The organism is Halorhabdus tiamatea SARL4B (genome assembly GCF_000470655.1).
GTDB classification, from domain to species: domain Archaea; phylum Halobacteriota; class Halobacteria; order Halobacteriales; family Haloarculaceae; genus Halorhabdus; species Halorhabdus tiamatea.
The window spans coordinates 1064382-1119564 of sequence record NC_021921.1; the positions used below are offsets into that span (position 1 = coordinate 1064382).

The window sequence follows — 55183 nt, forward strand, 5'->3', positions numbered from 1 at the left end:
ATGGGCGAAGTCAGCAAGCGATGCAAGAACCAGTGGATGCGCTGGACAACGGAGGGATTAGAGGCGATACTCCAGCTTCGGCTGGTGAAGTACGCTGATCCAGAGCACTACCAGGCGTTCCTTGATGAACTGCTCCAGCGATCGACCAAAACAGCAATGAGCTGTGACCTCTCAATTGAGAGTACCAGAGGCAAACTCTAGACCGCTTTGCGACACGACCAAAAAGTGGCACAAGAAGCTTGGGAAACAGACGGAGGAGACAGATGACTAAATCAGTTGATATAGGAAACGATGAACGTTTTGATGGTGCAGACACGGGGAATTCCGGTGGTGGAGGGTTCCAATTAGGTAATGTCATGAAGAGTTTTGTCGATAGGAGAGACGAAGCCCAAGCGGCGTGTCAGGCCATGCTTGCAGGACTGCCAAATGGACTGACCGCATGGGCGGAAGCAGGACATGTGTTTACTGTGGAAGGAGATGGTTCGCAAGATGCAGACATTATTGTTGAGGGCGAGTACGATGGAAGCCAAATTGGAGCGGCAATGGGGTTTGCACAAAGTACTATCTCTGTTCACTTAGAAAATTTATCTGATGAATCTGGAGGTGGGTGGCTCCCTTGGGACTCTCCATCGCCAACTGAAGTAACTAACACTCAGGTATTTCATGCGAAATCCTATGCGGTTCACTGGAATTGGTTCAGCGATGAATTCGAAGCGAGAATGAGTGCAGACTTGGAGGCAGGAGATAAGTACTATGCGTATCTTAAAGTTCACACCCAGGCGGTTGGAGAAACAGCAGGATATGGGATAGCAAACATGCATAGAGCCGGTCACGATGGCGGCTATGGGAAAGTTGACAATATACGAATTGAGTGGGATTAGTTATATGAATTACAACTAAACAATGGAGAGGAGATACCCAGGGTGGATACCGATCGCATTGATCTCAGTGGTGAGCATTGTGTTTGGCTTCATCGGATCGGTTACCGTTCCAGATACGATCGTCTCGACAATAATTTTCTTCCCGTTTTTGTCTGTCCTGATCGTTCTCCTCTTGGCTTCACCGCGTTTTGTGGCTCAAGAGCGCGAACAGTTGAGCGAATCGGGACCCTGGTATCCGTCGCGGTGGTACTATCTCATTCCGGTCGTGCCACTGCTTACTTTCATCTACATCATACAACGATATCGATACATCGGGCTACGGTAGGACTCCCGAAGACTCACTCCACGCCAGTCACGTCCGTCACCGTCCCGACGCCCTTCGAACGACCCTCCCGAAAGACGAAGCGCTGGCCCTCCTCGACCAGGTACGGCCGGAACTTGAACCGAACTCGCGCGCGACCGCTGTCGCCGGGCAAGAGCTGACCACCCTCCGGATAGAAGGCAGCAGCCTCGCTGATCGTTTCCAGATGCACCACGGGCTCGTAGCCTTCGCCGATCCGCGTCGGGTGGTTGAGCACCATCACCTCGGCCTCGAACTCCCGGACTGGCTGTGGATCGGCCTCGCGTGGCAGGAGGACCATCCCGCGCTCGACGTCCTGTTCTTCGACGCCCTTCAGCGCGATGCCGACGATCCGGCCCGCCCGGCCTTCATCGACGCGGTGGTAGTGCATCTCGATGGAGCGGGCCTCGACCTCGCGAAAGCCCCCGTCGGCCATCGGCCCCAGGAGGAGGTCGTCGCCGGCCTCGACGCGCCCGGCGTTGATCGTCCCCGAGGCGACCGCGCCGACGCCGGTGACGTTGTAGCTCCGGTCGACGTACATCCGGAACTCGGCGGTCTCGTCGCCGCCGGTTTTGGGCAATCGCTCGAAGAGCTCGTCCAGGGTGTCGAGTCCCGCACCGGAGACGGCGCTGGTCGTCACGACCGGGACGACAGTCTCGGAGATCTCCTCGACCGCGGCGTCGATTCCATGGCGCTCGACCGGTAGCGGCGTCTTCTCGACATCCCGTAGCAGACGTTCGACCTCGCGCTCGACCGCGACGACCCGGTCGTCATCCACCAGATCGGCCTTCGTGATGGCGACGATCGTCGGCAGTTCGGTCGCCAGCAGGATGCCCAGGTGCTCGCGGGTCGTCTTGGTGGGGCCGTCGTCGGCCGCCACGGTCAGCAGGCCGTAGTCGAGTTTCTGGCCGACGAGCCCCCGGATCGTCGTTCGAAGCCAGGGCTCGTGGCCGACGGTATCGACGAAGGAAACGAGCCGATCGGCCTCCTCGACGATGCGGGCGCGATCGGTCTTCCGATCGGGGTTGTCCATCCGGACGGGACCGTCGTCGTCGAAGCCGTAGACGCCATAGGAGAGATCGGCCGAGAGGCCGCGCTTGACTTCGTGCGGGCGGACGTCCATGTACGAGCGCGTCCCGCCCTGGCCGTCGTCGGACTGACCGGTGACGAGCGACCCGACGAGCGTGCTCTTGCCGTGGTCGACGTGGCCGGCGGTCCCGACGACGATGTGCTCGTCGTCGTCCATGACCGCACCCTCCCGGATGGTCGCGACGCCGACGATCCCGCGCTCACCGGACTGGCCGCGGACGGCATTGCCCTCCCCGTCGACACCCCACGTCTCGACGTCCTCGATGTGCGCGTCCGCCTCGTCGGCGAGCAACGAGAGGACGTCCATCGACTCGGAGAAGGCCGGCGGCTCGATACCGGCGAGATGGCCGTCGTCGGTGATCCCCACGACGTAGGTCGCTTCGCCATCGCCGCTGAGGACGCGGTGGCGAAGCTGGGCAGCCAGACTTTCGAGGCGACCGTCGACGAGGTGCGTATCGCGAGTCAGGCGTTCCTTGAACTCGACGCTGCCGCCCTCGTGCTCGCCGCGCTCGATCGCGCGTTCGAGGACGGCCCGGTCGGGAGTCATGCCAACAGGTAACGGTGGTGTCCCCAAAAACCTTCCCCGGAGATCGCCACGTAGCGTTCCCGATGGTGGCGTTTGTGAATATATGACAATGAAGAACAAACGACTGGCGTCACCACTCGCCGGCGTCGACTCGATCCAGCGCCTCCAGAAAGCCATCGGCGAAGGTGTCGTCCGTGACGTGGTCGGCTGCCGCGAGTGCCGCGTCGTCGGCGTTCGCGACCGCGATGGCCGTCCCGGCGCGTTCGAAGGTCGAGACGTCGTTGGTCGAGTCGCCCACGGCGACGAATTCGGTTGGCTCGTACCCAAGCGCGTCGGCGACCGTTTCCAGACCCTTTCCCTTGGTCATCGTCGGGGACTTGACGTGGTAGGCGTACTGGGTGTCGACGACCTCCAGGCCGTGCTCGGCCGCAAGGTCCCGGAGCGGTTCGAGTGGCCGGTCGCGGGCGGCGATCACCTCGGTCTCACGCCACCGGTTCGGCAAGTCGGCCACACCCCACCCGAGGTCGTACCCGGCCTCGACGTAGGCGTCGGCGACCGCCTGAGCCGCCTCGCGATCACCGTGCACGCGGAGGTCGTCGGTCGCCTCGACGAACGTGACGCCACCGTTCTCGGCGATGACGGTTCGCTCGAGGCCGAGGTAGTTCGCGAGCGCGATCGGGAACGGGAGGACCTTGCCAGTCGCCAGAACGACCGGCCCGTCCCACGCCCGGAGCGCGGGCCCCATCCGGGGGTCGAGGCGCAACTCGTCGTCGGTCAGCGTCCCGTCGACGTCCGTCACCAGCGGCGGCGCAGTGCCGGCTCCAGCCATGTGCGGATCTCGCGTCCCCGGGGGCTTGCCGGTTGCGTTTCCACCGAGACAACGAGTCCGATCGCGGAGCGACCCAACCTTTCATTGCCCCCGACGACGAGCCTACGGGCGTGCGACTCGTCCAGGTCACGATCCCGGCGGGCAAACGCGAGGCGATCGAGGCGGCACTCGAGGACGTCGACGTCGAGTACGTCCTCACCGACGAGACCAGCGGTCGGAAGTACACTGCCATCGCGTACATCCCGTTACCGACCAACGCCGTCGAACCGGTCCTGGAGAAACTCCGGGAGGCCGGCATCGACGAGCAGGCCTACACCGTCGTCGTCGAGGCCAACACCGTCATCTCACGGCGCTTCGAGGAACTCCAGGATCGTTACGCCGAAGAGAAAAGCGAGGAACGCATCGCCCGCGAGGAACTCACCTCCAAGGCCGCAGACCTCGCCCCGGCGACCTGGAGTTACGCTATCCTGACGGTCGTCTCGGCCGTGATCGCGACCGCCGGCCTCCTGCTCGACTCCCCGGCCGTCATCGTCGGGTCGATGGTGATCGCGCCACTGATCGGGCCCGCGATGGCCGCGAGCGTCGGGACCGTCGTCGACGACCACGAGCTGTTCCGGCGGGGCGTCGGGCTCCAGATCGCCGGCCTGGGACTGGCCGTGATGAGCGCGGCCGCTTTCGCTTTCGTGGTCAAGAACCTGTTTCTTGTCCCGCCAGGACTCGACGTGACCGAGATTCCGGCCGTCCGCGAGCGACTGCTGCCGGACTTCCTCTCGCTTGTCGTCGCGCTGGGGGCCGGCGTGGCGGGCGTCGTCAGCCTCTCGACGGGCGTCTCGACGGCCCTGGTCGGCGTCATGATCGCCGTCGCGTTGATCCCGCCGGCGGCGACGGTGGGCATCGGCATCGCGTGGGGGCTGCCCGCCGTCAGCCTCGGGTCGGGCGTGCTGACGCTGGTGAACGTCCTCTCGATCAACCTCGCCGCGCTGGCGGTGCTGTGGTACATGGGCTATCGGCCGACCTACTGGTTTCGGGAGGACGAGGCGCGGGCGAGCACGCTCAAACGGTTCCTCGCGCTCGCGGCCGCCATCGCCGTCCTGTCGCTGTTTCTGGGCGGCGTGACCTACGACACCTATACTCGCGCCACCGTCGACGGCCAAATCGACGAGGCAGTCCGGGACGTGATCGAGGAGACGCCGACAGCGACGCTTCACTCGGTGTCGGCCGAGCGGACCGGCGGACTGTTCTTCCGACAGACCGACCGAGTCGTCGTCACGGTCGGCGTGCCGCCGGGGGAGTCGCCGCCGGACCTCCGGGACCGACTCGACGACCGACTCGACGGGAGCCTCGACCGGGACGTGACCACGGAACTGCGATACGTGACGACCGAGGTCGCCGGTAGTTGAGGTGACTGGCGGATCCCGGACCGCTCAAACGAACGTTTGACCGTTCGATTGGACTATATGTTCTCCGGGTGTCTCGACACCTGTAATGCAGATAAACAGATCGACCCTCCTGGTGTCCGCCGTGGCGGTACTGTTGCTCGCCGCGGTGGGCGCCGCGACGGCCGTCACGCCCACAGCACAGTCCGACCAGCCAGCCAAACAGATCGACGTCGCCGCGTCGGCGGAGGTCTCGGCCCAGCCCGATCAGGCCCTGGTCCGACTCGGCGTCGTCGCGACCGCCGAAGACGTCCAGACCGCCCGCGATCGGGTCGCCGAGAACGTCTCAGCGGTCCGTTCGGCACTGGATGAGCTGAACGTCTCAACCGAGCAGATCGAGACCGCGTACTACGACATCGGCGAAGTGCACGAGCGCCCCGAGACCGAAGGCGCGAGTGAATTCCGTGCCGTCCACACGCTGGAAGTCACGCTGAACGATACCGACCGCGTCGGCGAGATCATCGACGGAGCGGTCGACAGCGGTGCCAACCGCGTCGACGGCGTCTCCTTTACGCTCTCGGCGGAGAAGCGTCACGAACTTCGCCAGGATGCCCTGGAGAAAGCAATGGACCGCGCCCGGACCGATGGCGATACCCTCGCCAACAGTTCCGATCTCCGGGTCGTCAGTGCGTCCTCGATCAGCGCCAGCGACGCCAGCGTAACCCCGTACCGCGTCGAGCAAACGATGCTCGAGGCTGCCGGTGACGCTGCCGCCTCGACGACGGTCGAGAGCGGTCCCGTCGACGTGAGTGCGTCCGTCCAGGTCGTCTACAACGCGACCAGCGCCTGAGAACCCGGAATAGCACCCACTCAGTCTCGACCCGTCGACTGACCGAGCCCCGGAATCGAGACCGCGGTTTCGAGTTTTCCCATCGCCAGTGCCGTCGTCAACACCAGGGCGAGGTAGAAGACGGCGACGATCACGTAAATATCCGTAAACTGGAACGTATCGGAGCCGATGTCACTGGCGCGCGCGAAGAGGTCCGGGACGGTGATGAACGATGCCAGTGAGGAATACTTGATGAGGTAGACGAACTCGTTGGTCCAGCCCGGGATGGCAAGCCGGAGGCCCTGGGGGAGGACGACGTGACGAATGGCCTGGAGCTTCGAGAGGCCCACAGACCGCGCGGCGGTCACCTGGCCCGAGTCGACTGACTCGAGTGCCGACCGGATGTACTCAGCCTGGTAGGCCGAGGAGTTGATGGTGAACCCGACGATGGCGACTGCGGCCGCGGCCCGCGGGATCGGGGGCTGGCCGTCGATACCGAGCTGTCGAGCCACGTTCGCCAGCGGCAGGCCGTAGTAGACGAAAAACAGCTGGGCCAGCAACGGCGTCCCGCGGATGAGTTCGGTGTACCCCAGGGCGACGGCCCGGAGCAGACGCCCCCCGTAGGTCCGGGCCACCGCCACCGGAATCGCGATGATCAGCCCGAACAACAGCGACAGGATCGTGAGGTAGACCGTGATGAACGCACCCTCGGCGAGCGCAGGCGCGGTCGTCGTCGCGAACGCCGCCAGGTCGGCGAGCCAGACCAGCCACTCAAGCAGGGGGCTCGCCGGACCGAGCGCGTCGACTACGCCCGCGGCCGCATCGGCGATCGCCTCGAACGGGGCGGCGGGGATCCAGCCTGTACGCGCCGAGACGGGAACGCCCGAACGAACGAGATCGGGGAAACCCAGTGTCGTCGCCACCGCATCGAGGACCGAGTTGTGGGAGGCCCAGCGGGCGAGCAGCCAGCCCCAGAAGACGACGCCGACGGTCGCGATGACGACGCGACGGCGAGTCGGCAACTCCTCGACGAGCGAGGCGCGGTCCTCGGTCGGATCAGTCACCGTCCCGGCAGGCTCGTCGGTCATTGTTCGAGGTCGGTGAGTCGGCCGAGAAACGCCGCAGTGCGGTCGTGGTCGGGGTTCTCGAACAGTTGCTCCGGTGGCCCGCGTTCGACGATCTGTCCGTCGTCGAGGACGGTGAGCGTATCGGCCGCCGAGCGGGCAAAGCCCATCTCGTGGGTGACCGACAGCATCGTCATGCCTTCGGCGGCGAGGTCGGTCATCACCTCGAGGACCTCGCCGACGAGTTCCGGGTCGAGCGCGCTGGTCGGCTCGTCGAACAGCATGAGTTCGGGCTCCATCGCCAGCGCGCGGGCGATCCCGACGCGCTGTTTCTGCCCACCCGAGAGTTCAGCCGGGTAGGAGTCGGCCTGGTCGGCCAGGCCGACACGGTCGAGATAGGCGTCGGCGCGCTCGACGGCTGTAGCGTGATCCAACGCCAGGACCTCCTCGAGGCCGAGCGTGATATTGCCCCGTGCGGTCCGGTGGGCAAAGAGGTTGAAATCCTGAAACACCATGCCGACGCGTCGCCGGAGGTCGTTGACGTCGAGTGAGTGGATCGGATCACCGTCGAGAGTGATCGTGCCGCCGTCGATCTCGGTGAGGCGGTTGACACACCGCAACAGCGTCGACTTTCCGGCCCCGCTCGGGCCGACAATCACCTCGACGTCCCCGCGATCCATCGCGAAACTCACGTCCCGGAGGACGTCTTCGTCCCCGTAGGACTTCTCGACGTGCGTGACTTCGAGTAGACTCATCGGTTCGTTCCCTCCCGAATGGCGGTGTGCATGGCTTGAGCGGTTCGTGTCATGTCTCAGTTCCCTCCGGAATCGCGTACGCGTCGCCGAGGTACTCCAGCGTCCGGTTCGTGGTGAACGTCAGGACGAAGTAGATCACACTGATGACGATGATCGCTTCCATCATGGCGGTGTCACGGCCAGGTTGGAGATAGAGATCCTCCGCCCGGGTGAGCAGTTCAGCCAGTCCGATCGCGATGGCGACGCTGGTGTCTTTCAGGACGATCGTGAACTCGTTTTGAAACCCGGGGAGCGACCGGCGAATCGCCTGCGGAAGGATGACGTGTCTGATCGCCTGAAACCGGGTCAGTCCGACCGACCGGGCGGCTTCCATCTGACCGTCGTCGATCGACCCGATCGCGCCGCGAAACACCTGACTCTGGTAGGCCGCGCTGCGGAGGCCGAGCGCCAGCGTCGCCGCGAAGAAGGCACTCAATCGGACGTCAAGCACCGGGATCGACCCCAGCCGCGGGATCGGCAGTCCGTAGTAAAACAGGACCATCAACACCACGATAGGCGTCGCCCGCAGGAGCACCCCCGCAGTGCTGACGGCTCCCCGGAGTCGACCCGAGCCGTAGGCTTCGATAGCCCCTGCCGGAAACCCGGCGAGGAGGCCCACGGCGAGGCTACTCGCCGTCAGCAGGACGGTCACAGCCGTTCCGAGTGCCAGCCACTCCCAGTTGGCGAGGATGAACCCCCAGTCGCCCGTCTGCAGGACAGTCCCGAGCATCGACGACCCCGTTACTCGTGCCACTCGGCGACGAGATCGTCGTACGTGCCGTCCTCGCGGATCTCGGCGATCGCGTCGTTGATGTCCGCGATCCGGTCGTCGTCCTGGCGCATGCCCAGGCCGTACTGCTCGCCGGTGTCGATCTCGAAGGCCACGGCGACCGAACGCTCGGCAGTGAAGTTCTGGGCGACCGGGACGTCGATCACGACGGCGTCGACGTTGCCGTTCTCCAGGTCCTGGACGGCGAGCGTGTAGTTCTCGTACTGGCGGTAGTCGCTCTCGGTGATCGTCCCCGCCTCGATGAGATCCTCGATCTGGCCCTCGCCGGTCGTTCCCGCCTGGGCACCGACGCGCCGATCCGCGAGCTCGTCGACGCTGCCGGGCTGGAAGCCACCGTCCGCACGGACGAGGACTGCCTGGCTGGCCTCCCAGTAAGGGTCCGAGAAGTCGATCTGCTCCTTGCGACCGGGTTCGATCGTCATACCGGCCGCGATGAGGTCGATGTCGCCGTCGTTGAGTGAAGGGATAAGCGAGCCGAAGTCGATGTCGACCCACTCGCCGACCTCGTACCCGGCACGGTCGATCACTTCCTCGGCGAGGGCGACGTCGAAGCCGACGATCTCGCCGTCCTGCGTGTATTCGAACGGTGGAAACGTCGCGTTCGTTCCCGGAACGATCGTGTCGTCGCTGCCGCCCTGACAACCAGCGAGCGTTGCCGATACCCCAACTGCGCCGACCGTCTGCAGATATGCTCGACGGTCCATACTGAACTCGCGTGTCATACCCCTAGTGGGGGTAGAGACGCGTTTGAACGTTTCGAGACGGGCGCACGATCGGAGAGAACGGGTCGATTATTCCTCAAAGGGGAGTTCGGGTTCGTACCCGACGGCCTCGATGGCCGCATCGAGGACGCCCTCGACGTTGTCGCCCTCGGTGACGCTCATGTAGTGGTCGGCCTCGACGTCACGCGACCGGTCGGCCTTGTTGGCGACCGTCAGAACCGGTGCATCGCCGAATCGGGAGGCGATGTCGTCTCTGAGATCGAGCTGGACGTCGATCGGGAAGCCACACTCGCCGCTGGCGTCGACCATCACGAGGACCGCGTCGGCGAGGTGGGCAAGCGCGCTCACGGCCTGGGCTTCGATCGCGTTTCGCTCCTGGGGCGGTCGATCGAGCAGGCCCGGCGTGTCCACCAGCTGATACCGGATGTGGTCGCGCTCGACGTGGCCGACGTGGATCTGGGTCGTGGTGAAGGGGTAGGCGGCAATCTCGTTGTCGGCTCGGGTGACGCTGTTGACGAACGAGGACTTCCCGACGTTGGGGTAGCCCGCGACGACGATCACGGGCTCGTCCGGCTTGATGTCCGGCAGTTTCCGGAGCGCCTGGCGGGCGTCGGCCAGCGCCGCGAGGTTCTCGTCCACCTGACGGGTGACGTCGGCCAGGCGGGCGAACGCTTGCTTGCGGAGCTTGCGCGCGTCGTCGGCGTCGACGTTCCGCAGCCGGGACTGGTACTCGTCGCGGATGTCGCTGGTCTTGCGACTCGCCCAGGTCACTTCCGAGAGGTGCTGGCGCAGCTCGTCGACCCCGTGCTCGGCGTCGGCGAGTTCGCGGTAGAACGGGTCGAGGTCGTCGAAGTCGGGCCAGGCCTGGACGACGTTCTCTAAGTTGTCCGAGAGGATGTTCGCGGCGGTCTGGAGCATCGACTGCTGGGCGTCGTGGCCCTGTTTGGCCCGGCCGGCTCTGGCGGCCCGGGAGAAGGCCTTGTCGATGAGTTCCTCCGACGTGGGAGTCGTCGGGAGGGTCTCGAAAGGATGGCTCATTAGGGCGGGATAGACCGTCTGGGGGTAAAAGGGCGTTCTTCCGCGTATTTGGGTGGTCGGGAGAAGCGAAAACAGCCGTCAGCTTGCGTGTCATGAACCGTACTCACCCTGGTTCGGTTATTTGAGCAAGATATCATTGTTCCTCCTGGAGGATCTGGTAGTGGGATTGATCTGATTGAACTACCAGACTAGGGTTCTTTTGTTTCCGAGATCTCGTTGCATTTTGAACTTGCAGCACTCCAAATGCTTAGTTCATTTTCTCCAGTGATCCGGATCTCAACCTGAATACATGAGGAATCCTTTATGCGATCTGGTTTAATTTCATATGTGGTGTCTTCTCCATCAATATCCACTTGGAGTTGATATACTGCGGGTGAGCTAGGAACGTCCGGGGAGATCGTCGGTACGCTATCAAGGCCACTACTTTTTGCATCCGCAGTAACGGTTTTTTTAATTATGGGCTCATCATCTTTGTATATTTCTATGGAAACTGTATGGGAAGAATCGTCAATATTTCGAATTATTATTGAATCTAATATAACCTCAGATCTCGAATCCTTCAATCCGAGACAGCCACTCAATCCGACATAAATCCCAGACCCCAAAAAAGTTCTTCGGGAGAGGAGACGTGCCATCAACTCATACTACGTTCAATCAAATATCAATTTTTCGTTTTACTAAATGAAGAGGATCGAGTCAGCAGTGGTTCCATGGTCATCGTTGGGAAAGCAGACAAGGGATGATTTCAGAAATATCACTCGATACTTGGGGTGTTGTCCGCTCAGCAGACCGTGTAGCGTGACGAGTGGTAATTCACAGACCGAGGCTGTTTTTGATCGCCGCATCGATCTTCGCCATTCGCGTCGCCGGCACCGATCCGATATTCTTCGTTACTCGATTGTGAATATCGACAACACGGATCTGACTGAGATCGGCCACCGAATCGTGATCGAGCGGCGTGTTCGAGGCACGGACTTCCACCTCAAACGGGTAGATGTCAGTGGGGTCGTACTGTTTCGTGAAGGGGGCGACGATCGTCGTTGGGGCGTACTGGTTGCCGATGTCGTTTTGAATGACGACACAGGGCCGATTCGAACCCTGTTGCTCACTCCCCTTCGTTGGATTCAATTCGACAATGACGATGTCTCCACGGCGCACCTTCACAGGTCACTCACTCCACTCCGGAGCACCTCCGAGTCGCTCGGTTGCTTCTGCTGACGTCCCGTCCATCTCTTCGACCAGCTGCCGAGACCGGTCTGCTCGTTTCTTGTATCCTTCCGCCAGGCGCTGTTCGTCCGTCGGTGGCTTGATGATGATCTCGTCGTCGACCTCGATGAACCGGACCTCGTCACCACCTTCGATCCCGCGGCGGTCCCGAAGCTCTTTCGGAATGGTGACTTGCCCTCGATCACCGACTTTTCGGGTATGCTCTGCCATACGAGTTCATACTTTTTTCATACCCATAGGGTTGTCGGTGCCTGCCGACTTTGAGAACTAGCCACGTGCAAGAAGCGCTCAGAACAGGAATTTCGATCGAACTCGGTGAAAGACAATCCCCGAGGGAACGGTTCCACGAAGCGCAACTACTGGAACATCACGGGCGTGCCGACGCTGTCCTCCTCGGCTTCCTGGATCTTTTCGATAGCGTCTTGGAAGTCAGACTCGGTGACTTCTGTCCGGCTGTCCCGGATCGCGAACATCCCGGCCTCGGTCGTGAGGCTCTCGAGTTCCGCGCCGGTCATGCCCTCGGTCTCGCCGGCGATATCGCCGAGATCGACCGAGTCAGCGAGGTTCATCTCGCGAGTGTGGATCTCCAGAATGCGTTCCCGGCCCTCGGCGTCGGGTTCGGGAACTTCGATGAGGCGGTCGAAACGACCCGGGCGCAAGATGGCCCGATCCAGCATGTCGAAGCGGTTGGTCGCGGCGATGATCCGGATCTCGCCGCGGTCGTCGAAGCCGTCCATCTCCGAAAGGAGTTGCATCATCGTCCGCTGGACCTCGGCGTCGCCGCTGGTCTTCGAGTCGGTCCGTTTCGAGGCCAGCGCGTCGATCTCGTCGATGAAGATGATCGCGGGCTCGCGTTCGGCGGCGAGTTCGAAGAGATCCCGGACGAGTTTCGCGCCCTCGCCGATGAACTTCCGGACGAGTTCGGAGCCCGCCATCTTGATGAACGTGGCGTCGGTCTGGTTGGCGACGGCCTTTGCCAACATCGTCTTGCCCGTCCCCGGCGGCCCGTGCAACAGGACGCCGCTCGGCGGATCGATCCCCACCTCGCGGAACTGCTCGGCGTTGAGCAGGGGTTCCTCGACGGCCTCGCGGACTTCCCGGATCTGCTCGTCGAGCCCGCCGATGTCGTCGTAGGAGACGTCCGGACTCCCGTCGATCTGCATCGCCTGAGCGCGCGCGTCGGTCTCGGCCGAGAGCGTCGTCTTGACGTTGAACGAGTCGTTTATCGCGACGCGATCACCCGCTTCGACCTCCTCGGCGAGGCCTGCCGGCAGTTCGGTCAACACTTCCTGGTTGTTGCCGTGCTGTCTGACGATCACGCCGTCCTCAGTCAGTTCTTCGGCCGTCGCGATGTACAGTGAGGCGGTCTTCAGCGCCTGGTTCTCACGTTCGAGAGTGTCGACGTTTTCAGCCAGCGAGCGCTGTTTTTCGCGGGCAGCGTCGATCTTTTGCTGCAACTGGTCGTTGACGCGAAGGACTTTCGCGTAGTGTTCTTCGAGCGCTGCGAGTCGTTCGGACGGCGACATCTCTGGATCGAGATCGAGCGTCGGGCGATCCGGCAGCGAGGGACTGCGGGACATCTGACACCCAATACTACTCCGCCCGAGAAAAAGTGCCTTTGGGTCGCGGGGTTCCCGTGCCGAATGCTACCGCTCCCCTCACAGCAGGTCGGCCATCTGATCGAGCGCGTCGTCGTACTCCGCGATGGCATCCTCGATCGGCCCGGCGCTGGCCATGTCGACGCCGGCCGTCTGGAGAAGTTCGATCGGGTACTCGCTCGACCCGCTTTCGAGGAACGTCCGATAGCGCTCGGCGGCCGGGTCGCCCTCTTCCTCGATGGACTGGGCGATCGCGACGGCCGCGGAGATGCCAGTCGCGTACTGGTAGACGTAAAAGGCGCGATAGAAGTGCGGAATGCGCATCCACTCGCGGGCGATCCGGTCGTCGATCTCGCCCGGCGCGTAGTAGTCACCCTTGAGTTCGCGGTAGAGGCCATCGAGCCGATCGGGCGTCAGCGGTTCGCCAGCCTCGCTCATCTCGTGGGCGCGGTGTTCGAACTCCGCGAACATGGTCTGGCGATACAGCGTCGACCGGAAGCGTTCGAGGTAGGTGTCGAGGACGTGTCGGCGGAGTTGCTCGTCCTCGACAGTGTCCAGGAGGTGGCGGGTCAGCAGCGCCTCGTTGACCGTCGAGGCGACCTCGGCGACGAAGATCTCGTACCCCGAGTAGACGTAGGGCTGGACCTCGCTGGTGTACTCGCTATGCAGCGAGTGGCCGAGTTCGTGGGCCAGGGTGTACATCGACTCGACGTCGTCCTGGTAGTTCATCAAAATGTACGGCTGGGAGTCGTAGGTCCCGCCGGAGTAGGCCCCCGATTGCTTGCCGCGGGTCTCGTAGACGTCGACCCATCGCGAGTCGAGTCCCTCGGCGACCCGGTTCTGGTAGTCTTCGCCCAGGGGCGCGACGGCGTCGACGACGTACTCGCTGGCCTGCTCGTAGTCGATCTCGGGGCTCTCGGTCTCGGTCAGCGGGACGTACAGATCCCACATCGCCAGCTCGTCGCCGTCGGTGTGCTCGCGCTTGAGTTCGGCGTGGCGGTGGAGCGGGTCGAGGTTCTCACGGACAGTCTCGACCAGCGTGTCGTAGACGTCGGTCGGGACGTTCGGGCCGTCGAGGGCGGCCTCGCGTGCCGTCTCGTAATTGCGCGCTTGAGCGATCTTCGAGTCAGTCTTGACCGCGTTCTTGTAGGCCGATCCGACGGCGTTTCGTACCTCGGCCCACTCGTCGTAGAAGGCCTCGTAGACGTCCTGGCGGAACTGTCGGTCCTGGCGCTTCTGAAGGGTAGTGAAGTTGTTGAGGGAAATCTCGACGGCCTCGCCGTCTCGCGACTCCTCGTCGTCGCCGCTCGACCTGTCCGAGGCGCTTCGCGCCTCGCTGTCCGGCTCTTCCACCGTCGGGAACGACATGTCGGCGTTCGTCAACATGTCGTAGACATCCCCGGCCGCGCCGGTGACCTCGCTCAGATCCGCCAGGAGGGACTCGACTTCCGTCGAGCGGGTGTGGGGTTTCATCCGCAACACGTCGTCGAAGTAGTGGTCGTATTCCTCGAGTTCGGGTTCGGCCTCGATCATCGCCTCGACCTCGTCGCGGTCGAGGTCCTGGATCTCGGGGTCGAGGAAACTCGCGGCGCTGCTGGCGTCAGCGGACAGCGACTGCGCGCGGGCAAAGAGCGCCTTCGCGTCGTCGTCGCGGGTGTCCTCGTCCTGTCGCATCCGGGCGTAGGAGACGACGTTCGAGACGGTCCGCATCAGATTTTCATAGTCTTCAAGCACCGACAGCAGCGTCTCGGCGTCCTCGGTCGCCTGCCCCTCGTAACTCGCGACGACCTCGGTCAGTTCTTCGGCCTCCTCGAAGGCACTCTCCCACTCGTCGGTATCGGCATACAGCGACGCCAGATCCCACTTGTACTCCTCGTCGATCTCGCTTCGCTCGGGTACGGTACTCACGCTCGCCGCATAAGACGGGCGGGCGCTAAAACGTTCGGGGCCGAGTCGATACGCGCACCAAAACACCCGGTGGGAAAGCGTCTGGGACGAATTTCTTCTCGCCGAACTTTTTATACGATTGTATAGGATATGTACAGCCATGAGCAGTGATCGAGAATCTGTCCCGGTGTCACTCCCGTCAGAACTCGTCGATCGGCTCGACTCACTCGTCAACGACGGGATTTTCAGTTCGCGTTCGGACGCACTCCGCTACGGGGCGCGCCTGGTCGTCCGGGAAGAACAGCTAGAGCGCCTCCACGACCGTGCGGACAGCGAGGCACGGGAAGACGTGGCCGAGCGACTGGAGCGCAAGCGTGTATCTTGATCTCGACGTTATCCTCGCCGAGTTGAAGGACGACGACTGGCTTTCGAGTGCAGTCGATCTCACGTCGATCGACGCCCCGAAGACGTCGGTCGCGACAGGTATCGAGCTACAGTACGTGATGGAGGACGACTGGGACCGGAGCCGGGTCGTGTGGGCGCACGAGGAGATCGCCGATCGAAATATCGAACTTGTTCCGCTCACGGCCGAGGCACTCGACGCTGCGGGGCAGCTCCGTTCGCAGTACGAATCAGTAAACGTTTTCGACGGCGTTCATCTCGGGAGTGCCCGCGTGCTCGAGGAACCGATCGTCTCGACGGACACGCTGTTCCCGGAGATCGACAGTGTCGAACACGTCGATCCGCGCGCCCTCGAGTGAGGCCGACCACAAACAGTAGCTGGAACCGGAGCCACAGCGCTACCGCGTGAGATCGACCGTCAGGTCGGTCGCGATCCAGCCGTCGGGATTGCCTTCTTCGGTGAACACCGTCCAGTCGGGCGAGGACTGGAAGGACTGGACCGCCGTCGACGCCTCGCGATCGGCGTCCGGGTCGTCGGATCGTGGCATTGGTTCCCCGTAGGAGACTGGCCGGTCTTATGTGTTTTGGCTAGCCTAAAAAAGAGTTGCGGGGCTGGGGAGTCATCACCCGACGCTAGCCGGAGTGTTGCCACCCGTCGGGTGGAAGCATTAACGTCCCGGCGAGTGAAAGCCGAGCCATGGATGAAAACCGGCCAACGGACGAAAATCCCCCCTACAGAGATCCGAATCGGTCGACCGAGGCGCGCGTCGAGAACCTCCTTTCGCGGATGACTCCGGCGGAGAAAGTCGGCCAACTCGTCGGGACGGCCCCAACGCTCCGACCGGGCCGCGAGACCGTCTCCGGGATCGCCGAGGCGGTCACCGAGCACCACCTCGGTGCAGTTTCGCCGTTCGGCCACGGCGGCTCTCCGTGGGAAACGCCCGAAGAGTGCGTCGAGGTCGCCAACGCCATCCAGCGCGAGGCTCGCAATACCACTCGGCTCGGCATTCCCGTCCTGTTCTACGTCGACGCCGATCACGGCCACGGGTTCGTGAAGGGGACTACCGTCTTCCCGCACAACCTCGGCATGGCAGCCACCCGTGATCCGGAACTCGTCGAGCGAGCGGCGAGCGTCACGGCGACCGAAGTCGCTGCGACCGGCGGCCACCAGAACCTCAACCCGGTCGCCGACGTGGGCCGGGAGGCACGCTGGGGACGGATCTACGAGACCTTCGGCGAGAGTCCGCACCTCTGCGCGTCGATGAGCGCGGCAGCCGTCCGGGGGTATCAAGGCGACGACGTCGGCGATGCCGACAGCGTCATCGCCACGCCGAAGCACTTCCCCGCCTACAGCGACCCGGTCCGGGGCGAGGACGGCTCGCCGGTCGATGTCTCCGAGTATACCCTCCGGCGGGTGTTCCGGCCGCCCTTCGAGGCCGCACTCGACGCCGGAGCCGGTTCGATCATGCCCGCATACAACGAACTCAACGGCTATCCCGTCCACGGATCGAAGGAATACCTGACGGGCTGGCTTCGCGAGGAACTCGACTTCTCGGGCTACGTCGTCTCCGACTGGAACGGCATCAACATGCTCCATCACGACCACCGGACCGCCCGCTCGATGGAGGAGGCCGTCTGGCAGGCGACGACCGCCGGCGTCGACGTCGCGAGCGTCGGCGGCGTCGAACACGCCGAGCGACTGCTCGATCTGCTCGAATCGGGCGACATCGCCGAGTCGCGGATCGACGAGAGCGTCCGGCGGGTCCTCGGCGCGAAGTTCCGGCTGGGGCTCTTTGAGGACCCCTACGTCGAGGCGGATCGGGTCGAAGCCGACGTCGGAACCGACGACCACCGCGCCGTCGCCCGCGAGGCCGCTCGCGAGTCGATGACGCTGTTGCAGAACGATGACGACGTCCTCCCGCTCGATCCGGACCTCGATTCGATCGCCGTGCTCGGTCCGAACGCCGACGACCTGCGCAACCAGTTCGGCGGCTGGAGTACCATCTCCGAGCCCGAACCGCCGGGGACGACCATCCGTGAGGGTATCGAGCGTGCCGTTCCAGCCGAAACGACGGTGCGATACGAGCAGGGGGCCGAGATGACCGAGAGGGTCGACGTCGACGCTGCGCGCGAGGCAGCGAGCGCGAGCGAGGCGGCCGTGGTCGTCGTCGGCGAGACGGGGTACCGTCACGAGTTCCACCGCAGCGAGACCGACCGCGGCGAGTTTCCGACCCGATCAGAGCTCGAACTTCCCGCGGCCCAGCGGGAGCTGCTCGGGGCGGTTCGAGAAACAGGGACGCCGACCGTCGCCGTCTTCGTCGCCGGCCGGCCGCTCGCCATGGGGTGGACTGTCGAGCACGTCCCAGCCATTCTGTTTGCCTATCTACCGGGCTCGGAAGGCGGGAAGGCAGTCGCTGACGTGCTCTTCGGCGCTGCCGACCCAGGCGGGTCGCTCCCGGTCTCGATTCCGCGCTCGAGTGGCCACCTCCCGACGCACTTCGACTACCGCCCGCACCCTCATCCAATCGAGGGCAGCCCCCGCGAGGAGAACCCGCGCCCGCCGGAACATCCCGAGACGTACGATCCGCTCTTTCCCTTCGGCCACGGCCTGAGTTACGCGGCCTTCGAGACGAGCGACCTGTCGGTGTCGCCGGAGCGGGTTGGTCCAGAGGGACGCCTTACAGCGACCGTCGAGGTGGAGAACGTCAGCGACCGCGAGGGGTCGACGGCGCTACATCTCTACGGGACCGACGAGTTCAGCTCCCGAGTAACGCCCGTCCGGGAGCTGGTGGGGTTCGAGAAGGTGCGCCTGGCAGCCGGCGAGCGGACCGAGGTGTCCTTCGAGGTCGACGTCGCAGACCTTGGCGTCTTGGACGATCCCGGCGAGCGCCGGGCGGAACCCGGCACGCTGGGGCTGTCGTGTGCTGGTGAGTCCGTCGAGGTGGTCATCGAAGGCCGGTTCGACCGGTGAGACTGGGCGCGTCCCGGCGAGGGATAGATTAATCCGGCCGCGATTCTGAGCCCCTGATATGCCGAAGGTTTCGATCTCACTGCCCGATCGGATCGAGAACGACATCGAGCGACTCGTCGAACAGGGCGAGTTTGTCAACCGCGACCAGGCCGTCGAGGAACTCCTGACGATGGGCGTCTCCGCGTACGACACCGGCGAGGACGAACCGGAAGTCGCCGCCGAAGACGACTTCTTCTCCCAGACAGTCGAAGACCAGCAGGACCCCGCACTCCAGGACGACGACCCCGACGACGGCTATACGTTCTGACTGCCGACGCCCCTCTCGCGTCTGTGTCCGTCTCCGCGATAGCGTAGCCAGCGTGTCGCAAGCCTTATGTCCATGTCTGTACGTTAGTGTACGGTAATGGACTCCAATGAGGAAATAGCACCTGACGTGCGCTCGATCCTCTCGGCCGCACGGGATCGCGGCGGGGCGTCGGGCACGGTGGACGTGACGGCCCGCTCGCTGTCGGCGGCCTTCGATCGTGCGGAGCGCGACGGTCGAGTCCCGACGATCACCGAGGTCAAGCCGACGAGTCCGACCACGGCGGGGCGACACGACGGCGACCCGGTCGAACTTGCGACGGCGATGGTCGAGCACGGCGCGGCGGCACTGTCGGTGCTGACCGAACCCGAGCACTTCGGGGGGTCGCCAGAGACCCTCTGCCGGGTCCGGGAGGCCGTCGACGTGCCCGTCCTCCGGAAGGACTTCATCCTCTACGAGGAACAACTCGACGTCGTCGAAGCCGATCTCGTCCTCCTCATCGTCCGGTTTCTCGAGGAAGCGGGGACGGACGACCTCGACGACTTGATCGACGCCGCGCGCGATCGCGGGTTCCAGGTACTCGTCGAGGCCCACTCCCGGGCAGAAGTCGAGGCCGCCGTCGAGGCCGGCGCGGAGTTCGTCGGTGTGAACAACCGTGATCTCGCGAAACTCGACGTCGACCTCGAAACGTTCGAGTCGGTCGCGCCCGCAGTCGGCGACGACGTGACGCTGATCGCCGAGAGCGGGATCGAGACACCGGCGGACGTCCGGCGGATGCGCGCGGCCGGCGCGGACGGGCTGTTGATCGGTTCGGCGATCATGGACGGCGACGTGGCGGCGAACACGCAAGCACTTACCACACCGACGGAGACACACAACCAATGACCACGAACGAGACTAACGGCAGATTCGGCGGGTACGGGGGCCAGTACGTCCCCGAAGCACTGATGCCCGCCATCGAGGAGCTTCGAGACGCCTACGAACGCTACGTCCTCGAGAACGAGGACGGGTTCATGGACGAACTCCGTGCGCACCTCGCGGACTTCGGCGGTCGGCCTACGCCGTTACAGCGGGCCGACCAGTTGAGCGAGCGTTACGACGCCGAGGTCTACCTCAAACGCGAGGACTTGCTCCACGGCGGGGCACACAAACTCAACAACGCCCTCGGGCAGGTCCTGCTCGCGAAGTACATGGGCAAGGAGCGAATCATCGCCGAGACGGGGGCCGGCCAGCACGGGACGGCGACCGCGATGGCCGCCGCCCACCTCGACATGCCCGCCGAGATCTTCATGGGCGAAACCGACATCGCCCGCCAGCGCCCCAACGTCTTCCGGATGGAACTCAACGGCGCGACGGTCACGCCGGTGACGACCGGCCGCGGTACCCTGAAGGAGGCCATCAGCGAGACGATGCGCGACTGGGCCGAAAACGTCGAGGACACCCACTACGTCATCGGCTCGATCGTCGGCCCGGACCCGTTCCCGCGAATGGTCCGGGACTTCCAGTCGGTCATCGGCGACGAGACCCACGAGCAGATCCTCGCGAAAACCGGCGACACCCCCGATTCGATCGTCGCGTGTGCCGGCGGCGGCTCGAACACGATGGGTGCCTTCCACGAATTCAGAGACAAGGAGGACGTGGACCTGATCGCCGTCGAGGCCGGCGGATCCTCGCTCGAAGTCGACGAAGAGGCGGGCGTCGCACCCAACTCCGCCACCCTGTCGACAGGCGAGGAGGGCGTCCTCCACGGCGCGCGGACGAAACTCCTCCAGGACGAGGACGGCCAGATCATGGAGTCCCACAGCGTTTCGGCGGGCCTGGACTACTCGGGCGTCGGCCCGGAACTCGCCTATCTCGTCGACGAGGGACGCGTCGAGGCGGTCAACGTCGACGACGAGACCGCCCTCGAAGCCTTCCACCGCGTCTCGCGACTCGAAGGTGTCATTCCCGCGCTGGAGACCGCCCACGCCTTCGGCTATCTCGAAGAGAATCCCGACGCTGTCGGCGACATTACCATCGTCAACGTCTCGGGGCGCGGTGACAAAGACCTAGAGAGCGTCGTCGCAGAGACCGAAGAGCGCGATCTCGACGTCGAGCCTGCGTCGAGCGTCTTCCAGGAGGCCGGAGAATGACCGCAAACACCGAGATCGGGGGTGTCTTCGAATCTGGCGATCCGGCGTTCATCCCGTATCTGGTCGCCGGCGACCCGAACTACGAGGCCTCCCTGGAATACGTCGAGGCCTTAGAACGCGGCGGAGCCGACGTCATCGAACTCGGGCTTCCCTTCTCGGAACCGATCGCCGAGGGACCGACGATCCAGAACGCGATCGTCCGGTCGCTTTCGGCGGGGATAACGCCCGACCGGTTCTTCGCGTTCGTCGAGGAGCTGGACGTCGAGATTCCGCTGGTCTGTATGACCTACTACAATCTGATCTACCAGTACGGTAGTGAGGCAGGCCCCCAAGCGTTCGTCGAGCGCGCCGCGGCGGCGGGCATCTCGGGACTGGTCGTCCCGGACCTCCCGGCCGAGGAGGCCGACCCGCTCCGGGACGCCTGCGACGAGTTCGGGCTGGATCTGGTCTTCATCGTCGCGCCGACGACGCGCGGCGACCGCCTCGAAACCATCATGGAGCAGGTCTCGGGGTACGTCTACGTCCAGGCCCGCCTCGGGACGACGGGCGCTCGGAGTGACGTCAGCGATCAGACCGACGAGAGCCTCGCGCGCCTGCGGGAGTGGGACGTCCCCAAGGCCGTCGGCTTCGGCATCAAGACCGGCGAGCACGCCGAGCGGATCGTCTCGGCGGGCGCGGACGGCATCATCGTCGGGAGCGCGCTGGTCGACATCGTCGCCGAAGGGGCCGAGAGCGGCGAACCGGTCGAGACCATCGCCGAGCGACTCGAAGCGAAGGCCCAGGAACTCAAAGACGGGGCACTCCGGGGGGTGCCCACGGCGGAATCAAACGATTAAGCGACCCGTTCAGGCAGTGTCTGTGGGATCGAACGGGCAGCCGATCACGCGCCGGGACAGCCCCCCTGCCAGGTCTCGCCGGTGATCGCGGGGTCGTCGACGTGGACTGGCTCGCCGTACGCCTCGTAGTCGATCATCACGTTCGCCGTGGCCTCCCCGCCGTTGCCCGAAATCTGGATCTGCAGGAGCGACCGAACCGGCCGGGAGGTCTCCTGATCGACCCAGAGTTTGGCGGTGATGTTCTCGACGGTGGCGTCCGTGTTCGCGAGGTCTGTCTGACTCTGTCCGGGCAGTGAGGAGACCGTCTCCTGTGACGGGTGAGCGACGATGACCGCCGTCTCCTCGCCGTCGATGGTCGCCGTCCCGTCCCAGTAGACGTTCGTCTGCTCGAACAACTCGACCTGGCGACCCAGCGGCGTTAGCGACAGCCACTCGACGTCGGTCGACTGGTTTTGCGTGCCCCACCCGGACCACGGGCTGGGACACTTCGTGTAAACGGTCCGCTCGTCGAGGTAACTCGTCACAGTTCGACCTTGGGAACTCGTGTTCATCCGCATTCGCTGGCTCGTCCGGTTGACGACGCCGTCGCTGTCGACCGAGAGCGACCGAGAGCGTCCCTCGGCCGACGCCGAGACGTCGGCGTCCATCGACATCCGATAGGTGTCGACGTTTTCGAGTGCGTCGACCGTCTCGTTTCGGACCTCGAGGGCGCGGTCGTCACTCGGCGGCTGGTCGTCGCCGAGCATGCCACACCCCGCGAGGGCGATCAGGGCAGCGAGGAGGACAGCGGGGACTGCGCGGTGCATACAGTCCAATGTGGCCACACGACAGCTAATAAACCTTCTCGTGTCGAAAGACACCGCAGCAACGCGCCGGGACCGGAACGCCCATTACCGTCACTTGCCACAGCATCACACAATGACTGCCGGGAAAGACGCACGCCTGACACGTATTGGTACAGGGGGCCGATACCTCGTCGTTCCGATGGACCACGGCCTGACGATGGGGCCAGTCACGGGACTCCAAGCCCTCGAATCGACCGTCGACGCGATCACGCGCGGCGGCGCGGACGCCGTCCTGACCCAGAAAGGCGTCGCCGATCGCGTCCACGGCAACCTCAACGACGCGGGCTACGTCGTCCACCTCAACGGCTCGACGACGATCGGTCCCGACGAAGAGGACAAGCGCAAGACCGGCACCGTCGAGGACGCCGTCCGGGCCGGAGCCGACGCCGTCTCCTTTCACATCAACGTCGGCAGCGAGTACGAGCCCGACCAGCTCACCCAGCTCGCCGAGGTCACGGGCGAGGCCGACCGCCTCGGGATGCCCGTCCTCGCGATGGCCTACGCCCGCGGCCGGGGCATCGACGAGTCCGACCCCGAGGCACTGGCTCACGCTGTCCGGCTCGCCGAGGAGGTCGGCGCGGACGTGATCAAGACGGCCTACAGCGGCGACGCCGACTCCTTCGAGCGCGTCGCGGCCGCCTCGGCCAAACCCGTCGTCATCGCCGGGGGATCGAAGGGGACGGACGAGGAAACCCTGGAGATGGTCCGCGGCGCGATGGACGCAGGCGCGGCCGGAATCTCGATGGGACGGTCTATTTTCCAGCACGAGGATCCAGAAGCGATCACCACCGCCGTCTCCGCGGTCGTTCACGACGACGCGTCCGTCGAAACGGCACTCGAGGCGGCCGGACTTGGCGAGGACGCCTGACGTCTGAGTTTCTACGCGGACTGGATCCGATCGACGACCCATAGCACCGAAAGCACGATCAGCCCGCCGGCGAGGAAAACTGCCACGAGCACGATCGGATCCGGCGCGACCGGCTCGACGGCGCTCTGATACTCGCTGGCGTTCACGCCAGTCGAGGTCACCAGACGGGACTGATCCAGCCCGAATCGATCGAAAAGGACGACGATCGCGAGCGCGCCGACGGCGAGTGCAGCGATCACGCCGACGAGCCGTTCCAGTAGCGCTCGCAGCGACGATTCGGGGTCCCCGCCGGCGAATAGCACCAACGCCTCGTCGGTCGGCGCGTAGACGTCCATCTCCGCACCGTTTTGTCCGTACCAGGTGTCGACGACCGTCACGAGGTCGGCGGCTTCGAGTTTCGTGAGGTGGTACTGGACGTTCTGGAGCGTGGTCCCGACGTCTTCGGTGAGTTCCGAGGCCGGCCGGGGGTCGGCGTGTAAGGACTGGAGGATGGTCCGGGCCGTCTCCGAGCCCAGGGCGTCGAACACCTCGTCGGCGCGCTCGTCGTCCAGGGCGAGCATCGACGGCTCGCGGTCGTCGGGCGAGACGTCCGGCCGCCCGGGGAGCAGGCGACTCACCGGCCACCTCCAGGCTGGTCCATACGCCTCGGCAGGCGGGCGGAGCCCTTGAGTATTCGTGGTGATCAAACGCGCGTTTGGGTACTCCGGAGGTTAAGGGACGGTGGACACACACGTCCGGACATGCCCGATCGAGACCTGCTTTCGCTCACCCTCCTGCTCACCGTCGGGACGGCCGGCTGTCTGGGCGCGATGGACGCGCCGTCACCAACGCCTGCGGGGACGACCCCGGTCGAGACCGTTGGCGAGTGTCCCGAAGACATCGAACGCCTCGACGCCGGCGTCACGAACGGCTCACTCCCAAGCCAGGACGCCGGCTTCGCGATCGAGGCCGACCGGCGGACCGTCTCACGTGGCGGCGAACTAACCGTCACACTCGAGAACACCGCCGAGGCGTCCCGGGGGACGGGGACGGAACGTATGTTCGTCCTCCAGCGCCACGTGGGCAAGTGGACAACGGTCCTTGGCGCACGCGACGGTCGAACCGGGTGGAACGCGACGCTGGTCACGCACGACCCCGGCGAAGGATACGCCTGGACGATCAGTTTGGACGACGAGGGCTTCGCGGAGTGGGGGTACGAGCCCTGTGGCTCGCTGCCGGCGGGCGAGTACCGCTTCGTCTATCACGGCTTCGTCGAACCGGGCGAGTTCGAGACCGAGATTCCCGAGCCGTCGATCGCTGTCGCGTTCCGGATCACGAAGTGAACAAAAAGCCGCGTTCCGGGGGGACGGTCGCGTTCCGGAGACGTCGTGGCCCGAACCGCTCTGTCCCGATTCCTGATTCAGTCCTCGGCGAGCAACACGTCTAGGGTGCTCTCGTCGACGTGTTGGCCCTCCCGACCGGCGACGTAGGTTTTGGCGGCGGCGACGGCACGTCCGGTCCGGGGGTCGCCGATATCGGCGATTCGGTCGGATTCGAGCAAGTCGGCCGTCCAAAACGACTCCTCGTAGTCGATCTCGCCGCGGATCAGGCCCCGACACAGTGAGACGAAAACGGTGTTCATCGCGTCTGTGACGTGACTCGCCTCGAATCCGATGCTGTCAGCGAGTTCGCCCGCGTCGATCGGTTCGCCGCCGGTCGTCGCCGCGAAGAAGACGGCCCCGGCAGCCAGTTCCGGCGCGGCGAACCCGCCGTGGTCCGCCGCCGGTTCGTACTGTTCCAGCGTCCGGCGGCTGTCTTCGAGCACTGTTTCGGAGAACGCGACGTCCTCGGCGAGTGCCTCGACGACGTCCGACGGCCCGCGACGTGGGATGTCGACGGCGGCGATCTCCCCGAGGCGGTCGAGCCACTGGTAGAGTACCCGCGTCCCGAAACCCCGTTCCCTGGCAACGGTCGCTGGATCGAGATCACCGTCGTTGATCCGGCTGCTTGCGATCAGGGCCGCACCGGCGAATTCGGCGGCGTCCTCGACGGCGACACTTTCGGCGGCGTCACTGACCAGGCCCCGGGCAAAGAGCCGCACGGACGCGTCGACGTCGAGTGCCTCGACGAGAGCGTCGACCTCGCTGTGGACGGCGTCGATCGTCAGGTCCGCCCCGAGTTCGTCCCGGTCACCCGGGATCCAGGCGACGGTCTCGCCGGCGCGCCTGGCCGTGAGTTCGCCGCGATCGGCGAGGTCCTGCAGTCGATCACCGACACGTTCCTCGGGAGCACCCAGATCCTCGGCGACCGTCGCCGTGGTCGGGAGTTCGTCCGGGAACATCCCACGGACAGCGTCCATACACGCATCCGCCGAGACGTCCGAAACCCCGCCGTCCGAGGCGGATGATTTCGCGTCCGGTCGCCCGGTATCCGCGGGCGCTCCCTCCTCGACAGCGTCGGCCTGGTAGCGTCGGGCATCCAGGCCCCCCTCGTCCAGTACCTCCCGAAAGGCTTTGTACCGGTTCTTGATCGTGACGCCGCCGGCCGCGCCGACGTCCCCAACCTCGTTGGGTCCGATCCCGTCGACGCCGTTGGCCTCCGCCGCGAGGACGAGTGACGCGCCAGCCGTCTCCGCCGGTGAGGACGCCTCGGCGACGGCGCGGGGTGCCTCCCGGAAGACATCTGTGAGGATTCGCTTTCCCGCCGTCCCGACTGATGCCGACAGATCAAGGGAGTCGGCGTAGCGCTCGACCAGCGTGTCGGGGCGCTCCGGGGGGTGGTCGATGTCGAGCCGGTCGGCGACCGCCTCGATCTGTTCGGGGAGGCGTTCGGGATCTAGTTCGGTCGCCTCCGGATCCGCGAGCAGATCGACCCACGGTTCGACGATGTCCCGGCCGGTGATCGGGAGGCCGTCTTCCCGGCAGGAGAGTGCGAGTACCGTCGGCGCAATCCGGGCGAACTGTGCCGCGTCGACGTCTGCCTCCCCACGGAGATGATCGAGACGGACGCGCGTGATCTGTAAGGTACTATCGGGGATCTGTAACTTCTCTGCCACGTCGTAGAGCCGGTTTTCGTAGGTTTCGTTGTTTTTTGATCCTGTCATGTCGAGGGCTTCTGCGTCCACGGTCTTAACTGTTGAACGAACGGACAGAAAACTGACAGCACGGGCGACTCGCCCTGTCAACGCCGGCCCGACGGAATCGTGTGTTCCGCCACGTTCAAGCCGGACCGCCGAATCCGCCACGTTCAAGCCGGACCGCCGCGAGCGTGGACACATGACACGCTCGGTGTGGCTCAAAGCCGACGATGCCGTCGGCGACTGGGAAGCGCGCAAGCGACGCATCACCGCCGGCCTCGAAGCCGGCATCGACTGGGTACTCGTCGACGAACACGACGTCGACCGCGTCCGAGAACTCGGCGAGGTCAACGTCGCCGCCTTCGCTGGCGACGACGTCCACGTCATGGACGCCGAGGGAACGGCCGAGTCGACTGCCGACGCAGTAATCGTCGGCAAGGATGGCGAGGGCGACGGCACGGTCGGCCTGCCCTCTGACTTCTCGGGGTCGGCCGACCTCTCGGCGCTCCGCAGCGGCGGGGCAACGGGCGGGTACGTCCACATCTTCGACGAGGACTACGAGGCCTTCGCCGAGGCCGTCGCCGACGAGGCCGACTACACGATGGTCGTCGCCGAGGACTGGCAGATCATCCCACTGGAGAACCTCATCGCCCGCGTCGGCGAGGAGACAGAACTCATCGCCGGCGTCCAGACCGCCGAGGACGCCCGCACCGCCTACGAGACCCTGGAGATCGGGGCCGACGCGGTCCTGCTTGACACCGACAACCCCGACGAGATCCGCGAGACCTGCGAGGTCCGTGATGCGGTGGGTCGAGAAACCCTCGACATGGAGTACGCCGAGATCACCGCGATCGAACAGACCGGCTCGGCCGACCGGGTCTGCGTGGATACGGGATCCATCATGGATCACGACGAGGGGATGCTGGTGGGCTCGATGGCCCGCGGGCTGTTCTTCGTCCACGCCGAGACCGCCGAATCGCCGTACGTCGCCTCCCGTCCCTTCCGGGTCAACGCCGGCGCGGTCCACGCCTACGCCCGGACGCCGGGCGGCGAGACGACGTACCTCTCGGAGTTGTCGAGTGGCGACGAGGTCCAGGTCGTCGACCGTGACGGCAACACTCGCGAGGCGCTCGTCGGCCGCGTCAAGATCGAGAAGCGCCCGATGTTCCGGCTCCAGGCCGAGACCGAGAGTGGCGACCGCATCGAGACGCTGCTGCAGAACGCCGAGACGATCAAGGTCGCCACGCCGGAGGGTCGGATCGCCGTGACTGACCTGGAGGTCGGCGACGAGGTGCTGGTCTACCACGAGGACACGGCCCGGCACTTCGGCGAGGCTGTCGAAGAGAGCATCATCGAAAAGTAGCAGTCCTGTTTTCGCTCTTCGCACGTCAACCACCGCCGCTGTCGCCCGACGTTACAACTTGAATCGCGAGTCCGCCTCAGCCTCCTCGACGCTCTCGAGTTCGGTGGCACACCACGGACAGAACGTGAGATCGTCGTCCGCCTCGGAGAGATCGTGGCCACACTCGGGACACTGTCGCCCCGACTCGACGGGGTCCGTACGGGTGGTCTGGCGCGCGAGGACGTACGCATCGATCACGTTGAGGACCCGAAGGCCGAGGATGAGAAACGAGGCGTCCCGGGGGAGATTCCGGCTGGCCTGCATGATCGCCTCGTAGGACGTCTCCTGGGGGATGAGGTCGGGTGGAATCACCAGCCACGCAGTGGCGAACAGCAGGACGAGCCACAGCCCCGTCCGGAGCCACTCCCGCAGGTAGACGTGTCCCAGGCCGGGAAAGACGACCGACAGCACGATCGCCACCCACGGGCGCTTTGCCGACGCAGTCTCGGTCACTGACTCAGTTGTGTAGGCGGCGAGACGTAAACCTGACTAACCACTACGACGTCGCTCACCGGCCACCGAGTTCCGCGACGAGATCGGCGAGCGTCGCGAGATCGTACTGTCCGGGGGCAGTCGCCGCGTCTGGATCCACCGGCGCGTACCCGATCCGCGAGCCGTACAGCGGGGCGACCGCCCGCGAGTGACGACCGGCCTCGCCCATCGCCATCGTCGCCACGGTGTGTCCCTCGACGGTGGCCGCCCGCGTCGCGACCAGCAAGTCGAGCACGTCGTCCGGCGTCTCGGCGGTGACGGCGAGTTTGCCCACGTCGCCGTACTCACAGGCGTCCCGCAGCGTCTCCTGAAGATCACCCATCGACGGCGTCGCCTCGAAGTCGTGACTCGAAACGACCACGCGCACGTCGTGCTCGTCGGCGGTCTCGATCAGCGCCTCGGCGTCACCCCCGCGTGCGGTCGCGAGTTCGACGTCGACAGCCGCGACGGCGTCGTCAGTGACGGCCGCTTCGAGCGCAGCGAGGCGGCCCGCGTCCGCGGCCTCGCCACCCTCCCACTCGGGACGGTTGGTCACGAACAGCGGCAACTCGCCGTCGTAGTCAGAGAGTTGCGTGAGTGGTTCGTCGGCCAGATCCATCCGGAACTCGACCAGGTCGGCGTGCTCGCGGGCGGCCGGCTCCTCGCCGAGGTCAGCCGTCGAGGCTGCCAGTCTGAACGAACTGAAGTTCATACCGGAGATGGGTAGCCGCGGGGCAAAAGCGCCCCGGCTCGAATCCCCACACGACGCTCTCTCTCTCTCTCGAAAATTGAGGGGTGACGTGATCCCTTCTTCCCCACGTCGAAACCGACTGAACTCCCCCTGGGCCATGTCCATTACAGCTATTACAATCGATTACGTACTGTACGGTATGCCCATCAACATCAGACGGTTCGAAGAAAGCCCACCCGAGGACCTCCGGGCCAGTGGACGCACGAACGCGGAAGAGATCCTTTCGTTTCTGGCGTCGTCCCCGGACCAGGCGTACACGCCGAAGGAGATCCACGAGGCGACCGAGGTCAAGCGAGGGAGCGTCGGGGTCGTCCTCTCCCGTCTCGAGGAGCGGGGACTGCTCCGCCACCGGGGCGACTACTGGGCGATCGCTGCGGATGCCGATGTCGAGAAGACGTTGAGTTCGATGTCGACCGCGCGAGCGGCTTCGGAGCGGCTCGGTGTGGAGGATACGGACGAGTGGTAAGTATAGTGGAGCGGTGTTTCGATTCGTGGAACTGGTCGGTTCGTCAGGCAGGTACCGGGATGGACGAAGCGACGGCACTCGCAATGATACCATCTGCGATCAACAGGAAGATTGCAAATCCGCCGTTGAACTCGTGGGTGTCAGTGGTGATTGATGCATGAACGTACGCAGCCAGACTTACGACCATAATTCAGGAAGAAAATGTAGGCCAATAAGTGTAGCGGAACCGAGCAGTTCACAGAATCCAGGACCCGATACAAATGCAAGTCTACTTACCGGATGATCCACTAACGTTCAGCCCGAAATCAACACCTTGTGAATCGTTCTATGACACCCTGTCTCCCAGCATATGCAACGGAAAGGGCCGACGTTTTCACCCTATATTCTCGATCGGCGCGTGCGTCACCGTATACCCTCCCGTCGTCTCCGCCACCGACTCGACGGCGTAGAGCCGAAGGGTCCGTTCCTGTTTCGTCCGGACCGGCGTCTCGTAGTGGTCGTTCTCGTAGCCCAGTTCCTCGCCCGAGTCCTGGCGGTCTGTAACCCACTCGCGGTGGCGTTCGAGGCGGGCGCGGGCGCGCTCGCGGGACCGGTCGGGCAGCCCCTCGAAGCGATCGTCGAAGGCGGCCCGGAGGTCGGCATCGCGCTCGTAGCCCACGGAGCCCCGGCCGGCGAGTATCGCCGCGAGCGTCGTCGTCCCGGTCCCCCAGAACGGGTCGAGGACGGTATCGCCGTAGACTGAGAACATCCGGATCAGCCGGAGCGGGACCTCGACGGGAAACGCCCCCGAGCGCTCGCGGAGTCCGGCGTCGAGGTTCTGGGATGTGCCAGTCATCTCCCAGAGGTCCGAGAACCACCGGTTGCGCTCCTCCCAGAAATAGGCGCTCTCGTAGCGATTTTCGTCACCTGGCGGAAACGACCGCCGCGAGCCGTTCCGGAAGAGCAAGATCGACTCGTGTTCGAGCGTCGGATAGGCGTTGGGCGGCACCATCCCCGAGCCCATGAACTTCGCGGCGCTGTTTCCGGGCTTGCGCCAGACGATGTCCGGCAGTGGATCGAACCCGTGCTCGACCATCCGGCTGGTGATCTCACTCGCGTTGGGGTACTGTCGGAAGCGATCGAGCGTCCGCGTGGCGTCGCCGACGTTGATCGCGGCGATCCCGCCGTCGACGAGGACGCGATCGAGCTGTTGCCACACGGCATCGAGCACGTCGTGCATCGCCTCGAAGGCACGCTGGCCCTCCTCGGCCGCGAGCGCGTCAGCGATTGCGGGATCGAGCGCAGCGAAGACGTCGTCCCACATCTCGATCATGGGGTAGGGCGGCGAGGTGACCACGAGGTCGACCGAGTCAGCGGGCAGTTCCAGTTCGCGAGCGTCGCCCGTCACCACGGCGTGGTCAGTCTCCATACCGGCGTGTCGACCCGGAGCCTAACGTGGGTTGTGATCCGATCAGGCACAGCGGGAGTAAAGACAAAACGGCTTCAGCGACGGTCGAGCAGCGACTCGAGTTCGTTGACCTTCGCCGCCTGCTGTTCGTTGGCGGCGGCGATGTCCTCGATCTCGTCGGCCACCTCCTCGGCCGTCTCGGCGGTCCGGTCGACCATCGAGGCGACTTCTTCGGTGGAAGCGGCCTGGTCGTCGGTCGCCTCGGCGACCTCCTGGGCCCCCTCGGCGGCCTCGGTGACGGCCTGGTCGATCTTCTGGAGGATGTCGACGGTCTCGCCGACCTGATCGATCCCGTCTTCGACCTGCTCGTTGGCGTCGCCGATGCTGTCGACGGTCGACTCGGTCTCGGCCTTGATGTCGGCGACCATCTCCTCGATCTCGGTGGCGTTCTGCTGGGACTCCTCGGCTAAGCTCTTGACCTCGTCGGCGACGACGGCGAAGCCCTCACCCGCCTCGCCCGCGCGGGCGGCCTCGATCGAAGCGTTCAATGCGAGCATGTTGGTCTGGTCGGCGATGTCGTTGATGACCTCGACGATCTCGTCTATCTCGTCGATGCGATCGCGCAACTGCTGGACGTCCTCCGAGACCTCCTCGTTGGCCGTATCGACGCCCTCCATGGCGTCGATGGCGTCGTCGGCGACGTCCCGGCCCTGATCGGCGAGCTGGCTGGCCTGCTGGCTGACGGCCTTGACCTCGTTGGCGCTCGAAGCGACCTCCTCGACCGTCGCGGAGAGGTTCGAGACCTCGCCGGCGACCTCCTGCATGTTCTCGGATTGCTCGTTCGCGAGGTCGCTGATCTGTTGAGAACTCCGGGAGACGTTCTCAGAAGTCCGCAGCAGTTCGTCGATCGCGTCGCCGACCTCCGCCCGTGAGACCGACTCTCCACCCGCCGCGACAGTCGAATCGAGGTGACTGTCCGATTCTGAAGCCATATATCATAGACCCATACAGCTGGCGGATTAAACGTGACCCTTCGGTTATCAGGTCTGATAGCCGTCGGTGGGCGAAGAAAACGTCGAACGCCGGTGAGAATCAGGCTGCGGGGATCGACTGCTCGGCCTCGAGGAGTTCGTGATACCGGTTGCGGATCGTGACCTCGGAGATGTCGGCCACTTCCGAGACGGCGGCCTGGGTGGTCTTCTCGTTGGTGAGCAGCGAGGCGGCGTAGATCGCCGCAGCGGCGAGGCCGACGGGGCTCTTCCCGGAGTGGACGCCCTCCTCTTTGGCGTTGGCAAGCAGTTCACGCGCGCGACGCTCTGCCTCCTCGCTCAGTTCGAGGTCCGAGGTGAACCGTGGGACGTAGCTCTCGGGGTCTGCGGGTCGGACTTCCAGACCGAGTTCGCGGACGACGTACCGATACGTCCGGGCGATCTCGTCTTTCTCGACCCGAGAGACGTCGGTGAGTTCGTCGAGGCTCCGCGGGACGCCGGCCTGGCGGGCGGCGGCGTAGACCGAGGCCGTCGAGACGCCCTCGATCGAGCGGCCGGGCAGGAGGTCCTCGTCGAGCGCGCGGCGATAGATGACGCTGGCGGTCTCACGAACGTTCTCGGGGAGGCCAAGCGCGCTCGCCATCCGGTCGATCTCACCGAGGGCCTGCTTGAGATTGCGTTCCTTGGAGTCACGCGTCCGGAAGCGCTCGTTCCACTTCCGGAGGCGCTGCATCTTCTCGCGCTGGCGGGAGCCAAGCGAGTTGCCGTAGGCGTCCTTATCGCGCCAGTCGATGTTGGTCGACAGCCCCTTGTCGTGCATCATGTTCGTCGTCGGCGCGCCGACGCGGGACTTCTGGTCTTTCTCCTTGGCGTCGAAGGCTCGCCACTCCGGTCCGGGGTCGATCTCGTCTTCCTCGACGACGAGTCCACACTCCGTACAGACGGTCTCACCGCGCTCGGTGTCGGAGATGAGGTTGCCACCACACTCCGGGCAGTTGACGTCCTCGGCCTCGGTCTCGGTTTCGTCTTCGTTGACTGTCGTCGACTGGTCGAGTCGGGTTCTGGTGTTTGTCTCGCTCATGGGTCTGAAGGCGGGTGCTATCCGGGCACGACGTCGGCAAAAACCCGGAAAGTCGTTCGGTGAACAGGGGTTAGTCCGAAACTTATTAAAGTGTTTCGGTGGGGTATCGATTCTTGCCGGAGGAGCGGCCGCAGCCGGCGTTTGGGTACTGTTCACACGGCGATTAAAGTATATGATGGACTGGAAACGAGCGGCGCGGACAGGTGCTGAACGACAGGTTTTTACGCGAACGATCGGAGCAGGTCGCTCGGCACGGGCCAGACGCGTGGTCGATCAGTCCCGTACGGCGACAGACTCGAGTGAATCCTCGACGTCGGCGCTCTCTTCGACAGCGGTCGTCAGCGAGACGTTGAGCCACGCCATCGAGACGGAGCCGCCGGCGATGGTGACGACGTTCTTGACAGCGTGATCGACGATCGCGACGCCGAGGGCGAGTTCCCAGGTCGCCGCGGGGACGATCGCGAGGACGAGCACCGAGAAGACACCCTCGTAGAGGCCGACGCCGCCGGGCGACAGCGGGAGCACCTTCGCGAGATTCCCCACGCTGACTGCGAAGAAACTCACGACGACGAGCGTCACCGGAGCGACGGCAACGTCGAAAGCGGCGAAGACGACGATTGCAGTCACGACGTCGATCGTCCAGATGAGGACGCTCGAAGCGGCGACGCGGCCGAACGCGGCGGGGCTGGCGGCGACGGTCTGAACGTCACCCGTGAAGTCCTCGACGACGCCCGCGACGTAGCCGGCGTAGGCGTCGTCGCTGAGGGTTTCGAGGGTGCTTCGAACGAAATTGCGGTCGGAACGCGCCGTCAGGACGATCAGGGCAGTCACGCCGATCGCGGCGAGCCCGACGCCGGCGGCGACCGCCACGCCGACCTGCCCGCTCTCGCGACCGCTGGTGACCGCGCCAGTCAGATCGGCGATCCGACCGGGGTCGAAGGCGGCGAAGCCGACGAGGACGACGCCGGCGAGACCGGCGATCGTCAGCAGGTCGAAGACCCGTTCGACCGCCAGCGAGGCGAACCCGGACGGATAGGGGACGCGACGCCGGGCCTTCATCACGTACGCGCGAACGCCGTCGCCGAGTCGCGCCGGGAACACGAGATTGCCCGTCTGGCTGATGAAGATCGCGCCGGTCAGAAAGCCGACGTCCGAGTCGTAGCCCAATTCGGCGAGGATGTCGCGGTAGCGATAGCCACGAAGCGGCCAGGAGGCGAGATAGACGAGGGTCGCGAGGGCGATCAGCGCGGGATCGGCCGCTCGCATCTCCGCGAGGACGGCGGTGGGATCGAGATAGACGGTCATCAGGGCGAGCGCGAGCAAGATGAGACCGGTCGCGGCGATCATGCTCCGGGTGCGCGTGATCCGTGGCTGGACGGAGAGTTGCCAGAAGGTTCGGATGACCTGACTCCCCATCCCGAAGACGTCCCGGACGAAGTCGACCTTCGAGTCGCCCTTCGGCGTCCAGGCGACCGGGAACTCCGCCACGTCGAAGCCGCGACGCTGGGCCCGAACCAGCATCTCGGTGTCCCAGAACCAGTGGTCGTCTTCGACCGTTTCGGCGAGTTCCTCGAAGGCCTCGCGGGAGAACGCCTTGAATCCGCACTGGTGGTCGGCCAGTTCCGACCGGAGGAGCGTTCGGACGAGGGCGTTGTACCCCCGACTCGGCACGCCGCGTTTAGCCGGGCGGTCGGCGTCGCTGTCCGGGAGCATTCGCGAGCCAGTCGCGACGTCGTAGCCCTCCGTGTGGACGCGTTCGATCAGTTCTTCGAGGTGGGCCATGTCCGTCGCCAGGTCGGTATCGATGTAGACGAGCGTCTCGCCCGCGGCCTGCCGGAAGGCGTCCTCGAGGGCGGCCCCACGGCCCAGGCGCTCGTCGCTGTGGACGTGCCGGACCCGGTCGTCCTCGCGGGCGAGCCGCGCGGCGATCTCGGGCGTGCGGTCGGCACAGCCGTCCTCGGCGACGATCACCTCGAAGGAGCCGTCGGGCAGAAACGCCCCGAGCCGGTCGAGCGTCGCGCTGACGGTCCGCTCGATGGTCTCGGCCTCGTCGTAGGCCGGGAGCACGACGCTGACATCGACAGCCCGATTCATTGATACATACACGGCCGTGGGCCACCAAGAACCTTCTGTTGCTCGTCGTCGTTCACTTCGCGACGACGGACAGCCAACTAGTTGTCGGATAGTGACACACCCACTCGCTAAGCGGGAACCAGAACACACAGGTACGACGACGTCCGACCCCGGAGTCGTGAACGAGCGACAGGTGGTGAAAAGGCGATGAATCCGCTCACGACGATCCGTCGGGAGGCGAGGGCACTCTGGAGCGACGGCCGGGGACCGTCGCTGGGAACCATCGCCGGTACGTGGGGGCTGTTGCTCGGGGTGCGAATGATCTACCCCGTGCTCCTGCCCATTCTCCGGGAGGACTTCGGCCTCTCGCTTTCGGTCGCCGGGTTGCTGGTGACGATTCTCTGGCTCGGCTCCGCACTCGGCCAGCTCCCCAGCGGGATGCTCGCCGACCGGTTCAGCGAGCGAAGCGTGATAGCGGTCGGGACGCTGGTGGCCGCCGTCGGCGTCTCGGCTGTCGTGATCGCTCCGACGGCTGCCGTGCTGTTCGGGGCGACCGCGCTGGTCGGTCTCGGCCAGTCGCTGTACCCCATCGCCCGGATCACAATCCTCACTGACCTCTACCCCGACCGCATCGGGAGCGCCCTCGGCGTGACGATGGCGACGGGCGACCTCGGCCAGACGATCTTCCCGCCGCTGGCCGGCGCTGTCGCCGCCGCCGTCGCCTGGCAGGCCGGCCTCGGCATGATGGTCCCCGGCCTGTTACTCGGCGGAGTCGCGCTCGTGGTCGTCCTCCCCGGAGAGACGGGATCGACCGGGCCCGGCGACGACTCGGCGAGCAGTTCGCTGCGAGAGGTGTTCAGAGACCTCCGGGAAGGGGACATCCTCTTTTTCGCGTTCATCCTCTTTCTGTACATCCTGGTCTGGCAGTCGTTCACGAGCTTCTACCCGACGTATCTCACCGAACAGAAGCCACTCTCGGAGACGACTGCCGGGTTGCTCTTTAGCCTGTTTTTCGCCGTCGGTGTCGTCGTCAAGCCGCTCGCGGGGGCTGCCTACGACCGGATCGGGCCGCGGTGGTCGCTGGTCGCCGTGCTGTCCGGCCCGGTGATCGGGCTCGCCCTGCTCCCGGTCGTCGACAGCCTCGCAGGGATCGTCGTGATCACGGCCCTCGTGAGCACGATGCTCGGCTCGGGCGCGATCACGCAATCGTTCCTCTCGGAGGCGTTCTCCGAGGAGGCGCGCGGAACCGGGCTGGGGATCGTCCGGACCACCGCAGCGACGCTGGGGGCGGCCGGTCCCGTCCTCTTCGGGATGATCGCGGACCGGGGCTTCTTCGACGAGGGGTACTTCCTGCTCGCCGGGCTGATGGCTGTCATCGTCGTCCTTACGTTCCGATTCTTCGACGCGTGACCGCTCGACGAGATCACCCGATCGTGGTGAACGCGTCGAAGTCGACGCCCTCGACGTCCGGCGGCGAATCGTACGGCCGTCCGACGATGACGTTCCCTGCCGTCTGAGAGCCGACACCCGGGAGCGCCTCGAGTTCGTCCATCGACGCCGCGTTGAGATCCAGTGGGTAGGGCACGCCAGTCACGGAACGGTAGCCGTGGTCGGTGATCGCCACGTCGATCGTTGACCCGAGTTCCCGCTCGCCCGGAATCCCCACGAGCAGGGGGTACGTTCCGAGCTGGCGGCCGAAAGTCTTGCCGTCCTGGTGGTATTCGAGGTGGACGTCCTCGAGAATCGTCCCTGGCGGCGCGACCCGTTTGAGCATCGGGTTGTCGATCGTCTCGCGGACCTCGCGTTTGTACTGCTGGAACTGTTTTTTGTGATCGTGGGCGATCTCGGCCCCGGTCGCGTCCATCTCGGTCCCCGGGAACGCCATGACCTGGCGGATGTTGACCCGCCGGATCATGAGACCCTCGTCGAGAATCCGCTTTAGGAACCGCTTGTTGTGCTCGAAGGTCTCGCTCGTCTCGCCTTTCAGCCCGTGGACGAGATTGATCCCAGGGAGGAGTTTCGGGAGGCCGCGGCCGGCGGTGTCGTCCGTGCTGGGTACAGTTCCCGGCTCCTCGCCGTGCTCGCGGCTATCGCCGCTCGCTCGTTCGGAACCCGTCGCTTCGCTCCGGGTTCCCGGCCTGAATCCCCCTTCCTCGTTGACGATCCGGACCGCCTCGAGGGCCTCCTCGGCGGTGACGTTGAGGTTGTTATCGGTCTGGACCGCCGGATCGGCCGACTCCACGCCGAAGGCGGCGGTGTCGCCGGGCGTGTTGTGCTCGGCGATGATCCGGATGCCCTCGCGGGCCAACTCCGGCCACTCGACGACCGTGATCGGATTCATGTTGTCGAGGTGTAACGTCTCCAGGTCGGGCGCGACCTCGCGGATCCCGGTGTAGAGTTCCCGGAGTGCGTCGGGGTTCGGGGCCTCGCCGTCGCCACCGTAGGCGAGGATGTCGGCCTGCCGGCCCAGCCGGAAGTGGGCCACGCCGTGATCGGCGAGCGCGTCGACTTCGCCGACGACGGCCCCGGGTTCCCGAAACGAGGGGTCGCCATACAGTGGCTCCGTACAGAACGAGCATCGGTAGGCACACCCGCGGCCGGTCTCGATCTCGGCGATGAGATAGTCGGGATGATTGGGGTGCTGTTCGACGATGAACGCCCCTTCACGGGCCCACCGTGAGGACTCCTCCATCGTGCGATAGCGGGGATCGAACCCGTCCAGGCCGTTCGTGACGAGGTCGAAGACGGCAGCCTCGACGTCCGCACCGGCCAGAAAGTCGAAGTCCAGATCGTCGCGTTCTGGTTCGCTCGCGCCCTCGTTCTCGTCGCCGACGCCGAAGCGGACCGGTCCGCCCATCAGACTCGTGCCGTCGGCCGTCCAGGCGATCCGCCGGACTTCGTCGGGTTCGGCCGGCGTCCCGCCGACGTAGTTGCCGGGAACGGTCATCCCGCCGACGTAGACGAGGAGGTCGGCGTCCTCGACGTCGCGCCAGCGGCGATTCTCCGCTCGGAGCCCGTCGATCGTGTGGTAGGTGATCGACTCGTGGGGGACGCCGGCGTCGACCAGCGCGCCAGCGACGTAGCGGGGATAGGTGGAGATGTACGGTGGCACGCCGAAGTGGGCCGGTTCGTCGACGTAGCCGTCGACGATCGTGACGGTGAGAGCCGCAGGATCGGTCATCGAAGTCGTCTAGCCGTCCGACGCCTAAAACCGTGTCTCCACGTCCCGCGCGTCGGTTCGGTGCGTCCACGCAGTCAGTTCGTGTCGATCGCCCGAGTCCGCCGAGTTCTGTCGCCTCGCCGCGGGCACAACGGCTAAGGAGACGCCGACCCAATTGGAGGTACATGAATCAGCTTCGCGAACTCACCGAGGAAATCGGCGGGACCGTCCTCGAGAGCGTCGGCCGCGCCGTCGGGAAAGCACAGGAACGGACGCCGCTACCGGTCGACCTCTTAGAGAGTGAGGACGCCTACCTGGCGGTCTTCGACGCCCCGGACGCGACAGCCAGTGACGTCCAGGTCCAGTTGTCGGGACGGACAGTCGAGGTCCGACTCGACCGGTTCCGACAGCCGCGCGAGGACTTCGAGATGCGCTTTCCCGGACGGGGGCTGACCCTCGACGGCCACGTCACGCTCCCGCCGGACGCGGCGATCGACGGCGAAGGCGCGACGGCGACGCTCGCCGAGAACGGGACGCTCCAGGTTCGAGTTCCCAAGGGCGAAGAGGGAACGGCGGTCGAGGTGACTGACGACGACGGTGAAACGGAAAGTGAGGACAGCGACGCCGAAGACGACGAGAGTGAATCGGACGAGGTCGACGTAGACGACGAGACGGCCTGATTTCTCGCGGGTCACGAGCGGGTCGTGCCGACGACGCCGTCACGGCGGCGAGTTCGTCTCAGCCTGGCAGTCCAGCGTCCGTGGCACGGTCCAGTCAGTTGTAAGTTCGAGGAACTGTGTCAGGATGCGGGCGGTCGCCCCCCAGACCGTGTAGCCGTCGACGTGAAAGTAGTGAAGCTGGACCGAGCCGTGCGCCGGGTGATCGCGACAATCAGTCTCGTAGTTGTCGAGGTCGGTCAGGGCCGCGACTGAGAGAACGGCAATCTCGGCGACTTCGCCGTCGTTGGGCTCGTAGGACCGGTCGGGAATCCGGGCGACGAACGGGCGGATCGCATAGTCAGTCACCGTCTGGATGTCGTCGAGTCGCCCGATCACAGTCGCTTCGGCCGGCTGGAGGCCGACTTCCTCACGTGCTTCCCGCAGCGCCGTCTCCCCGAGGTCAGCGTCGACCGGTTCGACCCCGCCGCCCGGGAAGCTCATCTGCCCCGGGTGATCGTTGAGGTGATCGGCCCGGCGGGTGAACAGCAGGTGTGGGCCCGACGGTCGCTCGACGATCCCAACCAGCACCGCCGCTTCGCGAGCGGCCGTCACAGCCGTGGGATCGTGTGCGACGACGGGGTCGAGATCCATGTCAGCAAGAAGGGGGTCGCGACTCTTAACTCGCTCGTCACTCACTCGGGATCGGTGCCTTCGAGGGCATCGTCCAGGCGATCGCGCGTCTCGGCGAGATCGACGGGGGCCCAGGCTTCGAGTTCGTAACTCACGGAGAGGAGTGTCTCGATGCGGTCGGGATCGCCGGCGGCGACTGCCTGACCGGCGTCTCGCCGAAAACGGCGTTCGGCAGCAGTCGCGAGACGGTCGCGGTCGATCGACCGGTCGGGAGCGTCCAGAATATGCGGGAGATCACGAGCCCCCTCGGGCAGGGTGGGGAACGCGACCGGGCCCACGACGAGCAAGGGCTCCTCGCCAGGGAGTTCCAGAAGGTGATACGACTCGACGGCTGCAGCGACGTCGTCCGCGAAGGTCGCCGGGTCGTGGTCCTCGCCGCGCTTGAAGGCGAGCTCGGCGAGGGCCGCCCGAAGCGTCGCCGGCGGGAGCGCCCCGAAGAGGTCGACGACGCCGGCGATGTCGTCCGGTGACAGGTCCATGTCGGGAATCCGGTCCCCATCCTCTTTAGCGCGACGGGTGCGCGACAGGCGCTGAACGACGGACTCACCCACGTCGCTCTGCCAGTGCCTCGCTGGCGAGCGTCGCGATCCGTTCGGGATCGAGCGCGGTGGCTTCCCAGGCCGGCAACCGGTCGTCCACACCGGGCGGCTCGATCGCTGCCGCGTAGGCGTCGACCTGGGCACGTTCGTCCGCCCGGTCGTAGGTGAGTCCGTTGAAGGCGGCGTCCGTGGCATAGCGTTCGATGTGCGATCGGGCACGTTCGCGGTATCGACCCGGAAGCGAGTCGTAGTCGGGCATGACGCCGGCCCCTTCCAGCGCGCGAAAGAGCGACGCAGCGACCTCACTCGCCATGGTACCGAGCCCGTCTGGCCCCCCGACGGCGCGGTGATCGTGTTCGTGCATCCCGAGGTCGACCTGCGCGGTGTCTTCGAACCCGGCTTCCCCGTAGGCCTCGGCAAGCGTGCCGACTTCGAGTCCCCACCCCCGAGGAACCCGGAGTCGTCGGACGAGGTCACTCGTCGCGGCGAACTCCCCGGCGAGGGCGTACCGAAACGCCCCGAGATACGCGAGGATCGCCGCGTCGTGAGCGTCGGCGAGCGCCCGGACCACTGGGACGTACAGGAGTCGAAAGAGTCGGCCGTACAGCCGGTCGTTCTCGACGCGGGCGTAGTAGCCCTTCGAGAACTCGTATCCTCGAGACAGCGGGAAGAGCAATCGCGGGACGTGGGTCGCCGCGTAGTTTCCGGCGTCCGCGTCGTGGACGGCGACGTACTCGCCGCGCCCGGCGGCGACACCGAGGGCAAGCCAGACGTCCCGACCCTTCCCACGCTGGCCGTCGAGGCGCGCGTCCGCGAGTGCAGATTCGACGGCGGGAGCGCTACACCACAGGATCTCGAGCGAGAGGTCGAAAGAACCGAGCCAGGTCGTGACCTCGTCGACCCGATCAGGATCGGCCCGGAGCGCGACGATTACCTCGCGAGGGGCGACCGTCTCGAGCGTCGAGAAGACGCGTTCGGCGGCCAGGCTGGCGTGGTCGCGGGCCGTCATCGGGACGACCACGACCGCGCGGTCGGTCGGGGCCGACGGGGCGACCCCATCGAAGTCGTGGAGGGTAGCGATCCGTTCCTGAACGTACTCCATTCGTCGGGACTCGGGCCGGGACGTCAAAAAAGGGACCGGCGACCGGCAGTTTCGCCGTATTCTGAAGGGGAGACCGACGAGAGTCACGATCCGGCGGCGAGCGCGGGCTTTTTGTCACATGGTCGCATACGTCTACGCATGGAATCCGTCAGAAAGGGACTTCGGTCGGGGGATCTCGAGAAGGACACCTACGAACGGTTACGGTGTACCGAATGTGGCGAGGAGTTGACGACGAAAAACGACCCCGACGAAGTCGGGTCCGTCCGGGCCTGTCCGGAGTGTGGCCGCGAGTGGAAACAGGTGGGCTAAGACGGACACTCCGGCGTCACTGCCGGTCGCCAGTCATCGCCTCGAACAGTCGCTCACGGAGGTCCGTTCGGGAGACACCCTCGCCCGGCCCGAGGCCGTTCATGTGCTCGACGCTTATTTGGCCCCCACCCATGCGAGCGTGCCCGCCAGCCTCGGCCATCGGGATGTCCTCGACGGCAGCCTGGAGGGCCCTGCCCATGTGAACACGATCGTCCCGCGAACGTCCTGAAAGATGGACGGTTCCGTCAGCCACCCCGAGGACGACGATCGCTGTCACCCCCTCGAGTCGGAGGAGTTCGTCGGCCGCCTGGGGGATCGCGTCGACGTTCGAGACCGTCCCGACGTCGCTGCAAGCGAAGGCTCCGCGGACGTCTCGTTCGGTAATCGCCCTGGCTTTCACTTCGAGGACCTCCGTGTCGACTTCGGGGTTGGCGATCCGGTCGAGCGTGGCCTCGTCGATGCCCTCATAGAGATACGACGCGGCGTCGAATTCAGCCGGAGAACAGCCCTTCGTCAGGTGCTTCGTATCCGCCTGGATGCCGTAGAGAAGTCCCGTGGCGACTTCCGAGGGAAGCGCGTTTGCGGACCCCTCGGCGTCGGGATCACCTGGCTCGACGCCCAAATATTCGAAGTACTCGGCGAGGATCGTCGCGCAGGCCCCGTACTCGGATCGGACGTCGGCGAAGGCGCTGCCAGTGCCGTCGCCGGGATGGTGGTCGATGACCGCAACCGGCGAGAGTGCGTCCGCGCCGGGAAACCCCCGCGCTTCGTTGTGATCGACGAGGACGACCGCGTCGGCGTCGATCTCCTCGGCCGTCTCGATCTGGTCGAGGTCGAGATCGAGGACAGTCTCGAACGCTCGATTCTGCTGGTGGCGGATCTGCCCCGGATGCTGGAGGACGGCTTCGGTGTCGACACTCGAGGCGAGTTCGGCGACACCCTGGGCGGCCCCCATCGCGTCCGGGTCGGGATTCGGATGCATCAGGACGCTCACCCGGTCGTGGTCGGCGAGCACACGGCGCAGTCGTTGGCCGGGCATCCGCGTGTGCCGGCGAATCAGGACGGCGAGTCCGACGACGAGAACGAGTCCGACAACGACGGCGACGCCGGCGACGATCGGGTTCGACGCGGCGAAGTCGGTGACGGCGTCGATCCCAGCCGTCGCCGCCTCGGCGGCGTCCGCCTGGCCCGGACGTACCATACCGTGGACTGTCACCCCCACAACGTAAGAAGGTTCGCCACCTCGCAAGTCGGCGCGTTACCGCGTTCAACGGTCCGTCTCGCCGGACCGATACCACTCGAGGGCATCCTGATAGCCTGCACGAAACGTCGGATACGCGAACTCGTAGCCGTCCTCGCGGAGTCGATCGTTACTGACGCGTTTGCTCGAGCGAATTCGCCGACGGGTCGCCGCGCGGTCGACATCGGCGAGTCGCTGCTCGACCGGCTGTTTCGGCGGAAACGCGACGTCGGCCTGCTCGGCCAGCCAGTCGGCAAAGCCCCACTTCTCGACCGGTTCGTCGTCGACGACGTTGACGACCTCGCCGCGTCCGTGGTCGCGTTCGAGCAGGAACCGGACTGCACCGGCAGCGTCGTCGCGGTGGACCATGTTGAGCACCCCGGCGGTGACCGGGCCATCGAGGTATCGGTCCAGCCGGTAACGGTCCGGACCGTACAACCCGCCGAAGCGGGCGACCGTCCCGTCGATCCCCGACGGCGGGCGTTCGCGAGCGAGTCGCTCGGCCGTCGCCAGGACCTCGGTCCGTTCGTCGCCCGGGTCGATCGGCGTCCCCTCGTCGACCCACTCGCCGTCGTGATCGCCGTAGACGCCCGTACTCGACGTGTAGACGAAGCGATCGGGGGCGTCGGCTCGATCGGCGAAGTGATCGATCGCCGTCCGGAGCCCGGAGACGTAGGTCTCGCGGGCAGCCTCGGCGTCCCGGCCGCCTGCGCTCGCGGCGAAGACGACCCACTCGGCGTCCGGGACTGCCGAGAGGGACTCGGCGTCTGTCACGTCGGCCTGGACCGGTTCGGCCCCGGCGTCCTCGACCGCCGCGAGTCCCGCATCCGACCGGCGGACGCCGACGACGTGGTGGCCGCCATCGACGAGTTGCCGGGCGAGTTCACACCCGACGTAGCCACACCCGAGGATGGCGACGCGCGTCACGTTTTCCCCGCCACGAACCCACGGATCTCGGCGTACTCAGCGAGCGTCATCGGATGTCGCCCTTCCATCTTGGCCTGGAGTTCCTTGGGAGTCACGTCGCGGCCGAGACCCTGACTGAGCGCCTCGACGTCGAGAACGGCGCTCGACAGTTCGAGCAGGAGGCGGTCGCGCGCGTCGGCAGCGAGCGCGTCGGCGTCCCGATCCGTCGTGAGTGCGAGGACCGCACTCGCCTCGGAAAGGGTCACCGACGGCGTTTCGGCGGCGTTATCGGCGTCGGCGAGTGCGTCGACAGTGTCGGCATCGAGGGCAGTCCCGGCAACGACAGCGTCTACACCGGCCGTTTCGATGGCGTCCGCGAGGAGTCCGTCGTAGGCACGGCGAAGCGAGGCAGCGTCGTGGGCGTCCGCGTCGACAGCAGCGAGCATAGGTGACGGTAGGATTCGGACGTACAAGGAGGCGTCGCCACCGGAAACTGCGTCGCTGCTGAGCGCCGGTCCCACCGCCGAACTGTCACAAGCTTTGAATAGGCGGTCCGCCAATCGGTGGGTATGAAAGTCGTCCTAATTGGTCTGGGTCAGGCCGGGGGGAAACTCACCCAGGCGCTGGCCACCTACGACTACGAGATGGGGTTCGACGCGATCCGGGACGCGCTCGCGGTCAACACCGCCCGGGCTGACCTCCAGTCCCTGGAGATCGATACGATGTTGATCGGCCAGGATCGCGTGAAGGGCCACGGCGTCGGCGGCGACAACGAACTCGGCGCGGAGATCATGCAAAGCGAGGCCACCGAAGTCCTCGACGGCCTCGACGGCCGGATCACCTCCCAGGCCGAGGGTATCTTCGTCGTCGCCGGCCTCGGCGGCGGGACCGGCAGCGGCGGCGCGCCCGTCCTGGCGAAGGAACTCAAGCGGATCTACGACATCCCCGTCTACGTTCTGGGTATCCTGCCCGGCCGCAGCGAGGGGTCGATCTACCAGGCCAACGCTGGCCGGTCGCTGAAGACCGTCGCCCGCGAGGCCGACGCGACGCTGCTGGTCGACAACGACGCCTGGCAGAGCGCCGACGAGAGCGTCGAGGAAGGCTTCGAGACGATCAACCAGCAGATCGCCCAGCGGGTGGGTCTCCTGCTCGCGTCGGGCGAGATTGTCGAGGGCGTCGGCGAGAGCGTCGTCGACTCCAGTGAGGTCATCAACACGCTCCGACCGGGCGGCATCGCCGCGCTCGGCTACGCGAGCGCGGAAGCCAGCCCGGACAGCGCCGAGAATATCAACACCATCACGAGCCTGGCCCGCAAGGCCCTCCTGACCGGGACCAGCCTCCCCAACGCCGTCGAGGCCGAGACCGCCCTCCTGGTGATCGCCGGCGAGCCCGACCGCATCGCCCGGAAGGGCGTCGAGCGCGCCCGACGGTGGCTCGAAGACGAGACTGGCAGTCTCGAGGTCCGCGGTGGGGACTTCCCGCTCGAAAGTGATCGACTCGCCGCGCTGGTCTTGCTCGGCGGCGTCGAGCGCTCACAGCGTCTCCAGGCGTTTCTCGACCGGGCCACCGAGGCCTACGAACAGGCCAGCCAGCAGCAGGCCGAACCGGCAGCTGACTTCCAGAACGACGACCTCGAAAACCTCTTTTGAATCGGTCGCCCGCGGTCCGAGAATCGACTCGGCGTCAGCGTCGAAACGACCGACGACTCGCCGTCAGCGTCGCCGTCCGTCTACTCGCTGTCAGCGTCGCCGTCGGTCTCCTCCTCGATGTCGACGTCGGCGATCGCGTCGGCGATCTCGTCGTCGTCGGCCCCGTCTTCGGGTTCGGCGGGCGGTTCGGGGGATTCGTCCGCGGTTTCGCCGGGCGGCTCGAGATCGTCGGAGTAGGCGAACGCAGAGGCGGACGCCTCCACCTCGTCGTCTTCCGTTCCGACATCGTCTTCGCCGACGAACGCGAAGCCTTCTGGCTCCGTCTGGGAGGTGTCCTCGTCCGCGAGCGTCGTCTCGTCCTGGTCTGGGTTCCACGCGTGGGACTCCCGGGACGCGTCGAACCAGTCCGAGGGGTCGGAGCTGGTGGCGCTCGTCCGGGGCTGGTCGAGCGCTTCGTCAGTCAGTGCGGCCGCCAGTGATTCGACCCGGCCCGCGAGTTGATCGAGACGCGCCTCGACGCGCTCGCCCGGCGGCTGGAGGACCGCCTGGCGGTGTTCGAGCAGCCACCTGGCGTAGGCCTCGGCCGATTTGAACCCGCGCTCGTCGGCTTCCTCGGCCAGCGTTTCGGCCAGGTCCGGATCCAGATCGAGGTCCATTCGGCCGACGGTACGGGCGGTCGGCCCAAATAGCTGCTGGGCGACTCAGACCAGACTCGACCCGTCGAAGTCGGTCCGGTCGTACTCGACGTCCATCAGCGAGAGGATCGTCGGCGCGACGTCGTACAGGTCAGCACCCGAGATCGACGCGTCGTCGTCCTCGATGAACAGACTGGCGTTGTCGAAGCTGTGCATCCCGTTGCGCGGCCCGGTGCCGAAGACCGCCTCGCTGCCCTTGAACCCGGCCTTCAGGTCGAAGCCGTGGTTCGGGATCACGACCAGATCGGGCGCGATGTCGTCGTGGTCGCCCCGGAACGCGTCTTCTTTCGTGACGACTCGGTCGGCGACCGGATTCCCGTCCGGTCCTTCGAGGGCTTCGAGCTTCGCTTTGAGTTCGGCCCGAACGTCCTCGTAGTCCTCCTCGGGGACGCCGCCGTTGGCTTCGCGCTCTTCGAGGTTGACGTAGAACCGACCGGGGATCAGCGAGTAGGCCTTCGTCGACGAATCGAGGTCAGCAAGCTCTTCGGGGTCGTCAGTGTCGAACGTGAGCCACCCCTCCTCGCGCAGCCACTCGTTCATGTGGACCTCGTAATCGAGGCTGGTAAAGCCGTGATCGGAGGCGACCATCATCGTCACGTCGTCGTCGAGTAGGTCGCGGAGTTCACCCAGGTACTGATCGACCGTCCGGTAGAACTCCAGGAACTCCTCGCTGTACTCGCCGTCTTCCTCGTAGTGTTTGAACAGGAAGTGGTTGATCCGGTCGGTCGTCATGAAGACGCCGAAAAACAGGTCCCAGTCGTCTTCCTCGATGTAGTGTTTGAACGCCTCGAAGCGCTTCTCGACGGTCTCGTAGGAGTCTTCGAGGAAGTCAGTCTTGTCGTCGTCGTGGCCGAGTTTGGCGTTGACGTCGATCCGGTACTCTAAGCCCTCGAGCGTGTCCCGGAGTTCGTCGGGGTAGGCGGCCTCCTCGACGCCGGGGGAGAGAAAGCCCGAGACCATCCGCTGGACGTCACGCTGTGGCGGGAAGGTGACGGGGACGTTCAGCACCGTCGCGTCCCGGCCGGCCGACTGGACGCGGTCCCACAGCCGCGTGGCCTGGACGTCCCGCCCCATCGGGACGTACGTCTCCGCCGAGCCGACCTCGCGGTCCTGAAAGCCGTAGACACCGGTCTGGCCGGGGTTGACGCCGGTCGTCAGCGACGGCCAGCAGGCGCTGGATTCGGGCGGGACGATACTGTCGATGGCCCCGCCGGCCCCCTCGGCTGCGAGTGCGTTCAGGTGCTCGAACTCTTCGTCGTGTTCGGCGATCAGGCTATACGGGACGCCGTCGATGCCGAAGAAGGCGACCCGGGGATCGTCGTCGCCGCGTATCCGATCGAACAGACCCATACCTCGCGATACTGTGGTCTGACACAAGAAGCTTCTTCTAGGGGCCGACTCCGAGGACGCACCGCGATGGCGGCAAAGAGTGCGAACTCAGTCGTCCCGTGTCACCGAGTCTTCGGGAGATTCAGGCTCTGGCTCCGCCGGTTTGAAGTTCTCGGGGACGACCGTGTAGTGGGCGATCCCGACCGCGGGACGTTCAGTGGCCATCACACGCGAAACGAGGGTCGCCACACGCAAATAATTACCCATAAGCATACCGCATGGTCCTGACGGTGGGGTATAACCGGCAGGAATCAGTGGCCGTCTCCGAACAGCGACGGCGCTACTTGGCGATCTTCTCCTCGTAAAGGTCCTGGGAGTGCTCGATAGCTTCCTTGGCGGCGGCCGCGTCCTCCCAGCCCAGCGTCTCGACCTCCTTGCCTTCCTCTAAGTTCTTGTAGGTCGCGAAGAACTCGTCGATCTCGTCGCGCTGTTGGGAGGGAATGTCTTCGAGGTCCTCGATGTGGTCGTAGCGCGGATCCTCGGTCGGGACGGCGATGACCTTGTCGTCGGCCTCGCCGTCGTCGTCCATCTTCATCAGCGCGACCGGGCGGGCCTCGACGACACAGCCGGGGAACGTCTGGTCCTCGACGAGGACGAGGACGTCCAGGGGATCGTCGTCGTCGTAGTGCGATTGGGGGATGAACCCGTAGTCGCTGGGGTAGTGGACGTTGCTGTGGAGGACGCGATCGAGGACGACGCCGGGCAGGTCCTTGTCGTACTCGTACTTGTTGCGCTCGCCCTTCAGACACTCTACGACGGCGTAGATCTCCTCGGGCGGGTTCGGGCCCGCCTCGAGGGCTTCGAAGAGGTTCACCATCACCCCTGTCTGGTGGTGGCCGCCAAATAGACCTTTCGAGTCCCGCACTCCTCGCGAACTCGTCGAGTCCCGGTGGCTCACGTGACGATAATGCACACTGGCCATCGGTCGTCGGTGGATCGCTGCTCGCGTAGCCGTTAGCCAGTAGATAACTGCTCGCGTCGCCAGTGCCTACGCCCGGGCGTACTCGCGCCGCTGTGACCGGCAGTCGGACACACGAATGACTCGAATCTGCTTTTGACGGTCGGTACCGACTCTCACGCGGCGTGTTAGAAGATGACGAAAAATTTCGTGCCGCACCCACCACAGGTAACAAAGGTTAAATGTCCGGATGACATTCCTTTAGGTATGTCAGAGGCACAAACTGAAGTCGAGACGCCAAGCATCGCCCGAGAACTCTCCGCGTTCCAGCAGAACATCCTCGTCATCCTGGCCGAGGAAGCGCGCTACGGCCTCGCGGTCAAGCGCGAACTCGAGACCTACTACGACTCGGACGTCAACCACGGTCGCCTGTACCCGAACCTCGACGATCTTGTCGAGATGGACCTCGTCGAGAAGAGCGAACTCGACAAGCGGACCAACGAGTACAGCCTCACCGAGAAGGGCTACGACGTCCTCCTCGAGCAGTTGGCCTGGGAGTTCGGCAAACTCACCACCGAGGACGGCCGCGCCGACGACATCCGAGAGATCCTCGAAGACGCAGCCTGAAGCGCGTTCTGACACTGATCGCCGTTCGCCGACGCACTTCCGTCGGCTTTTTTATCACACGTCGTAGCCGTCGGCTTCGCGGTCGATCGGCGGGGGCTCCCCGTCGACGAATTCGAACGCGCGCTGGAGTGACTCCTCGACGACGGCACGCTGGTCGTCGTCGGGAAAGGCGTTGCGTGGGAAGTATTCGTCGAGGAATTCCGCGACGTGATCGGCGGTCGCGTCGGCGATGCGGAGGGCGTGGTGGTTGCTCATGTAGTCGGCGAACGCCGCCACGTTCGCGGCGTGGACCGCCCCGTAGTGCTCCTCGACCGCGTCGACGACCTCGCGGTTGTCGGCGTCGATCGTCTCCCAGTCCGCGTCAGTCTCGGGGTCGAGCGCGCGCTCGAGCGCGCGCGAGCGGTCGTCGATCCGGTCGATGACGACCTCGCCGTCCTCGAGCCACTCGCCCGGATAACAGACCAGGACGTCGCCGTCGCGTTCGGAGCGGATCCGCGCCTCGAAGCCGTGTTCGGCCAGAATGTCGTCGCGGCGATCCCGGAGCGTTGTGGCGCGCTCGTCGTCGGCCCATCGAGCGCGGTGTGTGAGTCGTTCGACCGTCTCGACTACGTCACGGGGCAGTTCCTCGGTCGTCGATTCATCTGTCGAGGAGTCGCCGGCCGTCGTATCGCTGTCTGTCGACCCTCCCTCAGCCATCCTCGAACGCCTCGTTGGCAAGGGAATCGGCGCGCTCGTTGATCTCCCGGGGGACGTGCTCGATCGACCAGTCCTCGAACTCGCGGAACAGTTCCCGGACCCGGACGCGGCGTTCGCGGAGGTCGGGGTCGTTAGTGTCCCACTCCCCGCGGACCTGCCGGACGGCCAGTTCCGAGTCGCTCCGGACCTCGACGGAATCGAAGCCGTAGTCGGCGGCGATTTCCAGGGCGTGAATGAGTGCCTCGTACTCCGCACAGTTGTTGGTCGTCGAACCGATGCGCTTGCCCCCCTCGGTGACGATGCCGCCGTCGCCGGTGAGGATCACCCAGCCGATGGCCGCCGGGCCGGGGTTGCCCCGCGAGGCCCCGTCGACGTAGACGTGGGCGCGCCCGCCCTCCTCGGCCAGGACCGCGGTCAACTTGCCCGGGTCGGCCCCCTGGACGACGACCTTCCCATCGTAGGCGACGGCGGTCGCGCCGCCCGATTCGGCCCGCCAGCACTCGTGATCGGTGTTGCCCGACTCGACCGCGATGCCCGCGGCTTCCAGCCGTTCGCGGGCGGCCGACGGGTCGCACTCGATGACCGGCATTGGGGGGGCTATCCGGGCGACGGGGTAGGGCTTTTCGGTCGGCGACAAGCCACTGGCCGACCCGCGAGCGCGTTCACTGTCCAGTGAACGCCGACAGCGTTTCCTCGGAGATACCCGACCGGGAGTGCACCGTCACGAAGTCACCCGCCTGGATGGTCGTCTCGCCCGTCGGCGAAATCGACTCGCCGTCGCGGTTGATCCGCACTACGAGGAGGTCCGACGTGAGCAACTCTTCGTCGTTGGCCGCCTGGAGGGTCTTGCCGACGATCGGGGTCCCCTCCTCGACGATCAACTCCACCACGTTGGCGTCGCCCGTCAACCCGGCCACGCCCGAGACTGGGGAGATCGGCTCCTCGTCGCGAGGGCCAAACGGCGCGTAGGGCCGGAAGTACTCCCGATAGCCCAGTCCCTCGTCGTCGATTTCGATCCCCAGCGAGTTGAGATCCTGGGCGATGCGCGTCAGATCGTCGGTGTCGGTTCCGACCACCTTGACCCGGAGGTCGCCACGGCCCGAGAGGATCTCCCTGACGTTGACGACGCCCGAGACGTCCAGTGCCCGGCGGGCGAGTTCCTGGCGGTCGCGGTCGCCCGTCGAACAGACGTAGTGATTGACCAGCCGCCCGTCGACTTTCTCGTAATCGATGTGCGCGTGATAGCCCTGGATGATCCCGTCCGCCTCGAGTTGCCGGATCCGGTTGCGGACTGTCGGCGGCGAGACCTCGACCCGCTCGGCGATGTCCGGCGCGGAGGTGTGACGGGCCTCCTGGGCGAGGTAGTACAGGATCTGCTCGTCGATCGCGTCGATCGCCCTGGCCATGATCGTCCCCGAAATCGATCCGGTAGCGCCTTTTAGTTTCCGTTACGGATTCTGTCGTCACAATCCAAAAACACCACGCGAAGCAGGTCGACAGATATGCGAGTGACTCGAATCCGGATCGGATCGCTTTCACAACGGGGATAAACGAACGCGAAATCTATCATTACCTGTCTACGCCTTCGTTCCGCGTTCCGCTATATTTTTATCGGCCCGAGCGTAGCATTTGCCAACGAGTGTCGCGTTGGAGGACTGATCGAACATGTACATCATCATCGTGGGCGCAGGCGACATCGGCACGCCACTGATCGAAATCGCGACGCGATCCGGCAACGAGGTCGTCGTGATCGAACAGGACACACAGAAAGCCGAGGCGATCGGTAGGGAGTACGACTGTCTGGTGCTCAATGCCGACGCAACCTCGAAAGAGACCTTAGAGGACGCCGAAGCCGAGCAAGCCGACGCGATCATCTCGACGACCGATCAGGACGCGACCAACGTCATGGTGTGTCTGCTCGCCGAGGAGTTCGGAATCCCGGCGATCACGTCGGTCGTCCACGACGCCGAGCACATGAACCTCTTCCGGCAGATCGGCGTCAACACGATCGAGAACCCCCAACAGCTCATCGCCGGCTACCTCTATCGGGCGGTCGCACGTCCTGCGATCGTCGACTACATGCGCATCGGCGACCAGGCGGAAGTCTTCGAGATCTCCGTCACCGAGAACGCGCCGATTGCGGGAAAAACACTCACCGAGGCTGGCGAGGAGGACATCCTTGGGGACGACGTTCTTATCGTGGCCATCGAACGCGAGGGCGAGGACAGCCCGCTGACGCCCCGCGGGAACATTCAGATCCAGCCGAACGACATGCTGACGGTCTACTCGGCGAGAGGCGCAGATCCGGATCTCACTGACGTCTTCGGGCACTACGAGGACAAAACCGTTCAATAGCGACCAACGGCTCGCCGCCCGGGTTGTCGTCGTTGCGCGGTAGCGGCTGCTCCCCAGTTTCGGGACGTGGGTCGCGTGACAGATCGACCCGTCGTGGATTCGCGATCCTCGATGTTCTACCAGTCGCTCCGACAGACCCCATCAGTCCAGTTCAGAAACAGCTCCGTCTACATGCATTTCAATACTGCTAGGATGACTGAATGCCAAATATAATCGAAATCGGCAACGCTTTCCATAAAATACCGGATTCTTTATATCGATAGAGAAATCACGTAGCTCACGAACACGACGCGACGGCCGCGATGAATACCGGTCAGTCGCCAAAGACGCGTCCAGAGACGGAATGTTGACCCAACTATGTCCGATTCACCTGCGTCGTTTCGATCCAGAATTGACCGATTGAGCGCCCCCACAGCGGCGAAAACAGTCCTCAGGGACATCGGTGCCCTCCAGGTACTCATCGGGCTGTTGATGCTGATTCCGTTCGTCGTGTCGCTGCTCTACGGGGAGTGGTACAGTGCCGTTTCGTTTCTTATCGGATCAGGTGTCACGGCACTCGTCGGCGGCGTGACGTACAAACTGTGTGAAGACGCGCCCGAGCCAAAGCGCCATCACGCGATGATCGTCGCGGCGCTCGGGTGGCTCGTCACGGCGGCGTTCGGTGCCGTCCCGTTTATTGTCGCGGCCTACATCACGCCCGAGGGAGTCCTCAACTCGTTCATCCCGGCGGGGGCGGATTATGCGCGTTCGAGCCTCCTCAACTTCCGGGATCCGCTGCACGCCTTCTTCGAGAGCGTGAGTGGGTACACGACGACCGGCCTGACGATGAGCGTCCACGAACCTTCGATCGGCCACGGCTTTCTGTGGTATCGCTCCCAGATGCAGTGGATCGGCGGCGCGGGGATGATCGTCCTCTCGCTGGCGATCCTTCGCCAACCGCACGGCACGGCCGGTATCTCGCTCTATCGCTCGGAGGGCCGCGACGAGAAGCTGCGGCCGAGCATCGCGGGAACGGCCAAGGCGATCTGGAAGATCTACCTCGGGGTCACTGCGTTGCTTGCCGTCTATCTCGCGGCGGCGACGTTTCTCGTCCAGCCGGGCTACGGAATCGAGAACACGATCTTCGACGCGCTCAACCACGCGATGACCGGCCAGTCCACCGGCGGGTTCAGTACCCTCGATAACTCCATCGCTGGCTATGGCTCCTACGCGATGGAACTCGTCCACATCCCCGCGATGATCACCGGGGCGATCGCGATCCCGGTCTACTACGGCGCGATCTCCGAGCGCGACATCCGGGAGTTCACCCGCGACCCGCAGGTTCGGCTGCTGTTCGGGATGTTCGTCGTCGGCGTGATCGGCCTGACGGCCTTCCTGGCCCGCTGGGTCGGCGTCCCCTATCACGGCGACCCGATCGGCTACGTCGGCCGCGTGGCGACGAGCAAAGCGTTCCGTGATGGCCTCTTCCAGTTCATCAGCGCACAGAGCACAACTGGGTGGCAGACCTCCGCGATCGGCGACTGGGTCCCCGGCGGCGTGATGTTCATCGTCTTCGGGGCGATGCTGCTGGGCGGGTCCGCCGGGGCGACCGTCGGCGGGATCAAGATCCTCCGCGGGTACATCCTCGCCCGCGGGATCGGCTGGGAAGTCTCCCGGTCGTTCCTCCCGGAGCACGCGATCGAGGACCTCCGCATCGGGGATCGGATCTTCACGGCCGAGGAAGCAAACGACGAGATCCGGGCCGCCGCGACGCTGGCCGTTGCCTACCTCGTCGTGTTGGGCCTCTCGCTGTTCGTCCTCCTTGCCGTCTTACCGTCGGAGTTCACGCTTGCGGACGCGATCTTCGAGGTCGCGACGGCACAGGGGACCGTCGGACTCTCCTCGGGCATCACCGGACCGGGGATGCCCGCCGTCGCCGAGATCCTCTTCATCGTCCAGATGTGGATGGGCCGCCTGGAGATCATCCCGATCCTGGTCCTGATTTCGAGCCTCTTCAGGCGGTGATCGAGCATGCGCTACCGACCACCATCCAGTCGATCCGTCCACGACGTTCCGGGACCGCCCCCTGCCGGACGACTTCAGCCCGCCCGCACAGTTTCCCAACCGTCACCCACACCACAGCACCAATGTACGTAATCGTCGTCGGCGCAGGCCGTACGGGAAGTACCGTCATCGAACTCGCGACCCGGGACGACCACGAGGTGGTCGTCGTCGAGCGCATTCCGGAACTCGCCGAGGAGGTGAGTACGAACTACGACTGTCTGGTCATCAACGCGGACGCAGCCTCGAAGGACATCCTTGCGGAGGCTGGCATCGAGGAGGCGGACGCCCTCATCTCGACGACCGCCAGTGACTCGACGAACCTCATGATCAGCATGTTCGGCAAGCAGTACGGCGTCGAGACGCTCGTGAGTTCGATCAACGATCCCGAGAACATCGAGCTGTTCGAGGATCTCGGCGTCAACATCGTCGAGAGCCCCCACCGACTCAACGGCCAGTACCTCTACCGGGCCGTCCAGCACCCGGCAATTCAGGACTTCATGTCGATCGCCGGCGAGGCCGAGATCTTCGAGGCGTCGGTCGAAGCCGGCGCGCCGATCGCCGGGCTGAGCCTGATCGACGCCGACCGGGAGGACTTGCTGCCCGAGGAGACGATCATCGTCGCCATCGTCCGGGCGAACGGTGAGTTGCTCATCCCGCAGGGTGAGACCGAGTTCCAGGCTGGCGACACCGTCACGATCTTCGCCAGGAACGGGGCTCGAAACGGGATCACCGAGCAGTTCGTAGGTGACGGCCCATGACTGACGAGCCACCCGACGTGCGGATCACCGTCGATAGCGAGAGTGACGGTTCGGAGTCCGACCCGTACCTCCACGAGGGGCCGCGAGTTCACACGCCGGAGCATACCCTCGTCGTCCCCGTCACCGAGACGCTACTCGATGGGAGTTCCGGGATCGACGTCCAGCGGTTCCTCCGGACGGCGACGGCACTCGCGGCGGACAACGACGGCCGGGTGTTACTGTTCGGCGTCGAGGCTGTCGGGAGCGAGTCGGCCCTGGAAACTGTCCGGGAACACAGCCGGACGGCCCAGCCGGCCGACGACCGGGACGCCGTCGTCGAGACCGTCGAGAAACGCCGCCGGCAACTCGCACAGATCGCGGACGTGGCCCACCAGCTGGATCCGGAGGTTCCGGTCCATGCGGTCGTCCGGGCGACCACGGACACCACGGCGGCGATTCTCGACGC

Annotated in this window: 59 protein-coding genes (2 of these 59 only partly in view); 24 read left to right on the forward strand and 35 right to left on the reverse strand. The window is 65.2% G+C overall.

What is annotated here, in order from left to right:
• Positions 1-201 carry the final stretch of an ISH6 family transposase gene (locus HTIA_RS05320; protein WP_008524214.1) on the forward strand. 1140 nt of this gene lie to the left of the window's left edge, so only the last 201 of its 1341 coding nucleotides appear in the window; its start codon lies beyond the left edge, outside the window; it ends in the stop codon at positions 199-201.
• Between the two features lie 62 nt (positions 202-263).
• Positions 264-881 carry a hypothetical protein gene (locus tag HTIA_RS16275; protein WP_148290932.1) on the forward strand — a complete coding sequence of 206 codons (618 nt, stop codon included), beginning with the start codon at positions 264-266 and terminating at the stop codon, positions 879-881.
• 338 nt (positions 882-1219) lie between these two features.
• Here HTIA_RS16275 and HTIA_RS05330 read toward each other — a convergent pair whose 3' ends face one another.
• On the reverse strand, positions 1220-2857 hold the full coding sequence (locus HTIA_RS05330) for a GTPBP1 family GTP-binding protein (protein ID WP_008528287.1): 1638 nt from the start codon (positions 2855-2857) through the stop codon (positions 1220-1222).
• 109 nt (positions 2858-2966) lie between these two features.
• The gene (locus HTIA_RS05335; protein WP_008528289.1) at positions 2967-3665 is read right to left on the reverse strand and encodes a phosphoglycolate phosphatase; all 699 of its coding nucleotides are present in this window, start codon (positions 3663-3665) and stop codon (positions 2967-2969) included.
• A gap of 110 nt (positions 3666-3775) precedes the next feature.
• Here HTIA_RS05335 and HTIA_RS05340 point away from each other — a divergent pair, with 110 nt between their 5' ends.
• Together HTIA_RS05340 and HTIA_RS05345 are read left to right on the forward strand one after the other, a co-directional pair.
• Positions 3776-5065 carry a TIGR00341 family protein gene (locus tag HTIA_RS05340; RefSeq protein WP_008528290.1) on the forward strand — a complete coding sequence of 430 codons (1290 nt, stop codon included), beginning with the start codon at positions 3776-3778 and terminating at the stop codon, positions 5063-5065.
• 85 nt (positions 5066-5150) lie between these two features.
• Entirely contained in the window at positions 5151-5891 is a 741-nt protein-coding gene (locus HTIA_RS05345; protein ID WP_008528292.1) for an SIMPL domain-containing protein, read from the forward strand.
• Positions 5892-5911: 20 nt separating this feature from the next.
• Here the strand turns inward: HTIA_RS05345 and HTIA_RS05350 are convergent, their stop codons facing one another.
• The 10 genes from HTIA_RS05350 to pepF all read right to left on the reverse strand — a co-directional run bounded on the left by HTIA_RS05350 (position 5912) and on the right by pepF (position 15011).
• Entirely contained in the window at positions 5912-6958 is a 1047-nt protein-coding gene (locus tag HTIA_RS05350; RefSeq protein WP_008528294.1) for an amino acid ABC transporter permease, read from the reverse strand.
• Complete coding sequence (locus tag HTIA_RS05355; RefSeq protein ID WP_008528295.1) at positions 6955-7689, reverse strand: amino acid ABC transporter ATP-binding protein; 735 nt, start codon at positions 7687-7689, stop codon at positions 6955-6957. The genes HTIA_RS05350 and HTIA_RS05355 overlap by 4 nt, the downstream gene beginning before the upstream one ends.
• Before the next feature lie 49 nt (positions 7690-7738).
• A complete protein-coding gene (locus tag HTIA_RS05360; protein WP_008528296.1) occupies positions 7739-8458 on the reverse strand; it encodes an amino acid ABC transporter permease in 720 nt (239 codons plus the stop codon).
• Positions 8459-8469: 11 nt separating this feature from the next.
• Positions 8470-9240, reverse strand: a complete 771-nt coding sequence (locus tag HTIA_RS05365) for a basic amino acid ABC transporter substrate-binding protein (protein ID WP_021029705.1) — start codon at positions 9238-9240, stop codon at positions 8470-8472.
• A 69-nt stretch (positions 9241-9309) separates the two neighbouring features.
• A complete protein-coding gene (locus HTIA_RS05370) occupies positions 9310-10278 on the reverse strand; it encodes an NOG1 family protein (protein WP_008528298.1) in 969 nt (322 codons plus the stop codon).
• A gap of 188 nt (positions 10279-10466) precedes the next feature.
• Entirely contained in the window at positions 10467-10913 is a 447-nt protein-coding gene (locus tag HTIA_RS16280; RefSeq protein ID WP_148290933.1) for a hypothetical protein, read from the reverse strand.
• Positions 10914-11091: 178 nt separating this feature from the next.
• Positions 11092-11442, reverse strand: coding sequence for a type II toxin-antitoxin system PemK/MazF family toxin (locus HTIA_RS05375; RefSeq protein ID WP_008528299.1), 351 nt, complete (start codon positions 11440-11442; stop codon positions 11092-11094).
• 3 nt (positions 11443-11445) lie between these two features.
• Positions 11446-11715, reverse strand: coding sequence for an AbrB/MazE/SpoVT family DNA-binding domain-containing protein (locus HTIA_RS05380; RefSeq protein ID WP_008528300.1), 270 nt, complete (start codon positions 11713-11715; stop codon positions 11446-11448).
• A gap of 146 nt (positions 11716-11861) precedes the next feature.
• Positions 11862-13085, reverse strand: coding sequence for a proteasome-activating nucleotidase Pan2 (gene pan2, locus HTIA_RS05385; RefSeq protein ID WP_008528301.1), 1224 nt, complete (start codon positions 13083-13085; stop codon positions 11862-11864).
• 78 nt (positions 13086-13163) lie between these two features.
• A complete protein-coding gene (pepF, locus tag HTIA_RS05390) occupies positions 13164-15011 on the reverse strand; it encodes an oligoendopeptidase F (RefSeq protein WP_008528302.1) in 1848 nt (615 codons plus the stop codon).
• Between the two features lie 139 nt (positions 15012-15150).
• Here pepF and HTIA_RS05395 point away from each other — a divergent pair, with 139 nt between their 5' ends.
• Both HTIA_RS05395 and HTIA_RS05400 read left to right on the forward strand, forming a co-directional pair.
• Positions 15151-15375, forward strand: a complete 225-nt coding sequence (locus tag HTIA_RS05395) for a ribbon-helix-helix domain-containing protein (protein ID WP_008528303.1) — start codon at positions 15151-15153, stop codon at positions 15373-15375.
• Entirely contained in the window at positions 15365-15751 is a 387-nt protein-coding gene (locus HTIA_RS05400) for a PIN domain-containing protein (protein WP_008528304.1), read from the forward strand. The genes HTIA_RS05395 and HTIA_RS05400 overlap by 11 nt, the downstream gene beginning before the upstream one ends.
• Positions 15752-15790: 39 nt before the next feature.
• Here the strand turns inward: HTIA_RS05400 and HTIA_RS16790 are convergent, their stop codons facing one another.
• Positions 15791-15940, reverse strand: coding sequence for a hypothetical protein (locus HTIA_RS16790; protein ID WP_008528306.1), 150 nt, complete (start codon positions 15938-15940; stop codon positions 15791-15793).
• Positions 15941-16089: 149 nt separating this feature from the next.
• Between HTIA_RS16790 and HTIA_RS05405 the strand changes: the two genes are divergently transcribed.
• The 5 genes from HTIA_RS05405 to trpA all read left to right on the forward strand — a co-directional run bounded on the left by HTIA_RS05405 (position 16090) and on the right by trpA (position 21635).
• Positions 16090-18363, forward strand: coding sequence for a glycoside hydrolase family 3 N-terminal domain-containing protein (locus HTIA_RS05405; protein WP_008528308.1), 2274 nt, complete (start codon positions 16090-16092; stop codon positions 18361-18363).
• Between the two features lie 58 nt (positions 18364-18421).
• Positions 18422-18670 carry a CopG family ribbon-helix-helix protein gene (locus HTIA_RS05410; RefSeq protein WP_008528310.1) on the forward strand — a complete coding sequence of 83 codons (249 nt, stop codon included), beginning with the start codon at positions 18422-18424 and terminating at the stop codon, positions 18668-18670.
• Positions 18671-18766: 96 nt separating this feature from the next.
• A complete protein-coding gene (gene trpC, locus HTIA_RS05415) occupies positions 18767-19552 on the forward strand; it encodes an indole-3-glycerol phosphate synthase (RefSeq protein ID WP_020936116.1) in 786 nt (261 codons plus the stop codon).
• Positions 19549-20799 (forward strand): tryptophan synthase subunit beta, encoded by a 1251-nt coding sequence (trpB, locus tag HTIA_RS05420; protein WP_008528314.1) that lies wholly within the window; start codon positions 19549-19551, stop codon positions 20797-20799. The genes trpC and trpB overlap by 4 nt, the downstream gene beginning before the upstream one ends.
• Complete coding sequence (trpA, locus tag HTIA_RS05425) at positions 20796-21635, forward strand: tryptophan synthase subunit alpha (protein ID WP_008528316.1); 840 nt, start codon at positions 20796-20798, stop codon at positions 21633-21635. The genes trpB and trpA overlap by 4 nt, the downstream gene beginning before the upstream one ends.
• A 44-nt stretch (positions 21636-21679) precedes the next feature.
• Here trpA and HTIA_RS05430 read toward each other — a convergent pair whose 3' ends face one another.
• Positions 21680-22441, reverse strand: a complete 762-nt coding sequence (locus HTIA_RS05430) for a hypothetical protein (protein WP_008528318.1) — start codon at positions 22439-22441, stop codon at positions 21680-21682.
• 112 nt (positions 22442-22553) lie between these two features.
• On the opposite strand from HTIA_RS05430, the gene HTIA_RS05435 reads away from it, so the two are divergent.
• On the forward strand, positions 22554-23348 hold the full coding sequence (locus HTIA_RS05435) for a 2-amino-3,7-dideoxy-D-threo-hept-6-ulosonate synthase (RefSeq protein WP_008528319.1): 795 nt from the start codon (positions 22554-22556) through the stop codon (positions 23346-23348).
• An 11-nt stretch (positions 23349-23359) separates the two neighbouring features.
• Here the strand turns inward: HTIA_RS05435 and HTIA_RS05440 are convergent, their stop codons facing one another.
• Positions 23360-23965: an ArsR/SmtB family transcription factor gene (locus HTIA_RS05440; RefSeq protein ID WP_008528320.1), complete on the reverse strand. Its 606-nt coding sequence runs from the start codon at positions 23963-23965 to the stop codon at positions 23360-23362.
• Positions 23966-24088: 123 nt separating this feature from the next.
• Between HTIA_RS05440 and HTIA_RS05445 the strand changes: the two genes are divergently transcribed.
• Positions 24089-24670 (forward strand): hypothetical protein, encoded by a 582-nt coding sequence (locus tag HTIA_RS05445; protein ID WP_008528321.1) that lies wholly within the window; start codon positions 24089-24091, stop codon positions 24668-24670.
• Between the two features lie 77 nt (positions 24671-24747).
• Here the strand turns inward: HTIA_RS05445 and HTIA_RS05450 are convergent, their stop codons facing one another.
• A complete protein-coding gene (locus tag HTIA_RS05450) occupies positions 24748-26430 on the reverse strand; it encodes a transcription initiation factor IIB family protein (RefSeq protein WP_044950953.1) in 1683 nt (560 codons plus the stop codon).
• Between the two features lie 172 nt (positions 26431-26602).
• Between HTIA_RS05450 and HTIA_RS05455 the strand changes: the two genes are divergently transcribed.
• On the forward strand, positions 26603-27766 hold the full coding sequence (locus tag HTIA_RS05455) for a 3-dehydroquinate synthase II (protein WP_008528323.1): 1164 nt from the start codon (positions 26603-26605) through the stop codon (positions 27764-27766).
• 51 nt (positions 27767-27817) lie between these two features.
• Here HTIA_RS05455 and HTIA_RS05460 read toward each other — a convergent pair whose 3' ends face one another.
• Entirely contained in the window at positions 27818-28258 is a 441-nt protein-coding gene (locus tag HTIA_RS05460; RefSeq protein ID WP_020936120.1) for a DUF7575 domain-containing protein, read from the reverse strand.
• A 55-nt stretch (positions 28259-28313) separates the two neighbouring features.
• Positions 28314-28988: a type I 3-dehydroquinate dehydratase gene (locus HTIA_RS05465; protein ID WP_008528325.1), complete on the reverse strand. Its 675-nt coding sequence runs from the start codon at positions 28986-28988 to the stop codon at positions 28314-28316.
• A gap of 178 nt (positions 28989-29166) precedes the next feature.
• Here HTIA_RS05465 and HTIA_RS05470 point away from each other — a divergent pair, with 178 nt between their 5' ends.
• Positions 29167-29493 carry a MarR family transcriptional regulator gene (locus HTIA_RS05470; RefSeq protein ID WP_008528326.1) on the forward strand — a complete coding sequence of 109 codons (327 nt, stop codon included), beginning with the start codon at positions 29167-29169 and terminating at the stop codon, positions 29491-29493.
• 373 nt (positions 29494-29866) lie between these two features.
• On the opposite strand, the gene HTIA_RS05475 is transcribed toward HTIA_RS05470, so the two are convergent.
• From HTIA_RS05475 to HTIA_RS05490, 4 genes are all read right to left on the reverse strand, one after another.
• Positions 29867-30901, reverse strand: coding sequence for a DNA-methyltransferase (locus HTIA_RS05475; protein WP_020936121.1), 1035 nt, complete (start codon positions 30899-30901; stop codon positions 29867-29869).
• 74 nt (positions 30902-30975) lie between these two features.
• Positions 30976-31872, reverse strand: a complete 897-nt coding sequence (locus tag HTIA_RS05480; RefSeq protein ID WP_008528328.1) for a methyl-accepting chemotaxis protein — start codon at positions 31870-31872, stop codon at positions 30976-30978.
• Positions 31873-31972: 100 nt separating this feature from the next.
• Entirely contained in the window at positions 31973-32950 is a 978-nt protein-coding gene (locus tag HTIA_RS05485; RefSeq protein WP_008528329.1) for a transcription initiation factor IIB, read from the reverse strand.
• Between the two features lie 273 nt (positions 32951-33223).
• Positions 33224-35044 carry a flippase-like domain-containing protein gene (locus HTIA_RS05490; protein WP_008528330.1) on the reverse strand — a complete coding sequence of 607 codons (1821 nt, stop codon included), beginning with the start codon at positions 35042-35044 and terminating at the stop codon, positions 33224-33226.
• Between the two features lie 186 nt (positions 35045-35230).
• Here HTIA_RS05490 and HTIA_RS05495 point away from each other — a divergent pair, with 186 nt between their 5' ends.
• On the forward strand, positions 35231-36433 hold the full coding sequence (locus tag HTIA_RS05495; protein WP_008528331.1) for an MFS transporter: 1203 nt from the start codon (positions 35231-35233) through the stop codon (positions 36431-36433).
• A 13-nt stretch (positions 36434-36446) separates the two neighbouring features.
• Here the strand turns inward: HTIA_RS05495 and HTIA_RS05500 are convergent, their stop codons facing one another.
• On the reverse strand, positions 36447-38204 hold the full coding sequence (locus tag HTIA_RS05500) for a radical SAM protein (RefSeq protein WP_008528333.1): 1758 nt from the start codon (positions 38202-38204) through the stop codon (positions 36447-36449).
• Positions 38205-38368: 164 nt separating this feature from the next.
• On the opposite strand from HTIA_RS05500, the gene HTIA_RS05505 reads away from it, so the two are divergent.
• Positions 38369-38863, forward strand: coding sequence for an Hsp20/alpha crystallin family protein (locus HTIA_RS05505; protein WP_008528335.1), 495 nt, complete (start codon positions 38369-38371; stop codon positions 38861-38863).
• A gap of 39 nt (positions 38864-38902) precedes the next feature.
• Here HTIA_RS05505 and HTIA_RS05510 read toward each other — a convergent pair whose 3' ends face one another.
• The 3 genes from HTIA_RS05510 to HTIA_RS05520 form a co-directional block, all read right to left on the reverse strand.
• Complete coding sequence (locus tag HTIA_RS05510; protein ID WP_008528336.1) at positions 38903-39493, reverse strand: NUDIX hydrolase; 591 nt, start codon at positions 39491-39493, stop codon at positions 38903-38905.
• 41 nt (positions 39494-39534) lie between these two features.
• The gene (locus HTIA_RS05515) at positions 39535-40011 is read right to left on the reverse strand and encodes a DUF7109 family protein (RefSeq protein ID WP_008528337.1); all 477 of its coding nucleotides are present in this window, start codon (positions 40009-40011) and stop codon (positions 39535-39537) included.
• Positions 40012-40075: 64 nt separating this feature from the next.
• Positions 40076-41173, reverse strand: a complete 1098-nt coding sequence (locus HTIA_RS05520; RefSeq protein WP_008528338.1) for a glycosyltransferase family protein — start codon at positions 41171-41173, stop codon at positions 40076-40078.
• A 138-nt stretch (positions 41174-41311) separates the two neighbouring features.
• On the opposite strand from HTIA_RS05520, the gene HTIA_RS16795 reads away from it, so the two are divergent.
• Positions 41312-41482: an HVO_0758 family zinc finger protein gene (locus HTIA_RS16795; RefSeq protein WP_020936122.1), complete on the forward strand. Its 171-nt coding sequence runs from the start codon at positions 41312-41314 to the stop codon at positions 41480-41482.
• 16 nt (positions 41483-41498) lie between these two features.
• Here the strand turns inward: HTIA_RS16795 and HTIA_RS05525 are convergent, their stop codons facing one another.
• From HTIA_RS05525 to HTIA_RS05535, 3 genes are all read right to left on the reverse strand, one after another.
• Positions 41499-42683 carry a DHH family phosphoesterase gene (locus HTIA_RS05525; protein ID WP_008528339.1) on the reverse strand — a complete coding sequence of 395 codons (1185 nt, stop codon included), beginning with the start codon at positions 42681-42683 and terminating at the stop codon, positions 41499-41501.
• Between the two features lie 66 nt (positions 42684-42749).
• Complete coding sequence (locus HTIA_RS05530) at positions 42750-43649, reverse strand: SDR family oxidoreductase (RefSeq protein ID WP_008528340.1); 900 nt, start codon at positions 43647-43649, stop codon at positions 42750-42752.
• Positions 43646-44074, reverse strand: a complete 429-nt coding sequence (locus HTIA_RS05535; protein ID WP_008528341.1) for a DUF5791 family protein — start codon at positions 44072-44074, stop codon at positions 43646-43648. The genes HTIA_RS05530 and HTIA_RS05535 overlap by 4 nt, the downstream gene beginning before the upstream one ends.
• A gap of 123 nt (positions 44075-44197) precedes the next feature.
• On the opposite strand from HTIA_RS05535, the gene HTIA_RS05540 reads away from it, so the two are divergent.
• On the forward strand, positions 44198-45277 hold the full coding sequence (locus tag HTIA_RS05540) for a tubulin/FtsZ family protein (protein ID WP_008528342.1): 1080 nt from the start codon (positions 44198-44200) through the stop codon (positions 45275-45277).
• An 80-nt stretch (positions 45278-45357) separates the two neighbouring features.
• Here HTIA_RS05540 and HTIA_RS16625 read toward each other — a convergent pair whose 3' ends face one another.
• The 3 genes from HTIA_RS16625 to HTIA_RS05555 form a co-directional block, all read right to left on the reverse strand.
• Complete coding sequence (locus tag HTIA_RS16625; RefSeq protein ID WP_008528343.1) at positions 45358-45933, reverse strand: hypothetical protein; 576 nt, start codon at positions 45931-45933, stop codon at positions 45358-45360.
• Positions 45934-45978: 45 nt separating this feature from the next.
• Positions 45979-47322 (reverse strand): alkaline phosphatase family protein, encoded by a 1344-nt coding sequence (locus HTIA_RS05550; RefSeq protein ID WP_008528344.1) that lies wholly within the window; start codon positions 47320-47322, stop codon positions 45979-45981.
• Between the two features lie 319 nt (positions 47323-47641).
• Positions 47642-48178 (reverse strand): inorganic diphosphatase, encoded by a 537-nt coding sequence (locus tag HTIA_RS05555; protein ID WP_008528348.1) that lies wholly within the window; start codon positions 48176-48178, stop codon positions 47642-47644.
• Between the two features lie 348 nt (positions 48179-48526).
• On the opposite strand from HTIA_RS05555, the gene HTIA_RS05560 reads away from it, so the two are divergent.
• Positions 48527-48886 carry a PadR family transcriptional regulator gene (locus HTIA_RS05560; RefSeq protein ID WP_008528350.1) on the forward strand — a complete coding sequence of 120 codons (360 nt, stop codon included), beginning with the start codon at positions 48527-48529 and terminating at the stop codon, positions 48884-48886.
• 54 nt (positions 48887-48940) lie between these two features.
• On the opposite strand, the gene HTIA_RS05565 is transcribed toward HTIA_RS05560, so the two are convergent.
• From HTIA_RS05565 to HTIA_RS05575, 3 genes are all read right to left on the reverse strand, one after another.
• Positions 48941-49582, reverse strand: coding sequence for a DUF7108 family protein (locus HTIA_RS05565; protein WP_008528352.1), 642 nt, complete (start codon positions 49580-49582; stop codon positions 48941-48943).
• Positions 49575-50171 carry a ribonuclease HI gene (gene rnhA, locus HTIA_RS05570; protein WP_020936123.1) on the reverse strand — a complete coding sequence of 199 codons (597 nt, stop codon included), beginning with the start codon at positions 50169-50171 and terminating at the stop codon, positions 49575-49577. The genes HTIA_RS05565 and rnhA overlap by 8 nt, the downstream gene beginning before the upstream one ends.
• 73 nt (positions 50172-50244) lie before the next feature.
• On the reverse strand, positions 50245-50988 hold the full coding sequence (locus tag HTIA_RS05575) for an Lrp/AsnC family transcriptional regulator (protein ID WP_008528356.1): 744 nt from the start codon (positions 50986-50988) through the stop codon (positions 50245-50247).
• A 259-nt stretch (positions 50989-51247) separates the two neighbouring features.
• Between HTIA_RS05575 and HTIA_RS05580 the strand changes: the two genes are divergently transcribed.
• The 4 genes from HTIA_RS05580 to HTIA_RS05595 all read left to right on the forward strand — a co-directional run.
• On the forward strand, positions 51248-51937 hold the full coding sequence (locus HTIA_RS05580) for a potassium channel family protein (RefSeq protein ID WP_008528357.1): 690 nt from the start codon (positions 51248-51250) through the stop codon (positions 51935-51937).
• A gap of 471 nt (positions 51938-52408) precedes the next feature.
• Positions 52409-53941, forward strand: coding sequence for a TrkH family potassium uptake protein (locus HTIA_RS05585; RefSeq protein WP_044950714.1), 1533 nt, complete (start codon positions 52409-52411; stop codon positions 53939-53941).
• Positions 53942-54063: 122 nt separating this feature from the next.
• Positions 54064-54738: a potassium channel family protein gene (locus tag HTIA_RS05590; protein ID WP_008528360.1), complete on the forward strand. Its 675-nt coding sequence runs from the start codon at positions 54064-54066 to the stop codon at positions 54736-54738.
• On the forward strand, positions 54735-55183 hold the start of the coding sequence (locus HTIA_RS05595) for a universal stress protein (protein WP_008528362.1). It continues 685 nt past the right edge of the window; only the first 449 of its 1134 coding nucleotides appear in the window; its start codon is at positions 54735-54737; its stop codon lies off the right edge, out of view. The genes HTIA_RS05590 and HTIA_RS05595 overlap by 4 nt, the downstream gene beginning before the upstream one ends.

Coding starts and splice junctions, on each gene's coding strand:
- HTIA_RS05355 (WP_008528295.1), bottom strand. CDS start 7,689: ATGAGTCTACTCGAAGTCACGCACGTCGAGAAGTCCTACGGGGACGAA.
- HTIA_RS05485 (WP_008528329.1), bottom strand. CDS start 32,950: ATGAGCGAGACAAACACCAGAACCCGACTCGACCAGTCGACGACAGTC.
- HTIA_RS05535 (WP_008528341.1), bottom strand. CDS start 44,074: ATGCTCGCTGCTGTCGACGCGGACGCCCACGACGCTGCCTCGCTTCGC.
- HTIA_RS05560 (WP_008528350.1), top strand. CDS start 48,527: ATGTCAGAGGCACAAACTGAAGTCGAGACGCCAAGCATCGCCCGAGAA.
- HTIA_RS16790 (WP_008528306.1), bottom strand. CDS start 15,940: ATGCCACGATCCGACGACCCGGACGCCGATCGCGAGGCGTCGACGGCG.
- HTIA_RS05540 (WP_008528342.1), top strand. CDS start 44,198: ATGAAAGTCGTCCTAATTGGTCTGGGTCAGGCCGGGGGGAAACTCACC.
- HTIA_RS05500 (WP_008528333.1), bottom strand. CDS start 38,204: ATGACCGATCCTGCGGCTCTCACCGTCACGATCGTCGACGGCTACGTC.
- HTIA_RS05455 (WP_008528323.1), top strand. CDS start 26,603: ATGACACGCTCGGTGTGGCTCAAAGCCGACGATGCCGTCGGCGACTGG.
- HTIA_RS05490 (WP_008528330.1), bottom strand. CDS start 35,044: ATGAATCGGGCTGTCGATGTCAGCGTCGTGCTCCCGGCCTACGACGAG.
- HTIA_RS05450 (WP_044950953.1), bottom strand. CDS start 26,430: ATGACAGGATCAAAAAACAACGAAACCTACGAAAACCGGCTCTACGAC.
- pan2 (WP_008528301.1), bottom strand. CDS start 13,085: ATGTCCCGCAGTCCCTCGCTGCCGGATCGCCCGACGCTCGATCTCGAT.
- trpB (WP_008528314.1), top strand. CDS start 19,549: ATGACCACGAACGAGACTAACGGCAGATTCGGCGGGTACGGGGGCCAG.
- HTIA_RS05380 (WP_008528300.1), bottom strand. CDS start 11,715: ATGGCAGAGCATACCCGAAAAGTCGGTGATCGAGGGCAAGTCACCATT.
- HTIA_RS05585 (WP_044950714.1), top strand. CDS start 52,409: ATGCTGATTCCGTTCGTCGTGTCGCTGCTCTACGGGGAGTGGTACAGT.
- HTIA_RS05475 (WP_020936121.1), bottom strand. CDS start 30,901: ATGGAGACTGACCACGCCGTGGTGACGGGCGACGCTCGCGAACTGGAA.
- HTIA_RS16625 (WP_008528343.1), bottom strand. CDS start 45,933: ATGGACCTCGATCTGGATCCGGACCTGGCCGAAACGCTGGCCGAGGAA.
- HTIA_RS05555 (WP_008528348.1), bottom strand. CDS start 48,178: ATGGTGAACCTCTTCGAAGCCCTCGAGGCGGGCCCGAACCCGCCCGAG.
- HTIA_RS16280 (WP_148290933.1), bottom strand. CDS start 10,913: ATGGCACGTCTCCTCTCCCGAAGAACTTTTTTGGGGTCTGGGATTTAT.
- HTIA_RS05495 (WP_008528331.1), top strand. CDS start 35,231: ATGAATCCGCTCACGACGATCCGTCGGGAGGCGAGGGCACTCTGGAGC.
- HTIA_RS05515 (WP_008528337.1), bottom strand. CDS start 40,011: ATGGACCTGTCACCGGACGACATCGCCGGCGTCGTCGACCTCTTCGGG.
- HTIA_RS05550 (WP_008528344.1), bottom strand. CDS start 47,322: ATGGGTCTGTTCGATCGGATACGCGGCGACGACGATCCCCGGGTCGCC.
- HTIA_RS05525 (WP_008528339.1), bottom strand. CDS start 42,683: ATGGTACGTCCGGGCCAGGCGGACGCCGCCGAGGCGGCGACGGCTGGG.
- rnhA (WP_020936123.1), bottom strand. CDS start 50,171: ATGCCGGTCATCGAGTGCGACCCGTCGGCCGCCCGCGAACGGCTGGAA.
- HTIA_RS05575 (WP_008528356.1), bottom strand. CDS start 50,988: ATGGCCAGGGCGATCGACGCGATCGACGAGCAGATCCTGTACTACCTC.
- HTIA_RS05520 (WP_008528338.1), bottom strand. CDS start 41,173: ATGGAGTACGTTCAGGAACGGATCGCTACCCTCCACGACTTCGATGGG.
- trpC (WP_020936116.1), top strand. CDS start 18,767: ATGGACTCCAATGAGGAAATAGCACCTGACGTGCGCTCGATCCTCTCG.
- HTIA_RS05405 (WP_008528308.1), top strand. CDS start 16,090: ATGGATGAAAACCGGCCAACGGACGAAAATCCCCCCTACAGAGATCCG.
- HTIA_RS16795 (WP_020936122.1), top strand. CDS start 41,312: ATGGAATCCGTCAGAAAGGGACTTCGGTCGGGGGATCTCGAGAAGGAC.
- HTIA_RS05335 (WP_008528289.1), bottom strand. CDS start 3,665: ATGGCTGGAGCCGGCACTGCGCCGCCGCTGGTGACGGACGTCGACGGG.
- HTIA_RS05350 (WP_008528294.1), bottom strand. CDS start 6,958: ATGACCGACGAGCCTGCCGGGACGGTGACTGATCCGACCGAGGACCGC.
- HTIA_RS05360 (WP_008528296.1), bottom strand. CDS start 8,458: ATGCTCGGGACTGTCCTGCAGACGGGCGACTGGGGGTTCATCCTCGCC.
- HTIA_RS05580 (WP_008528357.1), top strand. CDS start 51,248: ATGTACATCATCATCGTGGGCGCAGGCGACATCGGCACGCCACTGATC.
- HTIA_RS05365 (WP_021029705.1), bottom strand. CDS start 9,240: ATGACACGCGAGTTCAGTATGGACCGTCGAGCATATCTGCAGACGGTC.
- HTIA_RS16275 (WP_148290932.1), top strand. CDS start 264: ATGACTAAATCAGTTGATATAGGAAACGATGAACGTTTTGATGGTGCA.
- HTIA_RS05505 (WP_008528335.1), top strand. CDS start 38,369: ATGAATCAGCTTCGCGAACTCACCGAGGAAATCGGCGGGACCGTCCTC.
- HTIA_RS05395 (WP_008528303.1), top strand. CDS start 15,151: ATGAGCAGTGATCGAGAATCTGTCCCGGTGTCACTCCCGTCAGAACTC.
- HTIA_RS05590 (WP_008528360.1), top strand. CDS start 54,064: ATGTACGTAATCGTCGTCGGCGCAGGCCGTACGGGAAGTACCGTCATC.
- HTIA_RS05430 (WP_008528318.1), bottom strand. CDS start 22,441: ATGCACCGCGCAGTCCCCGCTGTCCTCCTCGCTGCCCTGATCGCCCTC.
- HTIA_RS05370 (WP_008528298.1), bottom strand. CDS start 10,278: ATGAGCCATCCTTTCGAGACCCTCCCGACGACTCCCACGTCGGAGGAA.
- HTIA_RS05445 (WP_008528321.1), top strand. CDS start 24,089: ATGCCCGATCGAGACCTGCTTTCGCTCACCCTCCTGCTCACCGTCGGG.
- HTIA_RS05345 (WP_008528292.1), top strand. CDS start 5,151: ATGCAGATAAACAGATCGACCCTCCTGGTGTCCGCCGTGGCGGTACTG.
- HTIA_RS05470 (WP_008528326.1), top strand. CDS start 29,167: ATGCCCATCAACATCAGACGGTTCGAAGAAAGCCCACCCGAGGACCTC.
- HTIA_RS05330 (WP_008528287.1), bottom strand. CDS start 2,857: ATGACTCCCGACCGGGCCGTCCTCGAACGCGCGATCGAGCGCGGCGAG.
- HTIA_RS05410 (WP_008528310.1), top strand. CDS start 18,422: ATGCCGAAGGTTTCGATCTCACTGCCCGATCGGATCGAGAACGACATC.
- HTIA_RS05565 (WP_008528352.1), bottom strand. CDS start 49,582: ATGGCTGAGGGAGGGTCGACAGACAGCGATACGACGGCCGGCGACTCC.
- trpA (WP_008528316.1), top strand. CDS start 20,796: ATGACCGCAAACACCGAGATCGGGGGTGTCTTCGAATCTGGCGATCCG.
- HTIA_RS05435 (WP_008528319.1), top strand. CDS start 22,554: ATGACTGCCGGGAAAGACGCACGCCTGACACGTATTGGTACAGGGGGC.
- HTIA_RS05510 (WP_008528336.1), bottom strand. CDS start 39,493: ATGGATCTCGACCCCGTCGTCGCACACGATCCCACGGCTGTGACGGCC.
- HTIA_RS05465 (WP_008528325.1), bottom strand. CDS start 28,988: ATGAACTTCAGTTCGTTCAGACTGGCAGCCTCGACGGCTGACCTCGGC.
- HTIA_RS05480 (WP_008528328.1), bottom strand. CDS start 31,872: ATGGCTTCAGAATCGGACAGTCACCTCGATTCGACTGTCGCGGCGGGT.